Consider the following 40,681-nt stretch of genomic DNA (forward strand, 5'->3'; position numbering starts at 1 on the left):
CGGATGACCGACGAGAAGATGCTGGCCCAGCGCGAGGAGGTCCGCGCGCTGGACGGCCGCCACGGCGGCATGCGGGTGCTGCACGGCACCGAGCTCAACATCGACCCCGACGGCGGCGTGGACTGGCCCGCCGACTTCCTGGCCGGGTTCGACGTGTGCCTCGCCTCCGTCCACTCCCACTTCGACCAGCCGAGCGAGCAGATGACGCGGCGGCTGGTGCGCGCCTGCGAGAACCCGTTCGTCGCCGTCCTCGCCCATCCCACCGCCCGGCAGATCGGCCGGCGCCCGCCGGTCGAGGCCGACTGGGACGAGGTCTTCGCCGCCTGCGCCCGCACCGGCACCGTACTGGAGGTCGACGCGTCCCCGGAGCGGCTCGACCTGCCCGCCGAGCACATCCGCCGCGCCAGACGCCACGGCGTCAGGTTCGCCGTCGACACCGACGCCCACGCCGTCCCCCACCTGGCCCATCTGCGCTACGGGATCGGCACCGCGCAGCGCGGCTGGCTCACCCCGGACGAGGTCGTCAACACCTGGCCCGCCGGCCGGCTGATCGACTTCCTGCGGGCGAAGCGGTAGCCGCACCGACGCCCGGACCTGCGGAAACGCTCCACCACCTGGGGACCTTCGTCCCTGCCGCCCCGCGCTCGGACGGTCGCACGCTGGAAGCGTCCGTGTTCACCGAGACCGCTCTGGAGCCGTTGAGATGACGTTCACAGGGATACATGGGCTGGACAAGAGCATCGACACCACCAACCGGTGGATCGCCGATATGGCCGCCGCGTTCGGCACCGAGGACCGCAGGTTCGCCTACCGGGTGCTGCGCGCCTGGATGCATACGCTGCGCGACCGGCTGACCGTCGACGCCGCCGCGCACCTCGCCGCCCAGCTGCCGGAACTGCTGCGCGGGGTGTACTACGACGGGTGGAGCCCCCGGCACGTGCCGCGCAAGTACGACCTGCGCGAGGTCACCGTCCACTACGCCGAGGAGGCGCGCATCGGGCGCGACGACGTGCCGAAGACGATCGCGGTCGTCACGGAGGTCGTGTCCTCCGAGATCGCCCCGGGAGCCGTGGACCAGGCGGTGTGGCAGCTGCCCGAGGAGCTCCGCAAGCTGTTCCTGCCGGGCGGCGAGCCCGCGGGGCGCGGCCGGCCCGCGGAACGACCCCCGGAGCGGGCGGCAGCGAGGAGTCCCGAGAGCGCCCCCAGAGCCGTCATGTGAGGCGCCGCCGGGCCGGGGCGCCCACCGAGACCGTGGCGCCCCGGCCCGTGCCAGGGGCGCCGGATCAGCGCATGTAGGCGAGGAACCAGTCCCTGGCGTGGGCGGTGACGGCCTCCAGGGCGCCCGGCTCCTCGAACAGGTGGGTGGCCCCCGGCACGACGGTCAGCTGGTTCTGGCAGCGCAGGCGCTCCTGCGCGCGCCGGTTGAGGCCGAGCACCTGCCGGTCCTCGCCGCCGACGAGCAGCAGCGTGGGGGCCCGGACGTCGCCGAGGCGGCGGTCGGCCAGGTCCGGGCGCCCGCCGCGCGAGACGACGGCGGCGATGTCGGCGCCGGGCTCCGCGGCGGCCCACAGCGCCGCCGCCGCACCCGTGCTCGCCCCGAAGTAGCCGACGCGGACGCCGGCGGTCTCCGGCCGCCCCCGCAGCCAGGCGGTGGCGGCGACGAGCCGGTCGGCCAGCAGGCCGATGTCGAAGACGTTGCCGCGGTCGAGCTCCTCCCGGGTGGTCAGCAGGTCGAACAGCAGCGTGCCGAGCCCGGCCCGGTTGAGCCCGGCGGCGACCTGCCTGTTCCGCGGGCTGTGCCGGCTGCTGCCGCTGCCGTGCGCGAACGCCACGACGCCGGTGGCCTGGGCGGGGACGGTGAGGTGCCCGGTGAGCTCGACGAAGCCGCCGTCGATCCACACCTCCTCGTCCAGGGCCGGGGGGCCGGGCGGATCCTTGCGGAGGCCGGCGCCAGGAGGATCGGGTGGATCGTCCCCGGGCCGGCCGGCGGGACCGCCGCGGCCGGGCCCGGCAGGACCGCGCCGGGCATGGCTCGACGCCATCGCGGCGCGCTCCAGCAGCTCGACCACCTCGGCGTCCGACGTCTGGCCGAACTCCTGGTACCACTGGCCGACGGCGAAGAACAGCTCCGGCTCCTGCAGGCACACCACCTCGTCGGCGACCCGGCGCAGGTCCGCCATCGTGTCGGGAGAGCCGACCGGCACCGCAAGGACCACGCGGCGCGCGCCGTGGGCGCGGGCGACCTGGCAGGCGGCCCGCGCGGTCGCGCCGGTGGCCACGCCGTCGTCGACGACGACGGCCGTGCGGTCGCGGAGCTCCACCCGGGGCATGCCGCGGCGGAACCGCTCGACCCGGGCCTCCAGCTCGGCCTCCTCGCGCCGCTGCGCCGCGGCGAGGTCGGACTCGCCGAGCCCCGTGTGGCGGACGATCTCCTCGTTGACGATCAGCACGCCGTCCTCGCCGATGGCGCCCATGGCCAGCTCCGGCTGGAAGGGGACGCCCAGCTTGCGGACGACGATCACGTCCAGCGGCGCCCGCAGCTCCCGGGCGACCTCGAACGCGACGGGCACCCCGCCGCGCGGCAGCCCCAGCACGACGACGTCCTCGGCCCGCAGGCCGCCCAGCCGCCCGGCCAGGCGCCGTCCTGCATCGGCCCGATCGGCGAACTCCATCACCCTCACCTCCCCGGTCCGGACGAGGGCACCACCGCCACCGGGCAGCGGGCCTCCTGGAGCGCGACCTGAGGCACCGGCCCCAGGAGCATCTGCGGCAGCGAGCCGATCCCTCGGGCGCCCACCGCCAGCATCGCCGCGCCGTGGGAGGCGCTGACCAGGGCCCGCCGCGGAGCGTCCAGGACGAACTTGGTCTCGACCAGCACCTCGGGCCGCTCGGTCCGCCAGGGCGCGACGGCCTGCTCGAACCGCGCGATCGCCTCGTGCCTGATCGCCTGCGGGTCGATGAAGGGGACCCGGTCCGGCCCGGGAAGCGCGGCCGGGTCCCACCAGCTGCACAGCGCCGTCACCGGGCCGTGGTGCAGCGCCGCCTCCTCGACGGCGAAGCCGAGCGCCGCGTCGCCGGCCGCCGAGCCGTCCACGCCGACCACGATCCGGCCGCCGTCCAGCCGCTCGGCCGAACGGACGACGACGACCGGGCAGGCGGCCTGCGCGGCCACCTGGACCGCGGTGGAACCCACCGGAAGGCCGTCGAACCCGCCCTGCCCCCGCGCACCGAGCACGACCATGACGGCGCCCTCGGACGCCTTCAGGAGCGAGCCCGCGGCCGACCCCCGCTCAAGGCACCAGCGCACCTCCAGGCCCTCGGCGAGGGCACGCGCCTTGCGCACGCCCTCGTCGGCCACGATCGCGCCCTCGCTGCGGAGGATCTCCAGGGTCTCCTTGTCCGGCGGGCGCGCTGGATAGGGCCAGTGCCACACATGGCAGACGGTGAGGGCGAGGCCGCGCAGCCGGGCCTCGTCCACCGCCCATCGGAGCGCCTGCTCGGCGGCGGGTGACCCGTCGTATCCGACCAGGACGGACCGCATCTTCCCGTGATCGTCCATCGGCCGCCTCCCCTCCTCTACCGCGAGGGTGTTTCCATCCTCACCGAACGGAAACTGCCCAGGTAGAAGCCGTTTCGGAGGTCGCCATGGCGGCGCGCTGGGAGTTCTGGATCGATCGCGGCGGCACGTTCACCGACGTGGTCGCCCGGCGGCCGGACGGCGCGCTCGTCACCCACAAGCTCCTGTCCGAGGACAGGGACCGCTACCGGGACGCGGCCGTCGCCGGGATCAGGCACCTGCTCGGGGTCGCGCCCGGCGAGCGCATCCCGGCGGAGGACATCGCGGGCGTGCGGCTCGGCACGACGGTGGCGACGAACGCCCTGCTCGAACGCACGGGCGAGCCGACCGTCCTGGTCATCACCGAGGGCTTCCGCGACGCGCTGCGGATCGCCTACCAGAACCGCCCGCGCATCTTCGCCCGCGAGATCGTGCTGCCGGAGCTGCTCTACGCGCGGGTGATCGAGGCGAGGGAGCGCGTCGACGCGCGGGGGCGGGTCGTCGTCCCGCTCGACGAGGACGCGGTCGAGCGCGAGCTGCGCGCGGCGTACGACGACGGGTTCCGCTCGGTCGCGATCGTGACCATGCACGCCTACCGGCATCCCGTCCACGAGGCCGCCATCGGGCGGATCGCGCGCCGCACCGGCTTCCCCCAGGTCTCGGAGTCGCACGCGACCAGCCCGCTGATGAAGCTGGTCTCGCGCGGCGACACCACCGTCGTCGACGCCTACCTCTCGCCGATCCTGCGCCGGTACGTGGACGAGGTGTCCGGCGAGCTGGACGGCGCGCCGATCATGTTCATGCAGTCCAGCGGCGGCCTCACCGAGGCGCACGGGTTCCGCGGCAAGGACTCGATCCTGTCCGGGCCGGCGGGCGGCATCGTGGGCATGGCGCGCACGTCCGCCGCCGCGGGCTTCCGGCGCGTCATCGGGTTCGACATGGGCGGGACGTCCACCGACGTCTCGCACTACGCGGGCGAGTTCGAGCGCCAGTACGAGACGCAGGTGGCGGGGGTGCGGATGCGGGCGCCGATGCTGAGCATCCACACCGTCGCGGCCGGCGGCGGATCGGTGCTGCGCTTCGACGGCGGCCGGTACCGGGTGGGCCCCGACTCCGCCGGCGCCGACCCCGGCCCGGCCTGCTACCGGCGCGGCGGCCCGCTCACCGTCACCGACGCCAACGTGATGCTGGGACGGATCAGGCCCGACCACTTCCCGCACGTCTTCGGCCCGGACGGCGACCAGCCCCTGGACGCCGCGGTCGTCCGGGACCGCTTCGCCGCCCTGGCGGACGGGATCGGCGACGGCCGCCCGCCCGAGGAGGTCGCGGCCGGGTTCCTGCGCATCGCGGTGGCGAACATGGCCAACGCGATCAAGAAGATCTCCGTCCAGCGCGGCTACGACGTGACCGGCTACGTGCTCGCCACCTTCGGCGGCGCGGGCGGGCAGCACGCGTGCGCGGTCGCCGACGCGCTCGGCATGCGGCAGGTGCTGATCCATCCGCTGGCGGGGGTGCTGTCGGCGTACGGGATGGGGCTGGCCGACGTCACGGCCATGCGGGAGTGCGCGGTGGAGGCCCCGCTGGCCGAGGACCTGCTGCCCGAGCTGGACGCGGTCCTGGACAGGCTGGAGCGCGACGCGCGCGACGAGCTGCGGGACGAGGGGATGGACGCGAGGCAGGTCGTGCACCGCGCCCACCTGCGTTACGCGGGCACCGACACCGCCCTGCTGGTCGAGGCCGGCGACGTGGAGGCGATGGTCGCCGAGTTCGAGGGGATCTACCAGCGGCGCTTCTCCTTCCTCATGCGGGACAAGCAGATCGTCGTGGAGGCCGTGTCGGTGGAGGCGGTGTCGTCCGGGGCGGCGTCGGCGGAGTCGGTCCCGGCAGAAGCGGTGTCGGCAGGCGCCGCGGCAGGTGGGCCGGGCGACAGGAGTCGCGAAGGCCCGGCCGCGGTGGCGCGCGTCCCGATGCACGTCGACGGCGACTGGCGCGACGTCGAACTGTACCGGCGGGACCTGCTGCGGCCCGGCGACACCGTGCCGGGCCCGGCGGTCATCGCGGAGGCCAACGCCACGACCGTCGTCGACCCGGGCTGGCGGGCGACGGTGAACGACCTCGGCCACCTCCTCCTCGACCGGGTGGCGGCCCGGCCCGGCGGGCACGCCGTCGGCACCGAGGCCGACCCCGTCATGCTGGAGATCTTCAACAACCTGTTCATGTCGATCGCCGAGCAGATGGGCGTCCGGCTCCAGAGCACGGCGCACTCGGTCAACATCAAGGAGCGCCTCGACTTCTCCTGCGCGATCTTCGACGCGGGCGGCGAGCTCATCGCCAACGCGCCGCACATCCCCGTGCACCTCGGCTCGATGGGGGCGTCCATCAAGGAGCTCATCAGGCGGCGGCGGGCCACCGGGGGCATGCGGCCGGGCGAGGTGTACGCGCTCAACGACCCCTACCACGGGGGCACCCACCTGCCCGACGTCACCGTGGTCACCCCGGTCTTCCTCGGGGACGTCGAGTCCGGGGCGGCGCAGAACAGCACCACAGGGGACGGCGCCGCCGACATCTCGTTCTTCGTCGCGTCCCGGGGCCACCACGCCGAGATCGGCGGCATCACGCCGGGGTCCATGCCGGCGTTCAGCCGGCGCGTCGAGGAGGAGGGCGTCCTGATCGACAACTGGCTCCTGGTCGAGGGCGGCAGGCTCCGGGAGGCCGAGACGGTCGAGCTGCTGGGCTCGGCGCTCCACCCGTCCCGCAACCCGCTCGACAACCTCGCCGACCTGCGCGCCCAGATCGCCGCCAACGAGAAGGGCGTCGGCGAGCTGCGCGACATGGTGCGCCACTTCGGGCTGGACGTCGTGCACGCCTACATGCGCCACGTCCAGGACAACGCGGAGGAGGCCGTCCGCCAGGTGATCACGGCGCTGCGCGACGGCTCCTACGCCTACGAGCTCGACAACGGCGCGGTCATCAGGGTCGCGGTCCGGGTCGACCGCCGCGCCCGGACGGCGGAGATCGACTTCACCGGCACCTCGCCCCAGTCGGCCGGCAACTTCAACGCGCCGTCGTCGGTGGCGATGGCGGCGGTGCTGTACGTGTTCCGCACGCTGGTCGACGAGGACATCCCGCTCAACGCGGGCTGCCTCACCCCGCTCCACGTGAAGATCCCGCCGGGCTCGATGCTCGCGCCCGAGTACCCGGCGGCCGTGGCCGCGGGCAACGTCGAGACGTCCCAGGCCGTGACCGGAGCCCTGTACGCCGCGCTGGGCGTGATGGCGGAGGGCTCCGGGACGATGAACAACGTCACCTTCGGCAACGAGCGCCACCAGTACTACGAGACGGTGGCCAGCGGCTCCGGCGCCGGGGACGGCTTCGACGGCGCCGACGTCGTCCAGACGCACATGACCAACTCCCGGCTCACCGATCCCGAGGTGCTGGAGTGGCGCTACCCCGTCCTGCTGGAGAGCTTCGAGATCCGGCGCGGGAGCGGCGGGCCGGGCCGCCGGCATGGTGGCGACGGCGGCCGGCGCCGCATCCGCTTCCTCGAACCGATGACGGTGACCACGCTGTCGGGCCACCGGCGCGTCCCGCCGTACGGGATGGCGGGGGGCGGGCCCGGCACGGCGGGACGGCAGTGGGTGGAGCGCGCCGACGGCTCCGTGACGCCGATGGAGGGCTGCGACTCGCTGCCCGTCGGCATCGGAGACGTCTTCGTCATCGAGACGCCCGGCGGCGGCGGCTACGGCGCGGTGTGAGCCCCCTTCCGGGTGGTGTCCGGGCAGTACTCGGCGGTCACCGCCTGCTCGGTGAGCCGGACCTGGTTGACGGCGTCGGTGGTGAAGACGAACGACATGGAGTGCCGCCCGCCTCGCGTGCTGCCCGTCCAGGTCTCCCAGCCGTCCAGGGTGCCGCCGTTGCCGTACGCCTTCACGCCGCAGGGCGTGGTGGCGATGACCGCCCCGAGTCCGTAGCGGAACATGTCGCTGCCGGGGTAGGGCTGCGATCCGGGGACGGGTCGGAGCATCGCCCGCAGGAGCCGATCGGGCAGGAGCCGTCCGCCGAGCAGGGCGGAGTCGAAGCGGTCGAGGTCTCCGACCGTGGAGATCATGTCGCCGGACGCGCGCGCGAAGGTGATGTTGACCTCGGTGGTGTCCCTCAGCTCCGCCGGGTCGTCCGCCACGGGCGTGTATCCGTGCAGGTGCGGGCCGCGGATCCGCGGGTCCGTGCCGGGGAAGTAGGTGCTGCGCAGGTGCAGCGGCCGGATGATCCGCTTGTTGATCTCGTGGACGTAGCTCCGGCCGGTGACGCTCCGGATGACCAGGCCGAGCAGCACGTAGTCGGTGTCGGAGTAGCGCCACGAGGTGCCGGGCGGGAAGTAGGGCGGGTACTCCACCCCCGCCTCCGCCAGTTCGCGCAGGGTGAAGTCGTGCCGCGGGTCGGTGACGGCGATCTCCTCGATCCGGGGGTTGTCGGTGTAGTCGGCGACGCCGCTGGTGTGGTTGAGCAGCATCCGCATCGTGATCTTGTCGGGCTCGTACCCGTTGCCCTCGACGACGCCGGGGATCACGTTGGCGACGGTGTCGTCCAGGCGCAGCCTCCCTTCGGCGACGAGCTGCAGGACCACCGTCGCCACGAAGAGCTTGGTGATGCTGCCGACCCGGTACTTCATGTACGCCCGCGGCGGACGCCCAGTCGTGACGTCGGCGACCCCGCTGGAGAGGTTCAAAGTCCGGTGCGGCGTGCGCGACTGGGCGAGCGCGCCCGGGGCGCCCTCCCGTACGGCCTCGTCCAGGACGGCTTGCAGCGCCTTCCCAGATCCGCCGCCGCCGTTCTCGTGCGGTCGCTGGCCGGCCGCCGCCGCGCTACCGGCGGTGTTCACCGCGACGGCAAGGGCCAAGGCGGCGGAGGCGATGCCCCCGGCGCGCGTGCATGTCCTCAGAGTCATCATGTTGCCACTCCCTCAGATCAGGTGAATGCCAAGGTCGGTGCCGGAGACGTCCTCGTCATCGGGACACCCGGCGGCGGTCGGCTACGGCGCGGTGTGAGCGGGGCTGCGGCGCGGCACGAGGCGCGGCCCCGGTGCGGTGTGAGCGGCCCCCGAGTCGGCGCCCTTGTGCGCTCCCGAGCCGCCCTTGGAGTCGGTGCGCGGCATGTGGGAGCAGTATTCGGCCGTCACCGCCTGCTCGGTGAGCTTGATCTGGTTGACCGCGGTGGTGGTGAAGACGAACGACATCATGTGCCGTCCGTCGCGCGTGCCGCCCATCCAGCTCTCCCAGCCGTCCAGCGTCCCGCCGTTGCCGTACACCCTGACCCCGCAGGGCGGCGTGGCGATGATCGCCCCGAGTCCGTAGCGGAACATGGCGCTGCCGGGGAAGGGGTGGGAGCCCGGCGTCGGACGGAGCATCTCCTCCAGCAGCCGCGCGGGCAGGAACCGGCCCCTCAGCAGGGCGGAGTCGAAGCGGTCGAGGTCGCCGACCGTGGAGATCAGGTCGCCCGTGGCGCGCGCGAACGTGGTGTTGATGTTGGTGTTGTCCTCCAGCCGCGACGGGTCGTCCTCCGCAGGCACGTACGCGTGCAGGTGCGGCGGGCGGATCCGCGGGTCCGTGCCGGGGAAGTACGTGCTGCGCAGATGCAGCGGCCGGATGATCCGCTTGTTGATCTCGTGGACGTACGTCCGGCCGGTGACGGCCTGGATGACCATGCCGAGCAGCACGTAGTTGGTGTTGGAGTAGCGCCATGAGGTCCCCGGCGGGAAGTCGGGCGGGTACTCCAGGCCGGCGTCGGCCAGTTCCCGCAGTGTGAAGTCGTGCCGCGGGTCGGCCAGGGCGATCTCCGTGATGCGCGGGTTGCCCGTGTAGTCGGCGACGCCGCTGGTGTGGTCGAGCAGCATCCGCATCGTGATCTTGTTGGGCTCGTACCCGTTGCCGTGGACGACACCCGGGATCACCTTGGCGACGGTGTCGTCCAGGCGCAGCCGCCCTTCGGCGACGAGCTGCAGGACCACCGTCGCCACGAACGTCTTGGTGATGCTGGCGATCCGGAACTTCATGTCCGCTCGCGGCGGCTGCCCGGTCGCGAGGTCGGCGACCCCGCTGGAGAGGTTCAGGATCCGGTGGGGCGTGCGCGACTGCGCGAGCGCGCCGGGAGCGCCCTCCCGCACGGCCTCGTCCAGGACGGCCTGCGGCGCCTTCCCTGATCCGCCGCCACCGGTCTCATGCGGTCGTTGGACGGCCGCCGTCGCGCCCCCGGTCATGTTCAGCCCGACGGTGAGGGCCAGGGCGGCGAGGGCGATGCCCTGAGTACGCCTGCATGTCCTTGTGATCAGCATGTTGTCACTGTAAGTAGCAACATGCCCACAGTCTGTATGATAGGTGGGATTTTGAACCGATCAAAGGGCGGGGGATACCCGGCGGGGAGCCGCCCGGCCTCTCGCACGGCTCCCCGCCGGGCGCGGTCGGCGGCTCCCGCCTTTCGATAATGGACGGATAAGTGCTATTAGGCCGCCTCGATGCAAGGTTTACCTTTTCCGGGTGATGACCAGAGATCACGAATGGGAAGATCACCTCAGGTCGCACGGCCGCGGGAACGGCGGCGTTTCACGTCCGCAAATCCCACATCACGGGACGACGGCCACGAGCGACGGCGAAGCGGGCAATTCACCCTGGACGCTTCGCTCCTCACCATTCACCTATTGCGAGGTCGGCAGATATGTCGTTGCTCCGTGCCGGTAGATTTCCGGCATTCGTCGCCGCGTTGGCGCTCGGCGTGGGGACCTTCACGCCAGTGCCCGCGCGCGCCCAGGAATCCGTCCCCAACCGCGAGGAGGCAGTGGTACGCGCGCTCGACCGCGGCGCGCATCCCCTGCTGACCACCGAGCCCGACCACGAGACGCGCGACCTGCGCGCGCTGGGCCGGATGATCGGCGAGACCCCCGTGGTGGGGCTGGGCGAGGCCACCCACGGCACGCACCAGTTCTTCGCCTTCAAGCACCGGGTCTTCGAATACCTGGTCAAGGAGAAGGGGTTCACGACGTTCATGCTGGAGTTGAACTGGGGCACCGGGCTCCGGCTCAACGAGTACGTCCTGCGGGGCAAGGGCGACCCGGCCGCGATCATGCGGCAGGAGTTCCAGCAGAACTACCGCCTGTTCGCCAACGAGGACTACCTGCGGCTGATCAAGTGGATCCGGCACTACAACGTGACGCATCCGAAGCAGCGGCCCCTGCAGTTCATGGGCGACGACGTCTACTTCACGAACATCGTGATCTTCAAGGAGATCTTCCGGTACGTGCGCGAGCGCGGCCGCGCGGACCTCATCCCCAAGCTCAAGGCCCTCTACGACGGGCTGATCCCCACCACCGACCTCAACACCTGGGAGCGGTGGTACGACGCCAAGCCCATGGCGGAGCGGCAGCAGGTGCAGCGGCAGGCGTGGAAGGCCCTGCAGATCGTCAGGAGCCTGCGCCAGGGCGCTCCCCGCAGGGCGGCGGAATGGGCCGAGCAGCAGGCGAACGTGGCGTACTGGATCGCCAAGACCCACGCCGCCGAGGACTTCTCGGGGCCCCGCGACGAGGCCATGGCGCTGAACACCGTGTGGTGGTACCGCTACATGAAGAGCAAGGTCCTGCTCTCCGCCCACAACGCCCATGTCGGGTACCTGGGCGAGGAGCCGGGGCACACGTTCAAGCGGCAGGGGACCTGGCTGCGCGAGATCCTCGGCCCGGGCTACGTGGCCATCGGCGCCAGCTTCTACAAGGGGACGTTCACGGCGCTCGACGAGGACACCGGGTACATCCGGAGGTTCACCGTGGGCCCGCCTCCGCCGATCAACGCCGAGCAGGTGCTCAACCGGGTGCGCTACCCCAAGTACTACGTCGACATGCGCACGGTGGACGAGCCCGCCCGCTCATGGCTGAGGGAGGAGCACCAGGTCCGCTACATCACGGCGGTGTACTCGCCGACGGCCGTGGAGGAGAACAACATCATGCAGCCGTTGGGACTCACCTACAGCATCCTGTACGAGCTGCGCGACACGACGCCGTCCAACCTGATCCCGGGGATTCCGCTGGGGCCGGGCCACTAGCACCGGTGAGCGGGCCGGGTCCTGACGGGCCCGGCCCGTTCGGCGTCCCTGCGGACCGCGTCACTCCCGCACCATCAGGCTTTCCAGGGACTGCCCCCTGTGCAGGCGGCCGATGGCGTCGGCGATCAGCGGCCCCACGGACCGGACCCGCAGCGACGCCCGCGCCCCTGCCACCGGGAGGGTGTCGGTCGCCAGCAGGCAGCGGATCGGAAGCCCGTCGAGCCGGTCCCAGGCGGCGGCCACCAGCGGACCGTGGGCCGCGGCCACGGTGATGTCGGGGGCGGCGCCGCGGGCCAGCAGGACGCGCACGGCCGCCTCGATCGTCCCGCCGGTGCTGATCATGTCGTCCACGATGACCGCGGGCCGGCCCGCCACGTCCCCGACGAGCTCCTCGGCGTGCACCCGCTCGCCGGACAGCCGCGTCTTGCGCACCACGGCGACCGGCCGCCGCAGCAGCCGCGCGTAGTGCTCGGCGGGCTTGACCGCGCCGAGGTCGGGCGCCACCAGCACGGCCGCTTCCGGTGTCGGCTCCGCCAGCGCGTCGGCCAGGATCGGCACGGCCGTCAGCATCTCCACCGGGATCGGGGACACCGCCTCCAGGGCGACGGTGTGCGGCTCCACCACGACCAGCCGGTCGGCTCCCGCCGAGGCCAGCGCGCCGGCCGCCACCTTGGCGCCCACCGCCTGCCCGGCCCGGCCGCGGCGGTCCTGGCGGGCGTACCCGAAGTACGGGACGACCGCGGTGACGGTCCTGGCGCCGCCCCGGCGGCACGCGTCCAGGAGCAGCAGCAGCTCGACCAGGTGGTCGTCGACCGCGGGCCCGGTGGGCTGCACCACGTAGACGTCTCCGCCCTGCACGCCGTCCACGGCCGGCCGCAGTTCGCCGTCGGGGAACCTCTCCACCTCGCTCGGCACCGGGCGGATGCCCAGCATGGCCGCGACGGCGGCGGCGAGCCCCGGATGGGCCGTCCCGGAGACGATCCGGATCGACGTCGTGGTCGGGCTGGACATCGCCCCTCCTGTCGTCGGCCGCTTCCCCGGACTCCTTCCCCGCCCTCCGCCATATAGCCGGAAGCTCCGCATATCCGGTGGAATATGGCTGACCTGCGGGAATATGGACCTTTGGCCCTGGTGACGCCCTGCCGCGCGACCCCACGATGGACTCTCAGGCGCGACGTGAGGGGGACACGATGCGAGCCAGCGAAGGCGACCGGCTGATCATCCACGGGCACCACGTGGGCGACCCCGGACGCAGGGCCGAGATCCTGGAAGTCCACGGGCACGACGGGGAGCCGCCCTACCTGGTGCGGTGGGACGACGGCCACGAGAGCACCTTCTACCCGTCCTCGGACTCCACCATCGAGCACCAGCCGGCCGAGTGGTCGAAGCACTAGGGCCGCCGGAGCGGCAGAGCGGCCGAAGCAGGAGAGCAACGGGGGGATGTCATGGACCGGACGAGGACCAGCGCCGCGCCCGAGGTGGCCGTGGAGCACCGGGGAAGCGTGCCGGAGGGCTCGACCGACTACGCGCGCTCCAAGGTGAGCGCGGTGTTCCGGCACGCGCCGGAGCCGGTGCTGTTCGCGCGCGTGAAGCTGACCATGTCGCCGGACCCGGCGGTGGAGCGCCCGGCGACGGCCCAGGCCAACCTGGACGTCAACGGCCGCCTCGTCCGGGCGCAGGTGGCGGCGCCGACCATGTCCGAGGCCGTCGACCGGCTCCATGACCGGCTGCTGAACCGGCTCGACCGGATCTCCCGGCACTGGGAGGCCCGCCGGGGCGCCTACCCGTCGAGTCCCGCGACGGGCCCGCACGAGTGGCGGCACGGCGCCGAGCCGACGCACCGGCCGGACTACTACCCGCGCCCGCCGGAGGAGCGGGAGCTGATCCGGCACAAGTCGTTCACGCTTACCGCCGAGACGCCCGACGAGGCGGCCTTCGACATGGAGGTGCTGGACTACGGGTTCCTGCTGTTCCGCGACATCGAGACGGGCGAGGACAGCGTCATCTACCCCGCCGACCACGGGTACCGGCTGGCGCAGGCGACCCCGCGCGAGCAGGTGGGCGCGCCCCGCGCCGTCCCGCTGACGGTCAGCCCGCGTCCGGCGCCCAAGCTGACCGTCCGGGAGGCGATCGAGCATCTGGAGCAGGCCGGGCGCCGCTGGGTGTTCTTCCGCGACGCCGGGACGGGACGGGGCAACGTGCTCTACCACCGCTACGACGGGCACTACGGCCTGATCATCCCCGCGTAGCCCGGAACGGCGAGGCCCCGGTCGGAGCCGCCCTTCGGTGCCCGCGACCCCTTATCGGCCCCTCTCCAGGGCCGATTCGGTCCGCCCATGCATTCCCCCACCAGGTGACAAGAAATCCCCCGAGTTCGGGTCTTGCGGCGCACACCACCCCTGCTTACTATCCAGTAACCAAAGTCTGAATACGGTGATGTTCGGATTTCAGTGGATTCGCACGCGGCCCACAAGGCCGGCCGAATCCGGGGGCACGGCCATGCCCGCGACCGTCGTCACCGCGCCACCGGCGCCGCGGCATGCGCGGAAGGGCCCCCGCTCGCCGCCGTGCGCGCCGGCAGGGACGCGGAAAGGTTCCGCGCCCCCGCCCGCCCGGGCGACCCACCCCCCTGGGAGAAGCAAGCATGCACGCTGCGACCACCCCTGCCCGGCCCCGCACCAGTCGGCGCCGTCGCCTGCGGAGCATCGCCGCGGCGGCCGTCCTGGCCGCCGGCGCCATCGCGCCCGCCGTCTCCGCGACCACCGCGCACGCCGCGGACCTGCGCGAGGTCATGTTCGTCGGCAACAACTGGGAGGGCACCGCCGACGTCATCAAGTCCAGCGGCGACTTCGCCAAGATCGGCCGGATCAACGTCATCCCCGACAAGAGCCGGCGCCTCACCGCGATCTACCTCAACCCGATCAACCTGGCCGTCTACCTCGGCATCCGGGCGACCGCCGGCGAGGGCCACGACCAGCTCGTCGACGACCTGTACTCCACCCCCGACGGCACCGCCCTGGTCGCCTCGCGGCCCAGCTTCGGCGACGTCGTCTCCATCGACCTGGCCACCGGGAAGGTCAAGTGGCGGTTCGCCGTCTCCGGCTACCGCGCCGACCACATGTCCGTCTCCCCCGACGGCACCAGGGTCGCGGTGTCGGCCTCGCTCGGCAAGGTCGTCCACGTCCTGGACATCAACACCGGCAAGCAGCTCGGCTCGTTCGCCACCGGCGACAAGCCCCACGAGAACATCTTCACCAAGGACGGCAAGTACATCCTGAACATGTCGATCGGGAACGTCGAGACCGACATGGACGACCCGTCCCAGGACTGGACCAAGGGCGACCGGCACATCACCATCGCCGACGCGTCCACCTACAAGGTCGTCAAGACCATCGACATGCGCTCGCGCCTCGACGCCTTCGGCCGCAAGGACCTGTCGAACGCGATCCGGCCCGCGGTGTTCTCGCCGGACGAGTCGAAGCTGTACTTCCAGGTCTCGTTCTTCAACGGGCTCGTGGAGTACGACATGGCCACCGACAAGATCACCCGGGTCAGGACCCTGCCGAAGAACCCGGCCACCAGCGACGACCGCAAGACGTTCGTCAACGACTCGCGCCACCACGGGCTCTCGATGAGCCCCGACGGGAGCAGGCTCTGCGTGGCCGGGACGATGGACGACTACGCCACCATCGTCAACCGCTCCACCCTCCAGGAAGGCCCGCTGGTCACCGCGTCCAAGCCGTACTGGGCCACCGTGAGCGGCGACGGCCGCGCCTGCGTCATCTCCGAGAGCGGCGCCGACCAGGTCACCGCGATCGACTTCGGCACCGGCCAGAAGATCACCTCCGTCCCCGTCGGCGACCACCCGCAGCGCGTCCGCGTGGCCCACATCCCCGCCACCTGGACCGGCACCACCGGCTGACCCCGCACGCACCGGGACGCAGGGCCGCACCCGCCCCGCGTCCCGGCCCCTCCCTGCCCGTCCCCTGCGGAGCCCCGCAGGGGACGGATCTGCTTCGTCCCGGCCGGGGTAGATCATCCAGAATTTTTTCCGCGGTGATGTCGATTGGCATCGTGGGCTTTCGTAGCCAGAGTGAGAGGCCGGTATCGGGCCGGCCGCGTCCGACCTCCAAGGAGCCCGCCGTGAAGAAGTACCTCCTCGCCGTCCAGTTCGACGAAAGCGCGCCTTGGCCGTCCGAGCAGGGGCTCCAGGAGCAGCACGCCCGGACGGCCGGGGTCACCGAGGAGATGAAGGCCGCCGGTTCGTGGGTGTTCGTCGGCGGGCTCCTGCCCTCGCACGCCAGCACGGTCGTCCGGCCCGGCGACGGCACGACCACGATGACCGACGGGCCGTTCGCCGAGACCAAGGAGCAGCTCGGCGGGTTCTGGGTGATCCAGTGCGACGACCTCGACCAGGCGCTGGCCTGGGGCGAGAAGTGCGCGCTGGCCTGCGGGTCCCCGATCGAGGTGCGCCCGTTCGAAGACGCCCAGTGGAGATGAGCACGGATCTGGACGCCGTCTACCGGGCGGAGTACGGGCGGTGCGTGGCCACGCTGACGCGCTTCCTCGGCGACATCGGGCTCGCCGAGGAGGCCGTGCAGGACGCGTTCGCGGTCGCCCTCCAGAAGTGGGACGAGCCGCCGCCCAATCCGGGCGCGTGGATCGTGACCACCGCCCGCAACCGGGCGATCGACCGCCTGCGCCGCGAGTCCACCCGCGAGGCGCGCCACGCGCAGGCGCTGCTGCTGCACCAGGCCGACGAGCCGGAGGAGGCGGGGCCGGTGCGCGACGACCAGCTCCGCATGATCTTCACCTGCTGCCACCCGGCGCTGTCGCCGCTCGCGCGGACCGCGCTGACCCTGCGCCTGCTCGGCGGGCTGGAGGTCGCCGAGATCGCGCGGGCCCACCTGGTGCCGGAGGCGACCGTCGCCCAGCGGATCGTCCGCGCGAAGAAGAAGATCCGCGACGCCGGCATCCCCTACCGGGTGCCCCGCGCCGCCGAGCTCCCCGACCGGCTGGACTCGGTGCTCACCGTGCTCTACCTCATTTTCAACGAGGGGTACGCGGCCACGTCGGGGGAGCTGCTGCGGACGGACCTGTGCCAGGAGGCCGTCCGGCTGGCCAGGGCGCTCGCGGAGCTGATGCCCGACGAACCGGAGGCGGTCGGGCTGCTGGCGCTGCTCCTGCTCACCGAGGCGAGGCGGCCGGCGCGGACGGGGCCCTCGGGTGAGCTGGTGGTGCTCGCCGAGCAGGACCGGTCGCGGTGGAACCGGGAGCTGATCGCCGAGGGGCACGCGCTGGTGCGGTGGTGCCTGCGCCGCGGCCGGCCGGGGCCCTACCAGCTGCAGGCCGCGATCAACGCCGTGCACACCGACGGGCCCGCGACCGACTGGGCGCAGGTGCTGGCGCTCTACGACCAGCTGCTGCGGCACTCCCCGACCCCGGTCGTGGCGCTCAACCGCGCCGTCGCCGTCGCCGAGGTGCACGGGCCGGCGGCGGCGCTCGCCATCGTCGACGAGCTGGACCTGCCGGGCTACCACCTGCTGCCCGCCGCCCGCGCGGACCTCCTCGCCCGCCTCGGCCGCACCGCCGAAGCCGCCGCCGCCTACGACGAGGCGATCACCCTGGCCTCCAACGACACCGAACGGGACTTCCTGCGGACGCGGCGGGCGCGCCTGACCCCGGACGGCTGAACGACGGCCACCCCGACTGGTCGGGCTACCTGGCGGTCGAGGACGTCAGGCGCGGGCCTCCGCGGATCTGGCCGGTCGTGGCAGGCGGCGGAGGATTCGCAAATGTTTTCGAATCGAGCGATGAGTTTCGGTGGCGAGGGGGGTCTATCCCGGTATGACGACAACGCATGAGCAAGCAGGCGACGGGTCGACGGGGGCCGAGGCCGCGGGAGGCGGGCGGACGTCCAGGACGCCCGCGGTGGTGCGGCTGCTGGTGATGGCGACGTTCGTGGTCATCCTGAACGAGACGGTCATGATCAACGCGATCCCGCGGCTGATGGCGGACATGGACGTCACCGAGCAGGCGGCGCAGTGGCTCTCCACGGCGTTCATGCTGACGATGGCCGCGGTGATCCCGGTGACGGGCTGGTTCCTGCAGCGGGTCAGCACCCGCCGCGCCTACGCCACCGCGATGGGCGTCTTCCTCGCCGGCACGGCGCTGGCGGCGGCCGCGCCGGCGTTCGAGGTGCTGCTGCTCGCGCGGATCGTCCAGGCGACCGGCACCGCGGTGATGATGCCGCTGCTGATGACGACGCTGATGACCGTCGTGCCGGAGCGCGACCGCGGCCGCGTGATGGGCGCCGTGACCATGGCGATCTCGGTCGCGCCGGCGATGGGCCCGGCGGTGTCCGGCCTGATCCTGCAGCTCGGCTCGTGGCGGCTGCTGTTCGCGGCGGTGCTGCCGGTCGCGGCCCTGATCACCTGGCGCGGCCTGGCGCGGTTGGAGAACGTCGGGGAGCCGCGGCCGGGGACGATCGACTGGTTCAGCGTCGCGGCCGCCGCCGCCGGGTTCGGCTCGCTGGTGTACGGGCTGAGCAGGTTCGGCCAGGGATCGGCGGCCCTCCCCACGGTGATCGTCGCGGTCGGCGCGGTCACGATCGCGGTCTTCGCGGTCCGGCAGCTCCGGTTGCAGCGGCGCGACGTCCCGCTGATGGACCTGCGGGTCCTGCGGCACCCGGCCTACGCGCTCTCCCTGCTCCTGATGTCGCTCGGGTTCATGGCGATGATGGGCTCGATGATCCTGCTGCCGATCTACCTGCAGAACCTGCGCGGGCTCACGCCGCTGGAGACCGGCCTGCTGATGATGCCCGGCGGGCTCGCGATGGGGCTGCTCGGCCCGGTCGTCGGGCGGCTCTTCGACCGCTTCGGCGGGCGGATGCTGATCATCCCCGGCTCGGCGGGCATCGTGCTCGCCCTGGCCGGGTTCACCCGGATCTCGGAGACGATGCCGTACTGGCAGGTTCTCGGCCTGCACTCGCTGCTCATGGTGTCGCTGGCGGCGGCGTTCACCCCGGTGTTCACCCTCGGCCTCGGGGCGCTCCCGGCCTCCCTGTACTCGCACGGCAGCTCCATGCTGGGCACCCTCCAGCAGGTCGCCGCGGCCTTCGGCACGGCGCTGGTGGTGACCGTGATGGCCGGACGCGCCGAGAGCCGGATCGCGGACGGGGTCTCCGCCGCGCTCGCCCAGCTCGACGGGATGCGTCTGGCGTTCGTCATCAGCGCCGCGCTGTCCCTGGCGATGGTCGGGGTCGCGTTCCTGCTGCCCAAGCGCGTCAAGGCCGCCGGCGAGGCGCCGCTGACGGCCGAGGAGCCGGACGCCGCCGACCGGCTCCTGGAACCCGCCGCCCACTGAACGAGCGGTGCCTGCCCCACGGGCCGACGGCGAGCCTCACGCTCGCCTCGGCCCGTGCGTTCTGGGCCGGCGTCACAGGTAGTGGCGGAGGACCAGGTCGGCGGGGTAGGGGTCCAGGTAGGTCTGCTGGGTCAGGTAGTCGACTCGCTCGCCCATGGCGTGGTGGCGCAGCAGGGCGATGGGGACGCTGAGCGGGGCCTGCCCCCGCCGGTAGGTCTCGATGGCGTCCAGGAGGTCGTGGCGGCGGGTGTCGTCCAAGTGGTCGCTGAGCATCCCGAAGACGTGCTGGAGGGCGTTCATGTGACGGCCCCTTCGGGGGCGGACGGCGAGCGCCGCGCTGAACGCGTGCCGGTACCCGTCCTCCAGTTCCTCGCGCGGACGGCAGCCCGCGTCCGCGACGATCCGTCCGAGCGCCTGGTAGGCGGACGGGTCGTGCGCCAGGATCTGGAGCTTGTGGCGGCTGTGGAACGCGACCAGGTCCCGGGGCCGCCAGTCGGAGGCGAAGAGTTCGCGGAGCCGGGCGTGGGCGTAGATGCGCTCGATGAAGTGCTCGCGCAGGAGCGGGTCGCGGAGCCGGCCGTCCTCCTCCGCGGGCAGGTCCGGGAGCGCCTCGGTGACGAGGTCGGCGAACAGCCCGCGGCCCCGGCGGTCCACGGGCTGGTCGTCGGTGCGCTCGCCGGGCTTGCCGGAGGCGTAGCGGGGCAGGCGGAACAGCCCGCAGGACGGCGAGCGCGATTTGAGCACGTAGCCGTCCAGCTCCTCCAGCTGGGGGATGCGGGTCTCCGCGAGCGCGGTCATCGCGGCGGTGTGGTCGGCCGTCCCGTCCCTGGTGACGACGTGCCCGTCGGTGTGGAGCCGCAGCGTGGGACGCGGCGCCCCGAGGCCGATCTCCATCTCGGGGCAGACCGGGACCCAGTCGACGTGGGGGTCCAGCACGTCGGTGAGGAACCGGTCGCGGCTGTGGCCGGCGTTGTACCGGACCGGCGCGCCCAGCAGGCAGCTCGACACCGCCAGCCTGGGGCGCGGGTAGGGGCCGCCGGAGGCGGTCATAGAAGCTCTCTCATCCGGCGCAGGCCGCGGGCCGTGCGCGCCTTGACGGTGCCCAGCGGGACGGACAGCCGGTCGGCGATCTCGGTCTGGGTCAGCTGCCCGAAGTGGGCCATCACGATCGCCTGCCGCTGCGGCATGGGCAGGACCGCCAGGGCGTCCCGGACGTCGCAGGCGGTCTCCACGGACGGCGAGGCGTCGGGCGTCCGCGCGGCGGGCAGCTCGGCGTGGTCGTCCAGGGGCAGCGTCCTGCGGTAGTGGCGGGCCTCGGCGCGGAGCTGGTCGATGGCGCGCCTGCGGGCGATGGCGAGGACCCAGGGCTCCAGGGCGCGCTCCGGATCGAAGCGGCGGCGCGACCGCCAGACCTCCAGGAAGACCAACTGGACGACGTCGTCCACGGCGTGCCGGGGCACCAGCCGGACGACGTGGCGGCGCACGAGCGGGCCGAGCACGGTGTAGCACTCCGCAAGCGCGCTCTCGTCGCCGCGTGCGAGCCGCTCTCCCAGGTTCATGAGCTGGGCCTTTCCCGGAGGAATCGTTTCAAAACCTGTTCATAGTCGATTCCAGGGGCGATGTCGAGCCACGGAGGGTGAAGGGGGGTGCGGGCACGCGGCTTTCGCGGTGAATCAGGGCGCTGCGGGGCCGTTCAAAATCTCGGTGACGGCTTGGGAAAGACTCGTCACGAACCGGACGGAGTCCGGCAGCCGGTCCTGTCTCCACCCCGGGCCGCCGGCCAGGAGCCGCACCATGGGACGGGTGCCGGGGAGGCCGGCGAGCCAGCCCGGGTCGCCTGTCGCGGCGGTCTGCGACCAGACGAAGACGGCGCCCGGCCCGGTGCGGCGGATCGCGGCGGCGAGGGCGTCCGGGGGCACCCGCGCGCCCAGCAGGCTCGCCGCGACCCCGGCCTGCGCCAGCGCGGCGGCCAGCGCGTACAGCGGCAGGCTGTGCTGCTCCTCCGGGGCGCAGGCGAGCACGACGGGCCGGACGTTCAGCGGTTGCTCGGGCGTCGGCACCTCCGCCAGGCAGCCGAGCACCACCGTGGACAGCAGGTGCTCGACCTCGACGCACTCACCGCCCACCGCGTGCTTGCGGCCGATGCCGGCAAGGACCGGGACCATCAGGCCGTCCCAGGCCCGCACGACCCCGCCCCGCGCGATCGCGGACCTGATGGCCTCGACCATCGCGGGGACGTCCAGCGACATCGCCGCACGGGCCAGCCCGCGGACCTCGGCCGCGTCCGCTCCGGCGGGCGGCTCCCCGACGGGGACCCGGTTGCCGCCCGCGCCGTGCCCGCGCGGCCGGCGCGGCGCGCCGGGCGGTTCGTTCCGCGCCGCGAGGGCGGCCTCACCCGGCGGGGCGCCCTCCAGGATCAGCCGCTGCATCGCTTCGAGCCGCGCCACGTCCTCGGGCGTGTACCGGCGGTGGCCGCCCGGGCTGCGGCCGCTCGGGCCCATGCCGTACCTGCGGTCCCACGTGCGCAGGGTGGCGGCCGCGAGGCCCAGGCGCCGCGCCACCGCGCCCACGCCCAGCCCCGGCTCCCGGTCCGGCTCCCCACCCATGCTCTTCGGTCTCCCGTGCTGCTCCGACGGCACAGCGTAGACCCCACCGGCCGTGCGGTCCCCCGTGTCGTGCGGTCTCTCTGGTCTTCGCCGGGACCGTCCCTCCCGGTTGCATCCCGAAGGCGCGCTGACCTCAGCGGACGCGGATCGCCGACCACCTGCGGACGTGCGGACGCCGCCGGAGCGGGAAGGCTCCCGGCCATGGAGCCGACGAACGAGCAGCACCACGTCCGGGCGAGCGACCGGTGGGCGGTCTACGGGGCCACCACCGCGGCGGTGGCGGCGGCCGCGGCGGCCGGGGGCAAGGCGGTCGACGCCGACAGCCGCTGGTACCGGGCGCTGCGGAAGCCGCCGTGGCAGCCGCCCTCCTGGGCCTTCGGGGTCGTGTGGACGCCCCTGTACGCCACCGTCGCATGGGCGGGCGGGCGCGCGCTGCTGCGGACCCGGGGCCGCCGGCGCCGCGCCCTGGCCGCGAGCCTCGGCGTCAACCTGGCGCTGAACGCGGGCTGGAACCACCTGTTCTTCGGCCGCCGCAGCCCGAGCGCGGGGGTCGCGGGCACGCTGCTGCTGGACGCCAGCAACGCCGAACTGATCCGCCGCACGGCCCGCACCGACCGCGTCGCGGCCGCCGCCCTCGTCCCGTACGCGGCGTGGTGCGCGTTCGCCACCGCGTTGAACGGCGACATCGCCTACCGCAACCGCTCGCGCCCGCGGCTCCGAAGACTCAGGTGATGGACACGTCGATCCTGCTGTTCACCCGCGACCTGCGGGTGCGCGACAATCCCGCTCTGGCCGCGGCGTGCGGGGCCGCGCGGGTCGTCCCGCTCTTCGTCTTCGACGACGCGATCCTGGACGGGCCGTTCGCCGTGCCGAACCGCGTCCGGTTCCTCCTCGACAGCCTGGACGACCTGCGCAGATCGCTGGCCGAGCGGGGCGGTGACCTGGTGGTGCGGCGCGGCGACCCGGCCGCGGAGACCGCCCGGCTGGCCCGGGAGACCGGCGCCCGCTCGCTGCACCTCGCCGACGAGCGGTCGGCGTACGCGGAACGGCGCCTCGCCCGCCTCCGCGACCTCGGACTGGACGTGTCGGTGCACCCCGGCATCACGGTCGTCCCGCCCGGCGACCTCACTCCGGCCAGCGGCGACCACTACAAGGTGTTCACCCCGTACTGGCGGGCCTGGGAGGAGGCACGCTGGCGCCCGGCCGTGGACGCGCCCAAGGAGATCCGGCTGCCGTCCCGTGTGGAGCCGGGCGCGCTGCCCCGGCTCGCCAACCTGGTCTCGGGCACCCCGTCCCCCGACCTCGCGCCCGGCGGGGAGGGCAAGGGGCGCGAGCGCATGAAGGCGTGGCTGCGCGAGGACGCGGCGGAGTACGACCGGGTCCGCGACGACCTCGCCGCCGACCGCACGTCCCGGCTCAGCCCGTACCTGAAGTTCGGCTGCGTCTCGCCGCGGGAGCTGGCCGGGTCGGCGCCGGACGCCTTCCGGCGCCAGCTGGCCTGGCGGGACTTCCACCACCAGGTCGCCGCCGCCTTCCCCGACCTCCCGCGCCGCGACTACCGGCCGCGCGGCCGGAACTGGAAGGACGACGAGGACGCCTTCGCCGCATGGCGCGACGGCACGACCGGCATCCCGATCGTGGACGCCGGGATGCGCCAGCTCCGCCGCGAGGGGTTCATGCACAACCGCGCCCGGCTCGTCACCGCCTCCTTCCTGACCCGCGACCTCGGCATCGACTGGCGGCTCGGCCTGGCCCACTTCAACGAGTGGCTCGCCGACGGCGACGTCGCCGACAACGCGGGGAACTGGCAGTGGGTCGCCGGGACCGGGAACAGCACCCGGCCCGACCAGGTGATGAACCCGTTCCGGCAGGCGACGCGGTTCGACCCGCGCGGCGACTACGTCCGCAGGTACGTCCCCGAGCTGGCCGGCCTCGAAGGAGCCCGCGTCCACCGCCCCTGGGAACTGGACGAGGACCGGAGGCGGGCCCTCGGCTACCCGCCGCCCATCCTCGCCCCCGACGACCGATGACCCCCGCGGCGGGCGGCGGGAGCCGTCCCGCGGACGACCGAACGAGGAGACGCATGGACACCGGTGAACGCACGGAGACCGGCGAGGGGCGCCTGTGCCTCGTCACGGGAGCCACCGGCTACATCGGAGGCCGCCTGGTGCCGGAACTCCTGGACGCGGGCCACCGGGTGCGGTGCATGGCGCGCTCGGCCCGGCGGCTGCGCGACTACCCGTGGGTGGACCGGGTCGAGATCGCGGAGGCCGACGCGACCGATCCCGAGTCGACCCGGCGAGCCCTGGAGGGCGTGGACGTCGCCTACTACCTGATCCACGCGATCGGCGGCAACGGCGGCTTCGCCGAGACCGACCGCCTGGCCGCCCGCACGTTCTCGGACGCGGCGCGGGAGGCGGGGGTCGGGCGGGTGGTCTACCTCGGCGGGATGGAGCCGGAGGGAGAGCTGTCGCCGCACCTGCGGTCCCGCGCCGAGGTCGCCGGGATCCTGCTGGACGGCGGGGTGCCGACCGCGTGGCTGCGCGCCGCGGTGATCATCGGTGCGGGCTCGGCGTCGTTCGAGATGCTGCGCTACCTGACCGAGCGGCTGCCGGTGATGGTGACGCCGCGCTGGGTGCGCACCCGCATCCAGCCGATCGCGATCCACGACGTCCTGTACTACCTGGTGGCGTGCGCGGACCTGCCTCCGGACGTGAACCGGGGGTTCGACATCGGCGGCCCGGACGTGCTCACCTACGTCGACATGATCCGCGGGTACGCGCGCGTGGCGGGGCTGAAGCCGCGGATCATCCTGCCGGTCCCGGTGCTGAGCCCGAGCCTGTCGAGCCACTGGGTGGGCGCCATCACCCCCGTCCCGGGCGCCCTGGCGCGACCGCTGGTCGAGTCGCTGCGGAACGAGGTGGTGTGCAGGGAGAACGACATCGCCGAGTACGTGCCGCCGCCGCCGGACGGGCCCATCGGGTTCGAGCGCTCGGTGGAGCGGGCGCTGCGCCGCGTCCGGCAGGCGGACGTCGCCACCCGCTGGTCGTCGGCGAGCACTCCCGGCGCGCCCAGCGACCCGCTGCCCACGGACCCGGACTGGGCCGGCGGCAGCCTCTACACCGACGAGCAGGTCCGCTGGACGGACGCGTCGCCGGAGCGGCTGTGGGAGGTGGTCGAGGGGATCGGCGGGGACCGCGGCTGGTACTCCTTCCCCGTCGCGTGGCAGGCCCGGGGCGTCCTGGACCGGCTGGTGGGCGGGGTCGGGCTGCGGCGCGGCCGCCGCGACCCGCGCCGGCTGCGGATCGGGGAGACGGTGGACTTCTGGCGCGTGGAGGAGATCGAGCGGGGGCGGCTGCTGCGCCTCCGGGCCGAGATGCGGCTGCCGGGGCTGGCCTGGCTGGAGTTCCGGGTGGGGCAGGAGGGCTCCCGGACGTCCCTCACGCAGCGGGCGCTGTTCCACCCCCGGGGGCTCGCTGGGCACGCGTACTGGTGGGCGTTCCGCCCGTTCCACGACCGGATCTTCGGGGGGATGTGCACGGGCATCGTCCGCGCGGCCGAGCGCGGCCGGGCCCCGAAGCCCCGCCCTGCCGTGCGGGCCCGCTGAAGCCGTTCCGGGCACCGCGCGCAGGGTGATGCAACCGAGCGGCCGCCACGTCCCGAAGAACTGTGCAGACCTGAAGAACTGCCCAGAACTCATACGGGACGGCGATGGAGAAAACAGTGCGGGGCCCGGTCGTCGTGATCGGGGCGGGCCTCGGCGGGCTGTCCGCCGCGGTCCACCTGGCGGCGCGGGGCCGCGAGGTGGTGCTGGTCGAGGCCAGGGACGTGCCGGGCGGGTGCTGCGGGACGGCGCGCGCGGCCGGGTACCGGTTCGACACCGGTCCCTCGGTGCTGACCATGCCGGAGGTGCTCGCCGAGACGTTCGGGGCGGCGGGCGCGGATCTGGAGAGCGTCCTGCCGCTGCGGCGCCTGGACCCCTTCTACCGGCTGGCGTTCCATGACGGGTCCCGGCTGGACGTGGTGGGCGGTGCCGAGCGGATGGCCGCCAACGTCCGGGAGCTGTGCGGGCCGGCCGAGGCGGCGCGGTACCTGCGGTTCCGGCGGCGCCTCGGGGCGATGTTCGAGGCGGAGTGGTCGTCGTTCATCGACGCGGACATGACCCGGCTGCGCGGCATGGCACACCCCTACGCGCTGCTCAAGCTGGCGGCAGCGGGCGGTTTCCGGCGCCTTGACCGCTTCGTCGCGAGCCAGCTCACGGACGAGCGGCTCGTCCGGGCGCACACCTTCCAGGCGCTGTACGTGGGGCTGCCTCCGCACAAGGCGCTGGCGATCTACGCGGTCGTCGCGCACATGGACACCGTCGGCGGCGTCTACTTCCCGGCGCGCGGCGGCATGCACGCCGTGCCGCACGCGCTCGCGACCGTCGCGGAGAAGGCCGGGGCGTCGATCCACTACGGCGTCCGCGCCGAGCGGGTCGAGACCGGCGCGGACGGGGTGACGGGAGTCCGGCTGGACACCGGCGAGCGGCTCCCGGCGAGCAGCGTCGTCGTCGCCTGCGACCTGCCGCGGGCGCACGCCGGGCTGCTGCCCGAGGCGGCCGGCGACTGGCGGCTGCGCAGGCCGCGGTACTCGCCGTCCTGCCTGGTCATGCATTTCGGGCTGGACCGGCGGCTGCCCGGCCAGGCCCACCACACCCTGCACTTCGGCCGCGAGTGGGGCACCGTGTTCTCCGCCCTGGCGGCCGGACGGCCGCAGCCCGACCCGAGCCTGCTCGTGACCTACCCCGAGTCCGACGACACCGCGGCGCCCGCCGGGCACTCGACGCTGAGCGTCCTGGAGCCCGCGCCCAACACGGCGGGCGGAGCCGACTGGGACCGCCTGGCCCCGCAGCTCGAAGAGCGCCTGCTGCGCCGCCTGGCCGCCCTCGGGTACGGCGACCTGTCGGCGGTGCCCAGGGAGACCTTCGACCCACCGGCGTGGGCGCGCCTCGGCCACTCGGCGGGCACGCCCTTCGCGCTCGACCACCGCTTCCGGCAGACGGCGTGGTTCCGCCCGTCGGGCCGGAGCCGCCGTGTCCCGGGACTGCACTTCGCCGGGATGTACACCGCGCCCGGCGTGGGGGTCCCGCCGGCGCTGATCTCCGGGCGGCTGGCCGCCGCCCGGATCCTGGAGGGCGCCCGATGACGCTGACCGCGAGCTACGAGCACTGCCGCCGCCTCAACGCCCGGCACGGGCGCTCCTTCTACCTGGCGACGCTGCTGCTCCCCGCGTGGAAACGCAGGCACGTCCACGCCCTGTACGGGTTCGCCCGCCACGTGGACGACATCGTCGACGAGTACAAGGGCACCGGCGAGGAGGGGCGGGCCGCGGCGCTGGACCAGGTCAAGGAGCGTCTTGACGCCGCGCTGGCCGGCGAGTCCGTCCGGGACCCGGTGCTGCCCGCGTTCGTGCACACCGTGCGGTCCTTCGACGTCGAGCGCGCGGACGTCGACGCGTTCCTGGAGTCGATGCGCGCCGACCTGACCGTCACCCGGTACGCGACCTACGACGACCTGCTGGCCTACATGGAGGGCTCGGCCGCCGCCATCGGCCTGATGATGCTGCCGGTCCTGGAGACCCTGCCCGGCGCCGGGCGGTCCGCGCGCGAGCCCGCCCGGGAGCTGGGCCGCGCGTTCCAGCTGACCAACTTCATCCGCGACGTGGCCGAGGACCTGGACCGCGGCCGCGTCTACCTCCCGATGAACGACCTGAAGAGGTTCGGCGTGACCGAGGACGACCTGGCCTCCGGCACGTGCACCCCCGGCGTCCGCGAGCTGGTCGCCTTCGAGGCCGACCGGGCGCGGGAGCACTACGTCCGCGCGCTGGAGGGCGTGAAGCTGCTGGTGCCGTCCTCGCGTCCGTGCATCCGCGCCGCGCACGAGCTGTACGGCGGCATCCTGGACGAGATCGCCGCGGCGGGCCACGACGTGCTGGCCGCGCGGGCGCGCGTCCCCCGCCGCCGCCGCGCCGTGATCTACGCCCGGCACCTGGTGGCGGCGTCGGCCGCGGGCCGGGCCGAGCGGCGCGTCCCCGCCGGGATGGTCTGACATGGGGGAATCGGGCGGGCAGGCCGGACGGGCCGCACCGTCTCGGCGGGTCGTGCTGGACGCGATGGGCGGCGACCACGGGCCCGCCGAGACGGTGCCGGGCGCGCTGGCGGCACGCCGCGAGCACGGGGTGCCCGTCCTCCTCGTAGGCCGGGCCGACGAGATCGACGAGGAGCTGCGGCGGCACGGTGGCGCCGGCGAGGTGGAGGTGCAGCACGCCGACGACGTGGTCCCCATGGCGGACCGGGGGTCGAGCGCCGCCTTCCAGTCGAAGTCGAGCCTGATGGTGGGCTGCGAGCTGGCCCGGCGAGAGGGGGCGGCGTTCGTGTCGGCCGGGTCCACCGGCGCGGTGGTGTCCTGCGCGGTCCGCGCCTTCGGGCGGCGCGAGGGCGTGCTGCGCCCGGCGCTCGCCGTGGCGCTGCCGACCATGTCGGGCTTCACCGTCCTGGTCGACGCGGGCGGAACCGCCGACCCCACGGCGGAGATGGTGGCCCAGTTCGCGGTGCTCGGCAGCGAGTACGCACGGGGCGTCCTGGGCGTCTCCGATCCGTCGGTGGGCCTGCTGTCCATCGGGGCGGAGCCCGGCAAGGGAAACCGGCTCGTCCGGGACGCGGCACTGCTGCTGCCGGAGATGCCGGTGCGCTTCCACGGCAACGTCGAGGGGCACGACGTGCTCGCCGGCACCGTGGACGTCGTCGCGACGGACGGGTTCACCGGGAACGTCGTGCTGAAGAACATCGAGGGGTGCGTCCGCACGACCCTCGGCCTCGTCGCCCGCGCCGGGGCCGCCGCCCCCGGGCCGCTGGAGGAGGTCGCGCGGCTGTACGCGGCCGACACCCACGGGGGCGCCGCGCTGCTCGGCCTGACCGGGACGGTCGTCGTCGCGCACGGTTCGTCGGGCGCGGCGGCCGTCGCGCGCGCCTGCGTGGTGGCGCGGGACCTGGCGGCACTCTCCCGGAAAGCGCCCTCTTTCGCCAGGTCGGATGCGGCTGGGGCGCCTGCCGTCGGGGGCGGTCAGCGGGCGCCGGGGGCGGTGCCGTGAGCGGCCTCGTCCCGGCCCACGGGGCGCAGCGGGTCGCGGCCGTCCCACGCACCCTGGCTCCCGAACGGGACGAAACGGGCGAAGAGCTCCTCGCTGTACCAGCCTTCGCGGCGGACCCGCTCGATCACCGCGCGGTGGGCGCCCCCTTGGTAGGCGTAGCGGCGGACGGAGGCCTCGTCCTCCCACAGCGAGAACGTCGCCTGCCGGGCGAGCGGCCACTCCCCGATCCCTACCGCGTCGAGGCAGCCGTCCTGCCTGCGGAGCAGCCGGTCCACGTCCGGGACGGAGCGGTAGAACGCCACCAGCCGTCCCGGACGGATCGACGCCCTGGTCAGCACGGCCACCGGCCCACGCGGTGGAGGCGGGGCCGCCGCCCCGGCGAGGGGGTCGGCTCCTCCCCAGCCGCCGTGGGACGCCAGCGGCGCGAGCCGCACGTGCCAGGACTCCTCGGCCTCCTCCCGCCAGCGCGCCGCGATCGGCGAGCCCGCGAGGAAGCGCTCCAGCGCCGGTTCGCCGTCCCACACCGCGAACAGGGCCCAGCGGCGCAGGTCGGCGCCGAGGCCCGTGGACCGGCCCCGCCCCGTCCCCAGCAGCCGCCAGAACCGCAGGCCGCCGGTGCCGCACAGGACCGGACGGTCGAACGCCATGTGCCGCATGGCGTCCAGTCCCGGATACCTGATGAGGTGGAACGAGGCGATGATTCCCGTGCTCGTGGCGGTCATCGGCGGCTACCTGCTCGGCTCGGTGCCGGTCGCGGTGCTCGTCGGGCGGGCCCACGGACTCGATCCGCGCGACGCCGGCGACCGCAACCCCGGCTTCTGGAACGTCAAGGAGCAGCTCGGGCGGCGGGCCGCCGTGCCCGTCTTCGCGGGCGACATGCTCAAGGGGACGGCGGCCGGGCTCGTCGGCCTGCTGGTCAGCGGGGCCGAGACGGGCCGGTTCGGCTCGGTGGCCGGGGCGAGCGTCCTGCCGGTGTACGCGGCGGTCGGCGCGGCGATGATCGGCCACGCCTGGCCGGTGTTCGCCGGCCGCCGGGGCGGACGCTCGATCCTCACCTTCGCGGGCGGGTTCGCGGTGATCTGCCCGGCGGCGTTCGCGCTCGGCCTCGTCCTGCTCTTCGCGGGGACCTTCGCCTTCTCGTTCGCGTGGGGCTCCCGCCTGGCGGTGTTCTCGCTGCCGGTGCTGCAACTGTTCTTCGCGCCGGTCGAGCAGGTCGCCGGGACGGGGGCGCTCATGTGCCTCATCGGGCTGCGCTTCGGACAGGCGGCGCTGGCCGGCCGGCGGGCCTGACCGCCGCCGGGCCGCGTCCGCGGCCGTGGTCCGGGCCGTAGGCCCTTCCGTAGGCTCTGCCGCGCCAGGAACGCGCCGGCAGCAGCGCCGACCAGGTGAGCCGGACGGCGGTCGCGACGTCCAGCAGCGGGGACGCGGCGAGACCGGGGCCCGGCTGCACGTAGCTGTCGCGCAGCGCCGCCACGAGCAGCAGCCGCTGCGCCAGCAGACCGAGGTCGAGCGGAGTGGGCCGTCCGGCCGCGAGCCGCAGGACGGGAAGCGCGGCGGTCAGCCAGACCACGGCCAGGTCGCCCGCCAGCCGTCCCGCCGGGGTCACGTCCCGCAGCGCGATGGACCGGCCCCACTCGCGCCACACGCTCGCGGCGGAGGTGTGCATGTCCACCTCCAGGAGGGGGCCGGCGTCCACGAACGCGACCCGCCACCCGTCGCGGGCGAGCAGCCGTCCGAGCGCCACGTCGTCGGTGAGATGGTGCCTGACGCGCGCGAATCCGTCGGCCTCGGCCATCCGCGCCTTGCGGAACGCCATGCACTGGCCGTTGACGAGCAGCCGCTCCACGGCGGCCTCCCGCCGGACGGGGCCTCTCGGGCCGATCGGGCTGCTCGGCCCGATCGGTCCGAAGCGGTAGACGAGCGTGGCCAGCAGCGAGGCGTGCAGCGCCTGCTCCAGAGCGCCGCCGCAGATGAACCGGGGTCCCGCGCTCACCAGGTCGTGGGAGCCCAGGAGCGCCGCCAGCTCCGCGCAGAGGCCCTCCTTGGGACGCGTGTCGGCGTCCAGCAGGACCACGATCGGGCCCTTCGCGGCCTGCACGCCCTGGTGCAGCGCCCACTGCTTGCCGACCCACCCGTCCGGCAGCGGCGCGCCGGTGACGACGGTGGCGCCGAGCCGCTCGGCCAGCCGCGCGGTGCCGTCGCGGGACTCGTCGTCCACGACGATGACCTCGCCCACCGCCGGATCGGAGAGCAGCGGCGCCAGGCACTCCCCGATGCGGGACTCCTCGTCGCGGGCGGGGACGACCACCGAGACCCGCTCCGGCGGCGGTCCGGACAGGCCCGGCCGCAGCGGCGCGGGACGGCGGCGCCCCCGGGCGAGCCGCGCGGCGACGACCGCGGCGGCGGCCGCCTGCAGCACGGTGAGCGGCCGCATCACGTTTCCGCCCGTTCCCGGGACGCGCCGCCGAAGTCCTCGTCGACGAGGGAGGCGACGATCCGTCCGCCCATCGCGACGAGCGGGAGGCCGCCGCCCGGATGCGCCGACCCGCCCACCAGGTAGAGCCCGCGCCGCGGCCCGCGGTTGCCCGGCCTGCGGAACGGCGCGAAACGTCCCTGGTAGGCGGTGCCGTAGATGGCCCCGCCCCAGGCGCCGTACCGGTCGCGCAGGTCGGCGGGCGTGAACATCTCCACGAACCGGAGCCGCCCGGACAGGTCGTGCCCGCGCTTCGCCAGCCGCTCCAGCACCAGGTCCCGGTAGGACTCGCGGGACATCGGCCACCGGCCGGGATCGCGGGCCGGGACGTTCACCAGCATCACCCAGTTCTCCGCCCCGTCCGGGGCCTGCGTCGGGTCGTCCACCGCCGAGCAGCCGATGTAGACGGTCGGGTCCTCCGGCGGCACCCTCCGCCGGAAGATGTCGTCGAACTCCCGCCGGTAGTCCGCCGAGAACACGACGGAATGGTGCGGGAGCCCCTCCGTCCGTCCCTCGACTCCCGCGAGCAGGAGCAGCGCCGACGACGAAAGGCCGAGCCCGGCGAGCCTGCGCAGCCGGCGCCGGTCGGGCAGCAGCCAGCCGTACAGCGCGGCGGCGTCGGCGTTGACGACCACGGCGTCCGCCCGCACACGCTCCCCCGACGCCAGGACCACGCCCGAAACCGCCGAACGGTCGGCGGTCACCTCCGCCACCTCGGTTCCCGTGCGCACCTCGACGCCCGCTCCGGTCAGGAGCCGGGCGAGGGCGTCGGCGATCCGCGGCAGGCCGCCCGCCACGTACCAGCCGCCGTCCCCGTGCTCGATGGCCGGGACGCAGCCGAGGGCGGCCGGCGCCCGGTACGGGCTCGACCCCGCGTAGGTCGCGTACCGGTCGACGTACTGGCGGAGCCGCGGGTCGTCGAAGAAGCGCCGCGCCAGCCCGTCCAGCGTCCGGCCCGGCGCGACCGCGAACAGGTCGCCGAGCCGGGGCCGTTCGGGGGGCCGGCCCAGCGGACCGGCGAAGAACGTCCGCCGCGAGGCCGCGAGGCACTCCTCCGCCCATCCGTAGAAGGACCGCCAGGCCGCTCCCTGCCCAGGGCTGAGGCTCTCGACCTCCTTCTCCATGAGGCCGGGGCTGCGGAACGCGCGCAGGCGCGACCCGTCGGCGAAGTGGTAGCGGCACAGCTCGTCCAGTTCGACCAGCGGGACGTCCGCCCCGAGTTCCCGGAACAGGTGGGGCATGGTCAGCAGCGACGGACCGAGCGAGAACGCGAACCCGTCCCGCTCGTACTCCGCAAGCTTCCCGCCGAGCCGCGGCAGCCTCTCGTAGAGGCGGACGCCGTGGCCGCCGCGCGCCAGCCGCAGCGCGGCGACCATCCCGCCGACCCCGCCGCCGACCACGATCACTTCCGCCATGCGCGCCTCCACGCCGGGACGGCGAACGCCCCCATCGCCACCCCGCCCGCCACCGCGACGAGCGGGTCCCGGGGCTCGAACACCGCCGCGAACGCCAGCGTCTCCATCGCCGCCATCACCGTGTAGAGCGTGACGAGGCCCGGAGACGGGCCGGACTCCCTGGACGGGCCCGGTACCCGGTACCGGCCGGGGGCGTGAAACGGGACGGCGGTGTCCTCCCGTCCGACGATCAGGTCGATCACCAGCATGACCAGCAGGGACACCGCCAGCCATCCGGCGAAGTTGCTGAGCGGCACGCCCCGGTACGGGCCGCCGTCCGCCCACGTCCACAGGCCGAGCCGGAGCATCTGCGGGTCCAGGAACAGGTCCCAGGCCGTCAGCGCCGCGGCCCCCGCCGCCCACCGCACGAACCCGTGCTCCGGCGCTATCGCGGACGCGACGGCGTGCGCGGCCAACCCCATGCCGCCCCACGCCAAGGCCACGATGACGGGGACGCCGCCCGCCTGCGGCCGCAGCACCGACGTGTAGGAGTACTGCCCGAACGGCAGGCCCGTGCGGATTCCCACCCATTCGGCCGCGTACCCGATGGCCACCGCGGCGGCGAACGCCCCCGCCGCGCGGACGGGGCCGTGCCGGGCGGCGAGGAACGCCACCGCGCTCGCCGCCAGCAGCACCACGACCACGCTGGTCAGCCGGATCGGCTCAGGTCTCAGCCCGGACGCGACCTGGGCCACCACCATCGCGCCCAGCAGCCCGGCGCCGAGCAGTCCGAGAGGGCTCGACGCGGGGACGTCCCAGGCGAGCCGCTTTCTGCGCACAAATCCCACACGACCACTTCGGAGGGAGGCGGCTCAGCGGATGCATCGGCGCCGGGCTTTCGCGGCGCGCGGTCACGCGGCCTCTCGGCGGCGCGGCAGCAGCAGGCCGACCGCCGCGATCAGCAGGCCCAGCCCGGCCGCCATGAGGAAGACCCGGTCGTAGCCGGCGGCGAGGGCCTCGACCGCGGTCGGCCCGCCGGGCGCCGCCGCCGTCCGGGCGGTGGCGGCCGTCGCGAGGACCGCGAGCCCGACCGCGCCGCCCGCCTGGGCCGCGGTGTTGGCCACGCCGCCGATGATCCCGGCGTCGCCCGCCGGGACACCGGCGGTCGTCACCGCCATGAGGGTGGGGAACGTCAGCCCGATGCCGACCGCGACGAGCAGCGTCGGCCCGAGCAGGGCGGTGAGGTAGGCGCTTGCGGCGTCCGCCTGGGAGAGCCAGCCGAACCCGGCCAGGAAGCAGCCGCAGCCCGCCAGTATCAGGAGGCGCGCGCCGGTGCGCGGCAGCAGCCCGGCGGCGATGCGCGCGACCACCAGGAACGTCACTGCCGCGGGCGTCTGCCCGAGCCCGGCCCGGAGCGCGCCGTAGTCGAGGACGTTCTGCAGGAACAGCGACGTGAAGTACCACATCGCGGGCGCGATCCCACCGAAGAGCAGCAGCATGCCGCTGCCCACGGCCACTCCCCTGATCCTGAACAGCCGCAGCGGCATCAGCGGCCGGGCGGCGAAGCGTCCCTCCACCACGAGGAAGGCGGCGATGAGGAGCAGGCCCGCCGCGACCGGCCCGGCGACCCGCGCGGACGTCCAGCCGTGGTCGGTGCTCTGCATGACCCCGTAGATGAGCGCGGCCAGCCCCGCCGTCCCGGTGACGGCGCCGGTGAGGTCGAGCGGCTCCCGCCGGCCGGCCCGGGCGCCGGCCAGCGCCGTCATGGCCACCACGATCAGCACCGCGCCGATCGGCACGTTGATCAGGAAGACCCAGCGCCAGGACAGGCCCGTCGTGAGGGCGCCGCCCGCGACCGCGCCCGCCATCCCGCCCACGCCGCCGGCGGCGGACCACGCGCCGAACGCCTTCGCGCGCGCACGCTCCCCGGGGAAGCCGGTGCTGATCACGGCGAGCGTCGCCGGGGCCAGCATGGCGGCCCCCACGCCCTGGACGACGCGGGCCGCGACCAGGAGTTGCGGCGCGTGCGCCAGGCCGCCGACCAGGCTGGAGGCGGAGAACAGGAACATCCCGGCGGCCAGCGTCCGGCGGTGGCCGAACAGGTCGGCGGCGCGTCCGCCCAGCAGCATCAGGCCGGCGAAGGTGAGCAGGTACCCGTTCACCACCCAGGCGAGGCCCGCGGCCGAGAAGCCGAGGTCGCGGTCGATCGAGGGCAGGGCGACGTTGACGATGGACGCGTCCAGAATCACCATGAACTGGCAGGCGCAGACCAGCCCCAGCACCATCCAGGCGGGACCGGTCCTCACCTCCCCGGGTTCGCGGACCAGAGTCTTCTCAATCGGTTCGAACGACACGAGCGCCTCCTAGGGACGAGTGGGCACAGCCGGTGCGGCGATCGGGCCTGCCGGTACGCGCCCGCACCGGCAGGGGGCGATTCACGGGTGACCCACCCGCTCACGGCTGCCCGCGAGTAGGCGGAGGGTGGTCTCGGCCAGGCGGCGGCCCTGGTAGCGGGCCGCGTCGAGGACTGCCGTGTCGGGGCCGTCGCCGGACGGGCCGGTCACGGACGAGGCGCCGTAGGGGTTGCCTCCGGCGGCGTAGACGGCAGGGTCGGTGTAGCCGGGCGGGACGATCAGCGCGCCCCAGTGGTAGAAGACGTTCGCCAGCGAGATGAGCGTGGCCTCGTTCCCGCCGTGCCGGTTGAACGCCGAGGTGAAGGCCGTCACCGGCTTGTCGGCGAGCACGCCCTCCCGCCAGAGTCCGGCTGTCTGGTCGATGAACTGCTTGAGCTGCGCGGCGGGCGCGCCGAAGCGGGTCGGCGTGCCGAACGCGTACGCGTCGGCCCAGGCCAGGTCCTCGACCGCGGCCTCGGGGATCGAGGCGGTGGCGTCCCGGTGCCGCCGCCACTGCGGGTTCTCGTCGATCGTGCTCTCGGGGGCCAGCTCGGCGACCCGCCGCAGCCGCACCTCGGCCCCGGTCGAGGCGGCGCCCTCGGCGACGGCCTCGGCGAGCGCGTGCACGGCGCCCGTCGAGCTGTAGTAGATGACGGCGACCTTCACGGACATGTCGGCTCCTCGACGTCGCGCTAGAATTAGTTATCCGCATAATGTTATGCGCATAACTATCTCGTCAAGGAGGGGCCGTGGACTTCGACCGCGCCGACGCGATCAACCAGGCCATCCGCCTGCTGAGCCTGCGCCACCGGGCCCGGGCCGCGGCGCTGCTCACCCCGCTCGGCCTGCATCCCGGCCAGGAGACGCTGCTGCTCGAACTCGCCCGGACCGGCCCGAGGATCCAGGCCCAGCTCAGCGAGGCGCTCGGCTGCGAGCCGCCCAGCGTCACGCTCATGGCCCGCAAGCTGGAGGCGTCCGGCCACATCCGCCGCAGGGCCGCGCCGTCCGACAAGCGCGCCAGCATCGTGGAGCTCACCGACTCCGGGGCGGCCCTGGCCGAGCGGGTCAAGGAGCTGTGGTGCGACCTGGCGGAGGAGACGGTGGCCGGCCTGCCCGAGCAGACCGTGGCGGATCTGCCCGGCGTCCTCGGCACCCTGACCGCCAACGTCGACACCCGCCGCGCCCGCCACGACGACCCCGGCCCCGCGCGACGATGACACCGGGTGGCGCGCGATGGCCCCGGCCTTCCCCCGGCGCCGGGCTGGGGGAAGGCCGGGATCAGGGAGCCGTCAGGACTTGAGGGCCCTGCCTCCGAAAGTCACGACGAGGCGGCCGTCCGAGGCGAAGGACCAACCGAGGGCGCCGGCGTAGGAGGAGCACCGAGAGCCGTTCGCGCCGGTCCAGAACTGGTTGGAGCCGTCGGCGTCGCCGACGACCTTGTCGTTCGATCCGTCGACGCCGAACCGGCACGAGGTGTCGTTCCGGAACACCGAGGTGCCCGCGTCGAACGAGAAGTTGCGCTCGGCGTTGTCGATGCTCGCGTTGTCCGACACCGTCATCGGGCCGGGGTTCCGGTTGTAGGTGAACCCGTGGTGGCCGTTGCGGTAGGCGATGTTGCGCCGGACGACGTGCTTGACCGAGATGTCCTCGCCGCCGAGCTTGTAGCCGTTGCGGTCGCCGTTCCCGGCCTGGCCGCCGTTGGAGAGCGTGCCGTTGCCGTAGGAGAGGGAGTCCTCGATGGTCACCGGGCCGATGGCGCCGGTCGCGCTCTTGGTGTAGAGGTCCCAGCCGTCGTCGATGTTGTTGTGGGAGACGTCGTAGCGGAAGACGTTGCCGGAGCCGACGGTGAGCTTCGCGGCGAAGCCGTCGGCGTCCTCCCCGTCGGAGTCGGCGTTGTCGTGCGACTCCGCGCTCAGCACGAGGTTGCCCGACGGCCACTGGTCGCGCGGGGTGTCGGAGGCGATCCGGGAGATCTGGAGCCCGGTGTCGCGGTTGTAGCGGGTCACCGTGCGCTCGATGACGTTGCCGCTGCCGCCCACGAAGATCCCGTTGTCGCCCGCGTGCTCGACGACGACGCCGCGGACGTGCCAGTACGACCCGTTCACGGCGAGGCCGCGGTTGGCGGGGTCCTCGCTCATGGCGGCGAAGTTCAGGACCGGCGTCTCACCGGGATAGGCGAACAGCTCCGAGCGGTCGCCCTGCGTGCCGTTGCGGCCCTGCGGGATGGTGACCGTCTGCGAGTAGCGGTAGGTCCCGCCGCGCAGGTAGATCGTCCCGCCTGGGGTGATGCGCCCGATCGCCGAGGTGAGCGTCGTCGGGTCCGACTGGGTCCCGGACGCGCCGTCGCTGCCGTTCGGGGCCACGTACAGCGCGTCGCCGCCGGTGGGGGGCGGGGTGTCGCCGGTCTCGGCGTCGACGTAGTCGATGTTGGGCAGTCCCTCGGCGCCGGTGGGGGTGAACCGGACGGTGTTGGCGCCGGCGTTCAGCGCCACCGTGATCGTCTTCGTGGCCCAGGCGTCCCACGAGCCCGTGCTCTCGAACGACGCCGACGGGACGGCGGAACCGTTCACCGCGACGTCAGCGGGCCGCGCGCTGGAGGTGCCGTTGGCGAAACGGACCCGCAGCGTCGCACTGCCGGCCGCCGACGCGTTCACCGTTAACTGCGCGTAGGCGCCGGCCTTGTTCGTGCCGTTGCAGAACCCGCTGCCGGAGTAGCCGCTGTGGTTGGAGTCGATGGTGCCGGTGCACACCGCCGGCGAGGTCTCGGCCTCGTAGCGGGTGGTGGCGGCGTGCGCGGCGGTGCCGGGCAGGGCGACGAGCGCGCCGGCCAGCAGGCCGCCGCAGGTGATGAGGGGTCTCAGCTGCATCGTCGTTCTCCAATCGGGTGGTTTGTGCCAGAGGTGGTCACTGGCACGGCGAGTGGTGCGAGGACTGTGGGCGGCATCTACGGGAACGCTTCGCCTGCGACCACGCCGGCGAGCCAGTCGAAGGCCGCGTCCTGCATGGCGCGGTCGAAACGGTGCGGGGCGTCGAAGAAGGCACCCGTGTAGCGGGCGGGCGCGTCCCGGTAGGCGTCGGTGATCTGCCTATGTGCCCGGCGCATGCCCCGGGCGGGGAAGAGCGGGTCCGCGGCGGCGTAGAGGACCATCAGCGGAGCCGGGGCGCGCGAAGCCACCACGCCCGGCCAGTCCGCCAGCCGGGTCAGGCCCGGCGGGAACATCATCCAGGAGTGGGCCGCCACGTGCTCCTCGCGGAGGTCGCGGAAGGAGGACACGGCCGCCGCCACGGCCACCGCGCCGATCCCCGGATCGAGCGCGCCCAGGACGGCGGCCCGCACCCCGCCGCCCGAAAGCCCGATCACGGCCACAGACCCGGCGTCCGAAGCAGAGCCGACGTCCGATTCGGAAGCGATGCCCGAGCCGGAGACGGCGGCCGAGCCGGAGACGGCGGCCGAGCCGGAGACGGCGGCCGAGCCGGAGACGGCGGCCGAGCCGGAGACGGCGGCCGAGCCGGAGACGGCGGCCGAATCGGAGACGGCGGCCGAGGCAGATGTTGTGTTCGAGAGGGGGGCGATGTCGGGGCGGGAGCGCAGGTACGCGGCGGCCGCGAGGTCCTCGGAGGCGAGGACGCCCGTGAACGAGGTGCCCAGCAGGGTGCAGGCCTTCGCCAGGACGTGCTCGTGGTCGCGGGCGGCGCGGTCGTAGCGCTCGGGCTCGCTCGCGTCCGGTCCCATGCCCTCCACCGGCGGCAGATCGGCCGGCGGGAACCGGCGGCTGCCCCAGGCGAAGACGTCGTGGGCGAGCACGGCGAAGCCCCGGCGGGCCAGCTCGCCCGCGTAGGCGCGGCCGCCGTAGAGCCGGTCGCGCAGACGGGCGACCTCCGGCGCCGGCGGCTCCGGACCGTCCGCGATCTTGTCCTTGCCCGCCCACTTCATGCCCGCGTGGCAGTGCATCGCGAGGACTCCGGGCAGCGGGCCGGGGACGCCGTGCGGACGCAGCAGGTATGCGCGGGTGCGGGGCCCGAAGCCGACCGTCCAGGAGAGCTCCTCCCCGTCCAGCCCGTCGCGGGTCCAGCGCCGCTCGACCCGGACGTCACGGGCCCGCAGGTCGAGGACGCCCAGCGCGTCCCCGAGCCGTTCGCGCAGGCCGGGCCCCGGCACCGGGAACAACCCGCGCTGCCGTGAGGCGACGCCCGCCAAGCCCGCGAACCCCGCTGGACCGGCGGAGTCTGTTTGGGGCGGGAGGGCTGGTGGGCGGGGGCGCATCAGTCGGCCCGACGGGTGCCGCTCGCGGTGAGTGGGACGGGGGCGCCGGTCGTCGCTGACTCGTCGGCGGACACGCCGATCATCACGCTCGCGACGCCCGCGCGGTATCCGGCCTGGCGGGCGAGCGGGTCCCGCGACGGTCCGCGGAACACGTCGTCCAGCAGCAGGGCGTCGCCGCCGCCGTGCGCGCCCGCGCCCTTCTCGATGGCGATCTCCTCCGGCTCCCGCCAGTGCCGGTGCAGCACGAGCCGCTCGGACGCGCCCGCGGCGTGCTCCTTGCCGGACGCGGTCGGGTCGATCGCCGCGTGCGGCGGCGTCCAGGCGCGCTCGACGACGTCCAGTTCCAGCCGTCCGGCGGTGCCGTTGACGACCGCGCGGTAGCCCTCGGCGGGCGCGTGCGCGTTGAGGGAGTAGGTGAGCAGCGCGCCGCCCTCGTAGCGGACGAGGACCGCCATGTTGTCGTCGATCGTGACGCCTTCGCCGAAGACGTCCTGGTCTCGCAGGTAGCCGTCCTCGTGCTCGGCGTCGAGGTAGAGGCGCTTGAGCCGCGGGTCGGCGGACAGGTCCAGCAGGAACGGGTCGGTGCCGAGCCGAGCCGCGCCGCGGGCCCGGGCGGGCCGGTCGGCGAGGCCGCGGGCGCGGGCGTTCGCGGCGCCGTAGAAGCGCAGGGACGTCTGCGCGTAGACGGAGGCGGCGGCGTCGGCGATCCACCAGTTGACCAGGTCGAAGTGGTGGGTGGACTTGTGCACCAGCAGCCCGCCCGAGTTCGCCTTGTCGCGGTGCCAGCGGCGGAAGTAGTCGGCGCCGTGGATTGTGTCGAGCGCCCAGTCGAAGTGCACCGAGGTGACGTCGCCGATCGCGCCGGCCGCGATGAGTCGGCGGACGGCGCTGTTGCGCGGCGAGTACCGGTAGTTGAAGGTGACGACGAGCCTGCCCGGAGCGCGCTCGGCCGCCTCGACGATCGCGGCGCAGTCCTCGGCGGTGGTGCACAGCGGCTTCTCCACGACGACGTCCTTGCCTGCGTCGAGGGCCGCGACCACGTAGCGGGCGTGGGCGGCGTCGACGGTCGCGACCACGACGGCGTCGGCGAGGTCCAGCATCGCGCCGAACTCCTCGGGGGCGAAGCACGGCACCTCGCGGCCGATCCGGTCGAGGTAGTAGCGCAGGCGCGTCCGGTTGGGGTCGCAGAGCGCGGTGATCTCACCGGTGTCGCTCCACTCGCCGAGCAGCGCGTCGACGTACATCTGCGCCCGGTGGCCGAGCCCGACGAAGGCGTATCGCATGCGGGGAACTCCAGAGAGGGAATGGAGCCGGGGGGTGGCGCCCCGGGCGGCGGGCACCGCCCCCCCCCACGGGCCGGGGGCCGGAGCAAAAACCACCCCCGCAACGCTGACCACCACACACCTCAGTAAGCCAC

Annotated in this window: 35 protein-coding genes (1 of these 35 cut by a window edge); 18 read left to right on the forward strand and 17 right to left on the reverse strand. The window is 73.9% G+C overall.

Going from position 1 to position 40,681, the window contains the following annotated elements:
• Together polX and ABWI07_RS16240 are read left to right on the forward strand one after the other, a co-directional pair.
• Positions 1-576: the end of a DNA polymerase/3'-5' exonuclease PolX gene (polX, locus tag ABWI07_RS16235; RefSeq protein WP_353819022.1), read on the forward strand. Its footprint begins 1,143 nt before the window's first position; 576 of the gene's 1,719 nt are visible here — the last part of the coding sequence; its start codon lies beyond the left edge, outside the window; it ends in the stop codon at positions 574-576.
• A gap of 127 nt (positions 577-703) precedes the next feature.
• Entirely contained in the window at positions 704-1,219 is a 516-nt protein-coding gene (locus tag ABWI07_RS16240) for a DUF2267 domain-containing protein (RefSeq protein WP_353819023.1), read from the forward strand.
• A gap of 64 nt (positions 1,220-1,283) precedes the next feature.
• Here ABWI07_RS16240 and ABWI07_RS16245 read toward each other — a convergent pair whose 3' ends face one another.
• Positions 1,284-2,672 (reverse strand): phosphoribosyltransferase family protein, encoded by a 1,389-nt coding sequence (locus tag ABWI07_RS16245; protein WP_353819024.1) that lies wholly within the window; start codon positions 2,670-2,672, stop codon positions 1,284-1,286.
• A gap of 5 nt (positions 2,673-2,677) precedes the next feature.
• Positions 2,678-3,559, reverse strand: coding sequence for a universal stress protein (locus tag ABWI07_RS16250; protein WP_149259923.1), 882 nt, complete (start codon positions 3,557-3,559; stop codon positions 2,678-2,680).
• A gap of 86 nt (positions 3,560-3,645) precedes the next feature.
• Between ABWI07_RS16250 and ABWI07_RS16255 the strand changes: the two genes are divergently transcribed.
• Positions 3,646-7,311 carry a hydantoinase B/oxoprolinase family protein gene (locus ABWI07_RS16255; RefSeq protein WP_353819025.1) on the forward strand — a complete coding sequence of 1,222 codons (3,666 nt, stop codon included), beginning with the start codon at positions 3,646-3,648 and terminating at the stop codon, positions 7,309-7,311.
• Here the strand turns inward: ABWI07_RS16255 and ABWI07_RS16260 are convergent.
• Positions 7,296-8,504, reverse strand: a complete 1,209-nt coding sequence (locus ABWI07_RS16260; RefSeq protein ID WP_353819026.1) for a serine hydrolase domain-containing protein — start codon at positions 8,502-8,504, stop codon at positions 7,296-7,298. The genes ABWI07_RS16255 and ABWI07_RS16260 overlap by 16 nt on opposite strands.
• An 81-nt stretch (positions 8,505-8,585) precedes the next feature.
• A complete protein-coding gene (locus tag ABWI07_RS16265) occupies positions 8,586-9,884 on the reverse strand; it encodes a serine hydrolase domain-containing protein (RefSeq protein WP_353819027.1) in 1,299 nt (432 codons plus the stop codon).
• A gap of 455 nt (positions 9,885-10,339) precedes the next feature.
• On the opposite strand from ABWI07_RS16265, the gene ABWI07_RS16270 reads away from it, so the two are divergent.
• Positions 10,340-11,638: an erythromycin esterase family protein gene (locus ABWI07_RS16270; RefSeq protein WP_160160938.1), complete on the forward strand. Its 1,299-nt coding sequence runs from the start codon at positions 10,340-10,342 to the stop codon at positions 11,636-11,638.
• Between the two features lie 60 nt (positions 11,639-11,698).
• On the opposite strand, the gene ABWI07_RS16275 is transcribed toward ABWI07_RS16270, so the two are convergent.
• Positions 11,699-12,649: a ribose-phosphate diphosphokinase gene (locus tag ABWI07_RS16275; protein ID WP_149259926.1), complete on the reverse strand. Its 951-nt coding sequence runs from the start codon at positions 12,647-12,649 to the stop codon at positions 11,699-11,701.
• Positions 12,650-12,828: 179 nt separating this feature from the next.
• Here ABWI07_RS16275 and ABWI07_RS16280 point away from each other — a divergent pair, with 179 nt between their 5' ends.
• The 6 genes from ABWI07_RS16280 (at position 12,829) to ABWI07_RS16305 (ending at position 19,003) form a co-directional block, all read left to right on the forward strand.
• Positions 12,829-13,032, forward strand: a complete 204-nt coding sequence (locus tag ABWI07_RS16280) for a DUF1918 domain-containing protein (RefSeq protein WP_149259927.1) — start codon at positions 12,829-12,831, stop codon at positions 13,030-13,032.
• A 51-nt stretch (positions 13,033-13,083) separates the two neighbouring features.
• Complete coding sequence (locus ABWI07_RS16285) at positions 13,084-13,887, forward strand: ribosome hibernation promotion factor (RefSeq protein ID WP_353819029.1); 804 nt, start codon at positions 13,084-13,086, stop codon at positions 13,885-13,887.
• Positions 13,888-14,282: 395 nt separating this feature from the next.
• Positions 14,283-15,560 carry a YncE family protein gene (locus ABWI07_RS16290; protein WP_149259929.1) on the forward strand — a complete coding sequence of 426 codons (1,278 nt, stop codon included), beginning with the start codon at positions 14,283-14,285 and terminating at the stop codon, positions 15,558-15,560.
• A gap of 221 nt (positions 15,561-15,781) precedes the next feature.
• Entirely contained in the window at positions 15,782-16,138 is a 357-nt protein-coding gene (locus tag ABWI07_RS16295; RefSeq protein ID WP_149259930.1) for a YciI family protein, read from the forward strand.
• Positions 16,135-17,331 carry an RNA polymerase sigma factor gene (locus ABWI07_RS16300; protein ID WP_353819030.1) on the forward strand — a complete coding sequence of 399 codons (1,197 nt, stop codon included), beginning with the start codon at positions 16,135-16,137 and terminating at the stop codon, positions 17,329-17,331. The genes ABWI07_RS16295 and ABWI07_RS16300 overlap by 4 nt, the downstream gene beginning before the upstream one ends.
• A 154-nt stretch (positions 17,332-17,485) precedes the next feature.
• On the forward strand, positions 17,486-19,003 hold the full coding sequence (locus ABWI07_RS16305; protein WP_353819031.1) for an MDR family MFS transporter: 1,518 nt from the start codon (positions 17,486-17,488) through the stop codon (positions 19,001-19,003).
• A gap of 72 nt (positions 19,004-19,075) precedes the next feature.
• Here the strand turns inward: ABWI07_RS16305 and ABWI07_RS16310 are convergent, their stop codons facing one another.
• From ABWI07_RS16310 to ABWI07_RS16320, 3 genes are all read right to left on the reverse strand, one after another.
• Positions 19,076-20,053, reverse strand: coding sequence for a YbgA family protein (locus ABWI07_RS16310; RefSeq protein WP_149259933.1), 978 nt, complete (start codon positions 20,051-20,053; stop codon positions 19,076-19,078).
• Positions 20,050-20,562 (reverse strand): RNA polymerase sigma factor, encoded by a 513-nt coding sequence (locus ABWI07_RS16315; RefSeq protein WP_149259934.1) that lies wholly within the window; start codon positions 20,560-20,562, stop codon positions 20,050-20,052. Before ABWI07_RS16315 ends, ABWI07_RS16310 begins: the two co-directional genes overlap by 4 nt.
• A gap of 114 nt (positions 20,563-20,676) precedes the next feature.
• Positions 20,677-21,609, reverse strand: coding sequence for a MerR family transcriptional regulator (locus ABWI07_RS16320; RefSeq protein ID WP_353819032.1), 933 nt, complete (start codon positions 21,607-21,609; stop codon positions 20,677-20,679).
• A 201-nt stretch (positions 21,610-21,810) separates the two neighbouring features.
• On the opposite strand from ABWI07_RS16320, the gene ABWI07_RS16325 reads away from it, so the two are divergent.
• From ABWI07_RS16325 to ABWI07_RS16350, 6 genes are all read left to right on the forward strand, one after another.
• On the forward strand, positions 21,811-22,341 hold the full coding sequence (locus ABWI07_RS16325; protein ID WP_353819033.1) for a TspO/MBR family protein: 531 nt from the start codon (positions 21,811-21,813) through the stop codon (positions 22,339-22,341).
• On the forward strand, positions 22,341-23,639 hold the full coding sequence (locus ABWI07_RS16330) for a cryptochrome/photolyase family protein (RefSeq protein ID WP_353819034.1): 1,299 nt from the start codon (positions 22,341-22,343) through the stop codon (positions 23,637-23,639). The genes ABWI07_RS16325 and ABWI07_RS16330 overlap by 1 nt, the downstream gene beginning before the upstream one ends.
• A 53-nt stretch (positions 23,640-23,692) precedes the next feature.
• Complete coding sequence (locus tag ABWI07_RS16335; RefSeq protein WP_353819035.1) at positions 23,693-25,216, forward strand: SDR family oxidoreductase; 1,524 nt, start codon at positions 23,693-23,695, stop codon at positions 25,214-25,216.
• Between the two features lie 104 nt (positions 25,217-25,320).
• Positions 25,321-26,796, forward strand: a complete 1,476-nt coding sequence (locus ABWI07_RS16340; RefSeq protein ID WP_353819036.1) for a phytoene desaturase family protein — start codon at positions 25,321-25,323, stop codon at positions 26,794-26,796.
• Positions 26,793-27,698, forward strand: coding sequence for a phytoene/squalene synthase family protein (locus ABWI07_RS16345; protein WP_149259940.1), 906 nt, complete (start codon positions 26,793-26,795; stop codon positions 27,696-27,698). The genes ABWI07_RS16340 and ABWI07_RS16345 overlap by 4 nt, the downstream gene beginning before the upstream one ends.
• A gap of 1 nt (position 27,699) precedes the next feature.
• The gene (locus tag ABWI07_RS16350) at positions 27,700-28,740 is read left to right on the forward strand and encodes a phosphate acyltransferase (protein ID WP_353819037.1); all 1,041 of its coding nucleotides are present in this window, start codon (positions 27,700-27,702) and stop codon (positions 28,738-28,740) included.
• Here the strand turns inward: ABWI07_RS16350 and ABWI07_RS16355 are convergent.
• On the reverse strand, positions 28,713-29,462 hold the full coding sequence (locus ABWI07_RS16355; RefSeq protein ID WP_353819038.1) for a spheroidene monooxygenase: 750 nt from the start codon (positions 29,460-29,462) through the stop codon (positions 28,713-28,715). The two genes, ABWI07_RS16350 and ABWI07_RS16355, sit on opposite strands and share 28 nt — an antisense overlap.
• On the opposite strand from ABWI07_RS16355, the gene ABWI07_RS16360 reads away from it, so the two are divergent.
• Positions 29,437-30,030 (forward strand): glycerol-3-phosphate acyltransferase, encoded by a 594-nt coding sequence (locus ABWI07_RS16360; protein ID WP_353819039.1) that lies wholly within the window; start codon positions 29,437-29,439, stop codon positions 30,028-30,030. The genes ABWI07_RS16355 and ABWI07_RS16360 overlap by 26 nt on opposite strands.
• Here ABWI07_RS16360 and ABWI07_RS16365 read toward each other — a convergent pair.
• The 5 genes from ABWI07_RS16365 to wrbA form a co-directional block, all read right to left on the reverse strand.
• A complete protein-coding gene (locus tag ABWI07_RS16365; protein WP_353819040.1) occupies positions 29,981-31,174 on the reverse strand; it encodes a glycosyltransferase family 2 protein in 1,194 nt (397 codons plus the stop codon). The two genes, ABWI07_RS16360 and ABWI07_RS16365, sit on opposite strands and share 50 nt — an antisense overlap.
• The gene (locus tag ABWI07_RS16370) at positions 31,174-32,628 is read right to left on the reverse strand and encodes a phytoene desaturase family protein (RefSeq protein WP_235036862.1); all 1,455 of its coding nucleotides are present in this window, start codon (positions 32,626-32,628) and stop codon (positions 31,174-31,176) included. Before ABWI07_RS16370 ends, ABWI07_RS16365 begins: the two co-directional genes overlap by 1 nt.
• Positions 32,616-33,446 (reverse strand): carotenoid biosynthesis protein, encoded by an 831-nt coding sequence (locus ABWI07_RS16375; protein ID WP_353819041.1) that lies wholly within the window; start codon positions 33,444-33,446, stop codon positions 32,616-32,618. The genes ABWI07_RS16370 and ABWI07_RS16375 overlap by 13 nt, the downstream gene beginning before the upstream one ends.
• Before the next feature lie 72 nt (positions 33,447-33,518).
• Complete coding sequence (locus ABWI07_RS16380; RefSeq protein ID WP_353819042.1) at positions 33,519-34,961, reverse strand: MFS transporter; 1,443 nt, start codon at positions 34,959-34,961, stop codon at positions 33,519-33,521.
• An 81-nt stretch (positions 34,962-35,042) separates the two neighbouring features.
• Positions 35,043-35,672 carry an NAD(P)H:quinone oxidoreductase gene (gene wrbA / locus ABWI07_RS16385; RefSeq protein ID WP_353819043.1) on the reverse strand — a complete coding sequence of 210 codons (630 nt, stop codon included), beginning with the start codon at positions 35,670-35,672 and terminating at the stop codon, positions 35,043-35,045.
• A gap of 77 nt (positions 35,673-35,749) precedes the next feature.
• Between wrbA and ABWI07_RS16390 the strand changes: the two genes are divergently transcribed.
• Positions 35,750-36,217: a MarR family winged helix-turn-helix transcriptional regulator gene (locus ABWI07_RS16390; RefSeq protein ID WP_149259945.1), complete on the forward strand. Its 468-nt coding sequence runs from the start codon at positions 35,750-35,752 to the stop codon at positions 36,215-36,217.
• Between the two features lie 72 nt (positions 36,218-36,289).
• Here ABWI07_RS16390 and ABWI07_RS16395 read toward each other — a convergent pair whose 3' ends face one another.
• From ABWI07_RS16395 to ABWI07_RS16405, 3 genes are all read right to left on the reverse strand, one after another.
• The gene (locus ABWI07_RS16395) at positions 36,290-37,867 is read right to left on the reverse strand and encodes a right-handed parallel beta-helix repeat-containing protein (protein ID WP_353819044.1); all 1,578 of its coding nucleotides are present in this window, start codon (positions 37,865-37,867) and stop codon (positions 36,290-36,292) included.
• Between the two features lie 77 nt (positions 37,868-37,944).
• A complete protein-coding gene (locus ABWI07_RS16400; RefSeq protein WP_353819045.1) occupies positions 37,945-39,159 on the reverse strand; it encodes a dienelactone hydrolase family protein in 1,215 nt (404 codons plus the stop codon).
• A gap of 104 nt (positions 39,160-39,263) precedes the next feature.
• Positions 39,264-40,547 (reverse strand): Gfo/Idh/MocA family protein, encoded by a 1,284-nt coding sequence (locus tag ABWI07_RS16405; protein ID WP_353819046.1) that lies wholly within the window; start codon positions 40,545-40,547, stop codon positions 39,264-39,266.
• Between the last annotated feature and the right edge of the window lie 134 nt (positions 40,548-40,681).

Source organism: Actinomadura sp. NPDC000600, from assembly GCF_040492135.1.
Classification (GTDB): domain Bacteria; phylum Actinomycetota; class Actinomycetes; order Streptosporangiales; family Streptosporangiaceae; genus Spirillospora.

Coding starts and splice junctions, on each gene's coding strand:
- ABWI07_RS16255 (WP_353819025.1), top strand. CDS start 3,646: ATGGCGGCGCGCTGGGAGTTCTGGATCGATCGCGGCGGCACGTTCACC.
- ABWI07_RS16350 (WP_353819037.1), top strand. CDS start 27,700: ATGGGGGAATCGGGCGGGCAGGCCGGACGGGCCGCACCGTCTCGGCGG.
- ABWI07_RS16265 (WP_353819027.1), bottom strand. CDS start 9,884: ATGCTGATCACAAGGACATGCAGGCGTACTCAGGGCATCGCCCTCGCC.
- ABWI07_RS16245 (WP_353819024.1), bottom strand. CDS start 2,672: ATGGAGTTCGCCGATCGGGCCGATGCAGGACGGCGCCTGGCCGGGCGG.
- ABWI07_RS16345 (WP_149259940.1), top strand. CDS start 26,793: ATGACGCTGACCGCGAGCTACGAGCACTGCCGCCGCCTCAACGCCCGG.
- wrbA (WP_353819043.1), bottom strand. CDS start 35,672: ATGTCCGTGAAGGTCGCCGTCATCTACTACAGCTCGACGGGCGCCGTG.
- ABWI07_RS16300 (WP_353819030.1), top strand. CDS start 16,135: ATGAGCACGGATCTGGACGCCGTCTACCGGGCGGAGTACGGGCGGTGC.
- ABWI07_RS16260 (WP_353819026.1), bottom strand. CDS start 8,504: ATGATGACTCTGAGGACATGCACGCGCGCCGGGGGCATCGCCTCCGCC.
- ABWI07_RS16280 (WP_149259927.1), top strand. CDS start 12,829: ATGCGAGCCAGCGAAGGCGACCGGCTGATCATCCACGGGCACCACGTG.
- ABWI07_RS16365 (WP_353819040.1), bottom strand. CDS start 31,174: ATGCGGCCGCTCACCGTGCTGCAGGCGGCCGCCGCCGCGGTCGTCGCC.
- ABWI07_RS16330 (WP_353819034.1), top strand. CDS start 22,341: ATGGACACGTCGATCCTGCTGTTCACCCGCGACCTGCGGGTGCGCGAC.
- ABWI07_RS16355 (WP_353819038.1), bottom strand. CDS start 29,462: ATGACCGCCACGAGCACGGGAATCATCGCCTCGTTCCACCTCATCAGG.
- ABWI07_RS16240 (WP_353819023.1), top strand. CDS start 704: ATGACGTTCACAGGGATACATGGGCTGGACAAGAGCATCGACACCACC.
- ABWI07_RS16320 (WP_353819032.1), bottom strand. CDS start 21,609: ATGGGTGGGGAGCCGGACCGGGAGCCGGGGCTGGGCGTGGGCGCGGTG.
- ABWI07_RS16360 (WP_353819039.1), top strand. CDS start 29,437: ATGATTCCCGTGCTCGTGGCGGTCATCGGCGGCTACCTGCTCGGCTCG.
- ABWI07_RS16405 (WP_353819046.1), bottom strand. CDS start 40,547: ATGCGATACGCCTTCGTCGGGCTCGGCCACCGGGCGCAGATGTACGTC.
- ABWI07_RS16275 (WP_149259926.1), bottom strand. CDS start 12,649: ATGTCCAGCCCGACCACGACGTCGATCCGGATCGTCTCCGGGACGGCC.
- ABWI07_RS16370 (WP_235036862.1), bottom strand. CDS start 32,628: ATGGCGGAAGTGATCGTGGTCGGCGGCGGGGTCGGCGGGATGGTCGCC.
- ABWI07_RS16315 (WP_149259934.1), bottom strand. CDS start 20,562: ATGAACCTGGGAGAGCGGCTCGCACGCGGCGACGAGAGCGCGCTTGCG.
- ABWI07_RS16290 (WP_149259929.1), top strand. CDS start 14,283: ATGCACGCTGCGACCACCCCTGCCCGGCCCCGCACCAGTCGGCGCCGT.
- ABWI07_RS16250 (WP_149259923.1), bottom strand. CDS start 3,559: ATGGACGATCACGGGAAGATGCGGTCCGTCCTGGTCGGATACGACGGG.
- ABWI07_RS16325 (WP_353819033.1), top strand. CDS start 21,811: ATGGAGCCGACGAACGAGCAGCACCACGTCCGGGCGAGCGACCGGTGG.
- ABWI07_RS16305 (WP_353819031.1), top strand. CDS start 17,486: ATGACGACAACGCATGAGCAAGCAGGCGACGGGTCGACGGGGGCCGAG.
- ABWI07_RS16395 (WP_353819044.1), bottom strand. CDS start 37,867: ATGCAGCTGAGACCCCTCATCACCTGCGGCGGCCTGCTGGCCGGCGCG.
- ABWI07_RS16285 (WP_353819029.1), top strand. CDS start 13,084: ATGGACCGGACGAGGACCAGCGCCGCGCCCGAGGTGGCCGTGGAGCAC.
- ABWI07_RS16340 (WP_353819036.1), top strand. CDS start 25,321: ATGGAGAAAACAGTGCGGGGCCCGGTCGTCGTGATCGGGGCGGGCCTC.
- ABWI07_RS16310 (WP_149259933.1), bottom strand. CDS start 20,053: ATGACCGCCTCCGGCGGCCCCTACCCGCGCCCCAGGCTGGCGGTGTCG.
- ABWI07_RS16335 (WP_353819035.1), top strand. CDS start 23,693: ATGGACACCGGTGAACGCACGGAGACCGGCGAGGGGCGCCTGTGCCTC.